58 protein-coding genes, 3 tRNA genes and 4 pseudogenes (1 of these 65 cut by a window edge) are annotated in these 55477 nt (G+C 74.3%); 42 read left to right on the forward strand and 23 right to left on the reverse strand.

Going from position 1 to position 55477, the window contains the following annotated elements:
* From GKE82_RS31105 to GKE82_RS00015, 4 genes and pseudogenes are all read right to left on the reverse strand, one after another.
* A partial coding sequence (locus GKE82_RS31105) for a 3-hydroxyacyl-CoA dehydrogenase NAD-binding domain-containing protein (protein ID WP_375337028.1) occupies positions 1-150 on the reverse strand: 150 nt, incomplete at its 3' end.
* Positions 141-740 (reverse strand): annotated as a pseudogene (locus GKE82_RS31110) (acyl-CoA dehydrogenase family protein); the annotation flags it as partial. The pseudogene GKE82_RS31110 and the gene GKE82_RS31105, both read right to left, overlap by 10 nt.
* Positions 741-841: 101 nt before the next feature.
* A complete protein-coding gene (locus GKE82_RS31115) occupies positions 842-1231 on the reverse strand; it encodes an acyl-CoA dehydrogenase family protein (RefSeq protein WP_375336981.1) in 390 nt (129 codons plus the stop codon).
* Positions 1183-1560, reverse strand: coding sequence for an acyl-CoA dehydrogenase family protein (locus tag GKE82_RS00015; RefSeq protein WP_154731938.1), 378 nt, complete (start codon positions 1558-1560; stop codon positions 1183-1185). The genes GKE82_RS31115 and GKE82_RS00015 overlap by 49 nt, the downstream gene beginning before the upstream one ends.
* A gap of 453 nt (positions 1561-2013) precedes the next feature.
* On the opposite strand from GKE82_RS00015, the gene GKE82_RS00020 reads away from it, so the two are divergent.
* On the forward strand, positions 2014-2508 hold the full coding sequence (locus GKE82_RS00020; protein ID WP_154731939.1) for a hypothetical protein: 495 nt from the start codon (positions 2014-2016) through the stop codon (positions 2506-2508).
* A gap of 278 nt (positions 2509-2786) precedes the next feature.
* Here the strand turns inward: GKE82_RS00020 and GKE82_RS00025 are convergent, their stop codons facing one another.
* Together GKE82_RS00025 and GKE82_RS00030 are read right to left on the reverse strand one after the other, a co-directional pair.
* Positions 2787-3218, reverse strand: a complete 432-nt coding sequence (locus GKE82_RS00025; RefSeq protein ID WP_154731940.1) for a hypothetical protein — start codon at positions 3216-3218, stop codon at positions 2787-2789.
* 608 nt (positions 3219-3826) lie between these two features.
* A complete protein-coding gene (locus GKE82_RS00030) occupies positions 3827-4912 on the reverse strand; it encodes a hypothetical protein (protein ID WP_154731941.1) in 1086 nt (361 codons plus the stop codon).
* Positions 4913-5717: 805 nt separating this feature from the next.
* On the opposite strand from GKE82_RS00030, the gene GKE82_RS00035 reads away from it, so the two are divergent.
* Entirely contained in the window at positions 5718-6227 is a 510-nt protein-coding gene (locus GKE82_RS00035) for a hypothetical protein (RefSeq protein ID WP_154731942.1), read from the forward strand.
* A 196-nt stretch (positions 6228-6423) separates the two neighbouring features.
* On the opposite strand, the gene GKE82_RS00040 is transcribed toward GKE82_RS00035, so the two are convergent.
* A complete protein-coding gene (locus GKE82_RS00040) occupies positions 6424-6591 on the reverse strand; it encodes a hypothetical protein (RefSeq protein WP_154731943.1) in 168 nt (55 codons plus the stop codon).
* 609 nt (positions 6592-7200) lie between these two features.
* On the opposite strand from GKE82_RS00040, the gene GKE82_RS00045 reads away from it, so the two are divergent.
* Positions 7201-7761 carry a hypothetical protein gene (locus tag GKE82_RS00045; RefSeq protein WP_154731944.1) on the forward strand — a complete coding sequence of 187 codons (561 nt, stop codon included), beginning with the start codon at positions 7201-7203 and terminating at the stop codon, positions 7759-7761.
* Between the two features lie 47 nt (positions 7762-7808).
* Here GKE82_RS00045 and GKE82_RS00050 read toward each other — a convergent pair whose 3' ends face one another.
* The 3 genes from GKE82_RS00050 to GKE82_RS00060 are packed head-to-tail and all read right to left on the reverse strand — an operon-like array spanning position 7809 to position 9386.
* Positions 7809-8414, reverse strand: coding sequence for a CoA pyrophosphatase (locus GKE82_RS00050; protein ID WP_309233278.1), 606 nt, complete (start codon positions 8412-8414; stop codon positions 7809-7811).
* Positions 8389-8790 (reverse strand): OsmC family protein, encoded by a 402-nt coding sequence (locus GKE82_RS00055; RefSeq protein WP_107570038.1) that lies wholly within the window; start codon positions 8788-8790, stop codon positions 8389-8391. The genes GKE82_RS00050 and GKE82_RS00055 overlap by 26 nt, the downstream gene beginning before the upstream one ends.
* On the reverse strand, positions 8787-9386 hold the full coding sequence (locus tag GKE82_RS00060; protein ID WP_154731945.1) for a CAP domain-containing protein: 600 nt from the start codon (positions 9384-9386) through the stop codon (positions 8787-8789). The genes GKE82_RS00055 and GKE82_RS00060 overlap by 4 nt, the downstream gene beginning before the upstream one ends.
* Positions 9387-9714: 328 nt before the next feature.
* Here GKE82_RS00060 and GKE82_RS00065 point away from each other — a divergent pair.
* The 7 genes from GKE82_RS00065 to GKE82_RS00095 all read left to right on the forward strand — a co-directional run bounded on the left by GKE82_RS00065 (position 9715) and on the right by GKE82_RS00095 (position 14365).
* Positions 9715-9787 (forward strand) — tRNA-Pro (locus GKE82_RS00065).
* 58 nt (positions 9788-9845) lie between these two features.
* Positions 9846-9919 (forward strand) — tRNA-Arg (locus GKE82_RS00070).
* A 182-nt stretch (positions 9920-10101) separates the two neighbouring features.
* Positions 10102-10608 (forward strand): hypothetical protein, encoded by a 507-nt coding sequence (locus tag GKE82_RS00075; protein WP_154731946.1) that lies wholly within the window; start codon positions 10102-10104, stop codon positions 10606-10608.
* The gene (locus tag GKE82_RS00080) at positions 10605-10763 is read left to right on the forward strand and encodes a hypothetical protein (protein ID WP_154731947.1); all 159 of its coding nucleotides are present in this window, start codon (positions 10605-10607) and stop codon (positions 10761-10763) included. The genes GKE82_RS00075 and GKE82_RS00080 overlap by 4 nt, the downstream gene beginning before the upstream one ends.
* On the forward strand, positions 10760-11941 hold the full coding sequence (locus GKE82_RS30460; protein ID WP_154731948.1) for a hypothetical protein: 1182 nt from the start codon (positions 10760-10762) through the stop codon (positions 11939-11941). The genes GKE82_RS00080 and GKE82_RS30460 overlap by 4 nt, the downstream gene beginning before the upstream one ends.
* Entirely contained in the window at positions 11938-13803 is a 1866-nt protein-coding gene (locus GKE82_RS00090; protein WP_154731949.1) for a DUF6923 family protein, read from the forward strand. Before GKE82_RS30460 ends, GKE82_RS00090 begins: the two co-directional genes overlap by 4 nt.
* Positions 13787-14365: a hypothetical protein gene (locus tag GKE82_RS00095; RefSeq protein ID WP_154731950.1), complete on the forward strand. Its 579-nt coding sequence runs from the start codon at positions 13787-13789 to the stop codon at positions 14363-14365. Before GKE82_RS00090 ends, GKE82_RS00095 begins: the two co-directional genes overlap by 17 nt.
* A gap of 293 nt (positions 14366-14658) precedes the next feature.
* Here the strand turns inward: GKE82_RS00095 and GKE82_RS00100 are convergent, their stop codons facing one another.
* The 4 genes and pseudogenes from GKE82_RS00100 to GKE82_RS00110 form a co-directional block, all read right to left on the reverse strand.
* Entirely contained in the window at positions 14659-15726 is a 1068-nt protein-coding gene (locus tag GKE82_RS00100; RefSeq protein WP_154731951.1) for a sensor histidine kinase, read from the reverse strand.
* A 41-nt stretch (positions 15727-15767) separates the two neighbouring features.
* The gene (locus GKE82_RS00105) at positions 15768-15926 is read right to left on the reverse strand and encodes a hypothetical protein (protein WP_154731952.1); all 159 of its coding nucleotides are present in this window, start codon (positions 15924-15926) and stop codon (positions 15768-15770) included.
* A complete protein-coding gene (locus GKE82_RS29610; protein ID WP_255450652.1) occupies positions 15923-16045 on the reverse strand; it encodes a hypothetical protein in 123 nt (40 codons plus the stop codon). The genes GKE82_RS00105 and GKE82_RS29610 overlap by 4 nt, the downstream gene beginning before the upstream one ends.
* Positions 16033-16521, reverse strand: a pseudogene (locus GKE82_RS00110) (hypothetical protein); the annotation flags it as partial. The pseudogene GKE82_RS00110 and the gene GKE82_RS29610, both read right to left, overlap by 13 nt.
* A gap of 1047 nt (positions 16522-17568) precedes the next feature.
* Between GKE82_RS00110 and GKE82_RS00115 the strand changes: the two are divergent.
* Together GKE82_RS00115 and GKE82_RS00120 are read left to right on the forward strand one after the other, a co-directional pair.
* Complete coding sequence (locus GKE82_RS00115) at positions 17569-19689, forward strand: helix-turn-helix domain-containing protein (RefSeq protein WP_154731954.1); 2121 nt, start codon at positions 17569-17571, stop codon at positions 19687-19689.
* Between the two features lie 144 nt (positions 19690-19833).
* Positions 19834-19906 (forward strand) — tRNA-His (locus GKE82_RS00120).
* 65 nt (positions 19907-19971) lie between these two features.
* Here GKE82_RS00120 and GKE82_RS27605 read toward each other — a convergent pair.
* From GKE82_RS27605 to GKE82_RS00130, 3 genes are all read right to left on the reverse strand, one after another.
* Positions 19972-20472, reverse strand: coding sequence for a TspO/MBR family protein (locus GKE82_RS27605; protein WP_309233280.1), 501 nt, complete (start codon positions 20470-20472; stop codon positions 19972-19974).
* Entirely contained in the window at positions 20469-20744 is a 276-nt protein-coding gene (locus tag GKE82_RS27610) for a hypothetical protein (protein ID WP_230316062.1), read from the reverse strand. Before GKE82_RS27610 ends, GKE82_RS27605 begins: the two co-directional genes overlap by 4 nt.
* Positions 20745-20978: 234 nt before the next feature.
* Positions 20979-21182: a DNA-binding protein gene (locus tag GKE82_RS00130; RefSeq protein WP_107570030.1), complete on the reverse strand. Its 204-nt coding sequence runs from the start codon at positions 21180-21182 to the stop codon at positions 20979-20981.
* Between the two features lie 42 nt (positions 21183-21224).
* Here GKE82_RS00130 and GKE82_RS00135 point away from each other — a divergent pair, with 42 nt between their 5' ends.
* Genes GKE82_RS00135 through GKE82_RS00145 form a run of 3 tightly spaced genes read left to right on the forward strand, consistent with a single transcriptional unit; the run spans position 21225 to position 23364 of the window.
* A complete protein-coding gene (locus tag GKE82_RS00135; RefSeq protein WP_154731955.1) occupies positions 21225-21500 on the forward strand; it encodes a UBP-type zinc finger domain-containing protein in 276 nt (91 codons plus the stop codon).
* A complete protein-coding gene (locus GKE82_RS00140; protein ID WP_154731956.1) occupies positions 21497-22759 on the forward strand; it encodes an NAD(P)/FAD-dependent oxidoreductase in 1263 nt (420 codons plus the stop codon). The genes GKE82_RS00135 and GKE82_RS00140 overlap by 4 nt, the downstream gene beginning before the upstream one ends.
* Before the next feature lie 5 nt (positions 22760-22764).
* Entirely contained in the window at positions 22765-23364 is a 600-nt protein-coding gene (locus GKE82_RS00145; RefSeq protein WP_107570027.1) for a mismatch-specific DNA-glycosylase, read from the forward strand.
* 63 nt (positions 23365-23427) lie between these two features.
* Here the strand turns inward: GKE82_RS00145 and GKE82_RS00150 are convergent, their stop codons facing one another.
* Together GKE82_RS00150 and GKE82_RS00155 are read right to left on the reverse strand one after the other, a co-directional pair.
* Entirely contained in the window at positions 23428-23838 is a 411-nt protein-coding gene (locus GKE82_RS00150; protein WP_309233281.1) for a CoA-binding protein, read from the reverse strand.
* Positions 23835-25013, reverse strand: coding sequence for a lactate 2-monooxygenase (locus GKE82_RS00155; protein WP_154731958.1), 1179 nt, complete (start codon positions 25011-25013; stop codon positions 23835-23837). Before GKE82_RS00155 ends, GKE82_RS00150 begins: the two co-directional genes overlap by 4 nt.
* 31 nt (positions 25014-25044) lie before the next feature.
* Here GKE82_RS00155 and GKE82_RS00160 point away from each other — a divergent pair, with 31 nt between their 5' ends.
* Together GKE82_RS00160 and GKE82_RS00165 are read left to right on the forward strand one after the other, a co-directional pair.
* On the forward strand, positions 25045-26013 hold the full coding sequence (locus GKE82_RS00160) for a zinc-binding dehydrogenase (protein ID WP_154731959.1): 969 nt from the start codon (positions 25045-25047) through the stop codon (positions 26011-26013).
* Positions 26014-26046: 33 nt separating this feature from the next.
* Positions 26047-27378 carry an adenylate/guanylate cyclase domain-containing protein gene (locus GKE82_RS00165; RefSeq protein ID WP_154731960.1) on the forward strand — a complete coding sequence of 444 codons (1332 nt, stop codon included), beginning with the start codon at positions 26047-26049 and terminating at the stop codon, positions 27376-27378.
* Positions 27379-27408: 30 nt separating this feature from the next.
* Here the strand turns inward: GKE82_RS00165 and GKE82_RS00170 are convergent, their stop codons facing one another.
* Positions 27409-27561, reverse strand: a complete 153-nt coding sequence (locus GKE82_RS00170; RefSeq protein WP_154731961.1) for a hypothetical protein — start codon at positions 27559-27561, stop codon at positions 27409-27411.
* A gap of 22 nt (positions 27562-27583) precedes the next feature.
* Here GKE82_RS00170 and tig point away from each other — a divergent pair, with 22 nt between their 5' ends.
* From tig to GKE82_RS30315, 5 genes and pseudogenes are all read left to right on the forward strand, one after another.
* Positions 27584-28936 (forward strand): trigger factor, encoded by a 1353-nt coding sequence (gene tig, locus GKE82_RS00175; protein WP_107570022.1) that lies wholly within the window; start codon positions 27584-27586, stop codon positions 28934-28936.
* Between the two features lie 104 nt (positions 28937-29040).
* Entirely contained in the window at positions 29041-29694 is a 654-nt protein-coding gene (gene clpP / locus GKE82_RS00180) for an ATP-dependent Clp endopeptidase proteolytic subunit ClpP (RefSeq protein WP_284690355.1), read from the forward strand.
* A 42-nt stretch (positions 29695-29736) separates the two neighbouring features.
* Positions 29737-31008 (forward strand): ATP-dependent Clp protease ATP-binding subunit ClpX, encoded by a 1272-nt coding sequence (clpX, locus tag GKE82_RS00185; RefSeq protein ID WP_107570020.1) that lies wholly within the window; start codon positions 29737-29739, stop codon positions 31006-31008.
* Between the two features lie 68 nt (positions 31009-31076).
* Positions 31077-31184: pseudogene (locus GKE82_RS29615) on the forward strand (universal stress protein); the annotation flags it as partial.
* 145 nt (positions 31185-31329) lie between these two features.
* On the forward strand, positions 31330-31551 hold the full coding sequence (locus GKE82_RS30315) for a universal stress protein (protein ID WP_309233282.1): 222 nt from the start codon (positions 31330-31332) through the stop codon (positions 31549-31551).
* A gap of 49 nt (positions 31552-31600) precedes the next feature.
* On the opposite strand, the gene GKE82_RS26710 is transcribed toward GKE82_RS30315, so the two are convergent.
* Positions 31601-32299, reverse strand: coding sequence for a hypothetical protein (locus GKE82_RS26710; RefSeq protein WP_196188997.1), 699 nt, complete (start codon positions 32297-32299; stop codon positions 31601-31603).
* 102 nt (positions 32300-32401) lie between these two features.
* On the opposite strand from GKE82_RS26710, the gene GKE82_RS00195 reads away from it, so the two are divergent.
* Positions 32402-33304: an ABC transporter ATP-binding protein gene (locus GKE82_RS00195; RefSeq protein WP_233243891.1), complete on the forward strand. Its 903-nt coding sequence runs from the start codon at positions 32402-32404 to the stop codon at positions 33302-33304.
* A 20-nt stretch (positions 33305-33324) separates the two neighbouring features.
* On the opposite strand, the gene GKE82_RS00200 is transcribed toward GKE82_RS00195, so the two are convergent.
* A complete protein-coding gene (locus GKE82_RS00200) occupies positions 33325-33732 on the reverse strand; it encodes a hypothetical protein (RefSeq protein WP_154731963.1) in 408 nt (135 codons plus the stop codon).
* 94 nt (positions 33733-33826) lie between these two features.
* Between GKE82_RS00200 and GKE82_RS00205 the strand changes: the two genes are divergently transcribed.
* The 9 genes and pseudogenes from GKE82_RS00205 to GKE82_RS00245 all read left to right on the forward strand — a co-directional run bounded on the left by GKE82_RS00205 (position 33827) and on the right by GKE82_RS00245 (position 44798).
* The gene (locus tag GKE82_RS00205) at positions 33827-34654 is read left to right on the forward strand and encodes an ABC transporter permease (protein WP_107570016.1); all 828 of its coding nucleotides are present in this window, start codon (positions 33827-33829) and stop codon (positions 34652-34654) included.
* The gene (locus tag GKE82_RS00210) at positions 34651-35478 is read left to right on the forward strand and encodes an ABC transporter permease (RefSeq protein WP_154731964.1); all 828 of its coding nucleotides are present in this window, start codon (positions 34651-34653) and stop codon (positions 35476-35478) included. The genes GKE82_RS00205 and GKE82_RS00210 overlap by 4 nt, the downstream gene beginning before the upstream one ends.
* 6 nt (positions 35479-35484) lie before the next feature.
* Positions 35485-36786 (forward strand): MlaD family protein, encoded by a 1302-nt coding sequence (locus tag GKE82_RS00215; RefSeq protein ID WP_154731965.1) that lies wholly within the window; start codon positions 35485-35487, stop codon positions 36784-36786.
* On the forward strand, positions 36786-38372 hold the full coding sequence (locus GKE82_RS00220) for an MlaD family protein (RefSeq protein ID WP_154731966.1): 1587 nt from the start codon (positions 36786-36788) through the stop codon (positions 38370-38372). The genes GKE82_RS00215 and GKE82_RS00220 overlap by 1 nt, the downstream gene beginning before the upstream one ends.
* Positions 38372-39757 carry an MlaD family protein gene (locus tag GKE82_RS00225; RefSeq protein WP_154731967.1) on the forward strand — a complete coding sequence of 462 codons (1386 nt, stop codon included), beginning with the start codon at positions 38372-38374 and terminating at the stop codon, positions 39755-39757. Before GKE82_RS00220 ends, GKE82_RS00225 begins: the two co-directional genes overlap by 1 nt.
* A gap of 180 nt (positions 39758-39937) precedes the next feature.
* A pseudogene (locus GKE82_RS00230) lies at positions 39938-41086 on the forward strand (hypothetical protein); the annotation flags it as partial.
* A complete protein-coding gene (locus tag GKE82_RS00235; RefSeq protein ID WP_154731969.1) occupies positions 41083-42519 on the forward strand; it encodes an MlaD family protein in 1437 nt (478 codons plus the stop codon). The pseudogene GKE82_RS00230 and the gene GKE82_RS00235, both read left to right, overlap by 4 nt.
* A 1-nt stretch (position 42520) precedes the next feature.
* Positions 42521-43855 carry an MlaD family protein gene (locus GKE82_RS00240; RefSeq protein ID WP_107570010.1) on the forward strand — a complete coding sequence of 445 codons (1335 nt, stop codon included), beginning with the start codon at positions 42521-42523 and terminating at the stop codon, positions 43853-43855.
* A gap of 22 nt (positions 43856-43877) precedes the next feature.
* On the forward strand, positions 43878-44798 hold the full coding sequence (locus GKE82_RS00245; RefSeq protein WP_154731970.1) for a hypothetical protein: 921 nt from the start codon (positions 43878-43880) through the stop codon (positions 44796-44798).
* Positions 44799-44805: 7 nt separating this feature from the next.
* Here the strand turns inward: GKE82_RS00245 and GKE82_RS00250 are convergent, their stop codons facing one another.
* Positions 44806-45216 carry a hypothetical protein gene (locus GKE82_RS00250; RefSeq protein WP_107570008.1) on the reverse strand — a complete coding sequence of 137 codons (411 nt, stop codon included), beginning with the start codon at positions 45214-45216 and terminating at the stop codon, positions 44806-44808.
* Between the two features lie 61 nt (positions 45217-45277).
* Here GKE82_RS00250 and GKE82_RS00255 point away from each other — a divergent pair, with 61 nt between their 5' ends.
* The 10 genes from GKE82_RS00255 to mreD form a co-directional block, all read left to right on the forward strand.
* On the forward strand, positions 45278-45529 hold the full coding sequence (locus tag GKE82_RS00255) for a hypothetical protein (protein ID WP_154731971.1): 252 nt from the start codon (positions 45278-45280) through the stop codon (positions 45527-45529).
* A 41-nt stretch (positions 45530-45570) separates the two neighbouring features.
* Positions 45571-48177 carry a valine--tRNA ligase gene (locus GKE82_RS00260; RefSeq protein WP_154731972.1) on the forward strand — a complete coding sequence of 869 codons (2607 nt, stop codon included), beginning with the start codon at positions 45571-45573 and terminating at the stop codon, positions 48175-48177.
* The gene (locus tag GKE82_RS00265) at positions 48174-49430 is read left to right on the forward strand and encodes a folylpolyglutamate synthase/dihydrofolate synthase family protein (protein ID WP_154731973.1); all 1257 of its coding nucleotides are present in this window, start codon (positions 48174-48176) and stop codon (positions 49428-49430) included. Before GKE82_RS00260 ends, GKE82_RS00265 begins: the two co-directional genes overlap by 4 nt.
* An 83-nt stretch (positions 49431-49513) precedes the next feature.
* Entirely contained in the window at positions 49514-51196 is a 1683-nt protein-coding gene (locus GKE82_RS00270; protein ID WP_154731974.1) for a hypothetical protein, read from the forward strand.
* A gap of 189 nt (positions 51197-51385) precedes the next feature.
* Positions 51386-51910, forward strand: coding sequence for a zinc ribbon domain-containing protein (locus GKE82_RS00275; RefSeq protein WP_107570003.1), 525 nt, complete (start codon positions 51386-51388; stop codon positions 51908-51910).
* A 12-nt stretch (positions 51911-51922) separates the two neighbouring features.
* Positions 51923-52330, forward strand: coding sequence for a nucleoside-diphosphate kinase (ndk, locus tag GKE82_RS00280; RefSeq protein ID WP_107570002.1), 408 nt, complete (start codon positions 51923-51925; stop codon positions 52328-52330).
* A 22-nt stretch (positions 52331-52352) separates the two neighbouring features.
* Positions 52353-52913: a Maf family protein gene (locus GKE82_RS00285; protein WP_309233284.1), complete on the forward strand. Its 561-nt coding sequence runs from the start codon at positions 52353-52355 to the stop codon at positions 52911-52913.
* Between the two features lie 245 nt (positions 52914-53158).
* Positions 53159-54208: a rod shape-determining protein gene (locus GKE82_RS00290; protein WP_107570000.1), complete on the forward strand. Its 1050-nt coding sequence runs from the start codon at positions 53159-53161 to the stop codon at positions 54206-54208.
* A 61-nt stretch (positions 54209-54269) separates the two neighbouring features.
* Positions 54270-55142, forward strand: a complete 873-nt coding sequence (gene mreC / locus GKE82_RS30465) for a rod shape-determining protein MreC (protein ID WP_107569999.1) — start codon at positions 54270-54272, stop codon at positions 55140-55142.
* A protein-coding gene (gene mreD, locus GKE82_RS00300; RefSeq protein WP_107569998.1) for a rod shape-determining protein MreD crosses the window boundary here: on the forward strand, positions 55139-55477 show its 5' portion. Its footprint extends 231 nt past the window's final position; 339 of the gene's 570 nt are visible here — the first part of the coding sequence; its start codon is at positions 55139-55141; its stop codon lies off the right edge, out of view. Before mreC ends, mreD begins: the two co-directional genes overlap by 4 nt.

A 55477-nucleotide genomic window follows, 5' to 3' on the forward strand; every position in this document is an offset into this window, starting at 1 on the left:
CGTGCGGCGGCGCGGGGCGATCGCGGTGATCGGGATCGAGGACGTGTTGGAGGCCAGGAGCCCGCGTCCGGGGCGACCGGCGGAGAGCTGTGCGAAGATCGCGTGCTTGAGCTCCAGGCGCTCCGGGGCGGCCTCGATGATCAGCGGCAGGGGCGAGCCCGCCGATCTCGCCGGCGCCCGTGACGCGGGCGACGATCGCGTCGCCCTCGGTGGCGTCGATGCGGCCCTTCTCGACGGACCGCGCGACGCTCTTCGCGATCCGCGCGAGGCCCTGCTCGAGCGCCTCCGGAATCGGGTCGGCAGGATCGCCGGGACGCCGTTGCGGGCGGCGGCCTGGCGATGCCGGCACCCATGGTGCCCGCGCCGACGACGCCGATGGGGGCGAAGGCGCTCACGACGGCACCAGGGCGTTGATGCCCCGTCTCCGCGCGGCCGATGATGAGCTTCTGGATCTGGGAGGTGCCCTCGTAGAGCGTGGTCACGCGACTGTCCCGGAAGTAGCGCTCCACGGGGTGGTCGTCGACGTAGCCAGCGCCCCGTGGACCTGATAGCCTCGTTCGCGCACCAGACCGCGGCCTCGGTGGCGAAGAGCTTGGCGATCGACGTCTCCGTCGTGTTGGGGCGGCCCCTGGTCCTTCAGCCAGCCCGCGCGCAGCGTGCGAGGCGGCGTCGGTCTTCACGCACATCTCGGCGATCATCGCCTGCACGAGCTGGAACGACGCGATCGGCCGGTCGAACTGGCGGCGCTCCCTGCGCGTACTTCACGGACTCCTCCCAGGGACCCCCTGGCGAAGATGCCGACACAGGCCGCAGCGACCGAGTAGCGGCCGAGTCAACGAGGTCATCGCGATCTTGAAGCCCTGGCCGACCTCCATGGGGACCGTATCGTCGGGCACGAAGCAGTCGTCGAGAGCGCGATCGACGCGGTGTCGGCCAACGTACTGTGCCATCTTCCCGTGGATGGGGATGGGACGAAGCAATCCTGGTCTAAATTGTCGACGAGGAAGCCCGAGGCGACGCCCGCTTGGCCGAGCGACGGGTCGGTCTGCGTTACCAGGCGAGCTTCGCGACGTTGCCGTTGGAGATCCCACATCTTCGACCCGTTGAGCGTCCAACCGCCGTCGACCGCTGTCCCTTTTTGGGTCTTCTGGTTCGCGGCGTCGGAGCCGGTGTCGGGCTCGGTCAGCGCAAACAGCCGAGGGATCTCGCCGCTGCACAGCTGCGGCGGCAACGCGTTGCTTCTGCTCCTCCGTGCCGAACGTGACGAGGACCGAGCAGACTTAGCGACGTCCGCACGCTGATCGCCGTCCACATCGCGCTGCACGCGCGGGCGACGTTCTCGACGACGAGCCCGTAGGTGACGTAGTCGAGCCCGGCGCCCCCGCACCCGCAGGACGATCGCGCCGGGTAGCCTTGGGCGGCGATCTTCGCCGACCAGGCTCGCGGTCGAAGTGCTCGTTGCGGGAGTTGTCCCAGGCCCGCAGCGCGACCTGCCCGCTCGGCGAACTCCCAGGCGGTGTCGCGGACGAGCAGCTGCTCGTCAGAGAGGTCGAAGTCCATGTGCCGGACCGTATCGGACACACCGTCCCGATCACGGGCACCCCACACTCAGGCGGTGGATCCCTTCGCGGTGATCATGCTCGGCGGCAGCGCCGGAGTGGTCGTGGCCCTCCGCCTCCTCGGCCGCTACTGGGCTCCGGCGCCGACGTCGTGGACTGGAAGCCGACGCGCTCCCCCGAGGTCGAGGCGCAGAACGGCGTCGACGACCTCGAAACGCTGATGCGGGTCGCCAACCGGCAGCGGCGCCGTCTGGGCAGCAGGAGCTCACCCTGGGCACGCTCGACCAACCGCGGGTCCAGGAGTCCTCCGCCGGACGTACCCGCCGCAGCAGGAGTACCTCGCCGGCCTCGAGATCGAGCGGATGCTCGAGGTGAAGAACAGACGCCGCACGGCCAGGGCCTGCCGCCGATCAGCGCCGAGGAGTACCGGGCCCGGATCGAAGGAAGACGAGCTGTGAGTGTGCTGATGATCGGGGGCGGCAGCGAGCGCGGGCTCGCGCTGGCCCGCTCGCCCCTGACCGCCGAGGAGCCACCTATGGATCGTGTCGCGCGAGGGCGCGCCGCGGAGACTATCAAGGCGGTCGGCGCGGAGTGCTACGTCGGCACGCCCGACGTCGTCGGCACGATCCGGTTCGCGCTGGAGAACGTCACCGTCCTCTGCTGGCTGCTCGGCACCGCCGAGCACGAGGATCCCGAAGCTCGAGGCGCTGTTCGGCTCGCGGCTGAAGATGCTGCTGGAAGACGACCGACACCACCGTGCGCGGTGTCGTCTTCGAGGACGCCGGCACCGTCGCCGACGAGCTGCTCGCCAGCGGCAAGCACGGGCGAGAAGAACAAGATCCCGCGTACCTGCGTGCCGACGGCCGCGACGTCGACGCCTGGGTGCCCGCGGGCGCGCAGGGCGATCGACTCGCTGCGCACCGCCGTGCGCGCCACGCCCCAGCGCTGAACCGCGACGGTCCGGGACCGCCCGCCGCGGGCGACCCCGGACCGCCGGCTTCCGCCCAACGGACGGTCACCCGTACGGTGCGGGCCGCGACGCGTTCCCCGCTGCGTCGAGCGCCCGGACCGTGACCGTGGCGACCGCGCCCAGCCGGCGCGCGAACTTCAGGCGGAAAATCGCGTGCCGGTCGCGACGAACGAGCTCGCCAGGCCGCACGGCGGGACCCGCAAGAGTCGGCCGGACGGGGTGACGAAGCGGCGGCGGCCCGCCCCGGCCGCCCCGCGTCAGCGACACGAGCACCGTGCGCGGCGCGGTGGAGCGGCAGCCGCGGTCACGGGCCGTGCCGCGCATCCATGCCCACCGGTGACCGCGATCCGGCCGAGCGCCAGCGACGGGGCGACCCGGTCGGTGCACGCCGCGCCCGTGCGGACCGCGCCGGAGAGGCCGATCACGTCACCGGCCACCGCGGTGCTGACGCGCTGCGTCGCGTCGATGATCGCCATCGGGTCCGGGCCGCAGGTCGGGCCGGAAGCAGAACTACATTCCGCCGCGTCGTCTCGGCGAACACCGGGGGAGCCCGGTGGTGGCCTCCTGGAAGCGCGCACGTCGGCAAGCTGGATCGAGCCGGTCGCGAACTGCCACTCGCCAAGCTTTGGCTCGAGCTTACGGACGGCGCCGGGGTCGAGGCCCTGCCCGGCGAACACCGACAGCGGCACGGATCTCGTTGAGCAGGATGTGGACCTTCGGTGGTCGAGCCGACCGTCGGGTGCAGCGCGTTGCCGAACCACGGGTCGGCCGCGGATACCGTGGCGGTCCGACCCGCCACGCGTCGGTGAGCGCGATCGTGAAGTCCTGCGTGCTGGCCGCCGGGTTCCACAGCGCGGCGCCGTCGCCAAGCGTACGGTCCAGGTTGCGCGGGTCGAAGAAGTTCACCGCCGCGGCGAGGGCCAGGGCCTTGAAGCCCCGGACGTCACCGGCGGCCTGCGGGGATCCCGCGTGGCGAGCGTCGCCGGTGCGCCGCCGGTGCCCAGCGGGTTGTCCCACGCCACGGCCAGCTGCAGGCCGTAGGAGTTGTTCACCGGCGAGTTCTCGCGCGTGCCGCTCTGCCCGCCGAGGGCGCCGATCGCCGGGACCGGGCAGGGCTTGTCGCCCTGCGGCAGGTTCGGCGTCGGGCCGCCCAGCGCGGTGTCCGAGAAGTTCTTCGGGTCAGGTTTACCAGTCGATGCCCGTGGCGGTCGTCGCCGGCTGCGGGGTCACGCCGCGCCGCTGACGTACGGGTTCGCGAACCTGGACGCGGTGATCGACGTGCCGATGGCGCTCACCGTCAGCGATTCGTCGGGGTCCGGGTCGAGCACGTCCCAACGCTCGCCGGCGCCCGAAGTAGCTCGTGAGCATCCGCTCGACGCACGGGATGCGCGTGCCACCCGACGTGGCGTTGGTCGTCCCGCCCTGCGGGCAGGCGCTGGCGGGGACGACCGGCGTGGTGCCGTCCTCCTGCGTCTCGCCGGTGATGAACGGCTCGAAGTCGACCTCGCCGCCGACGTACGCGGCGGAAGAAGCTCGACATCGTCGCGAGGCCGATCCGGGCCTGGTCGCCCATGCGGGCCGGGTCACCCGATCCGCGGTTGGCGGAGTCGTAGGTGCCGCGCGAGAGACGGACGTGGTTGGGCGAGGTGGTCGGGGCCGTGATCGTGCAGGCCTGGTCGCCGGTGTTGGAGTCCTCGCCGTCGAAGTCCCAGACGCTGTTGTACCAGTTGTGGTTCGTGCCGTGGATGGCGAACTGGACGCGCGGGAAGGGGTCCCCGGGGAAGATGTACTGGCCCCGCTCGAAGTTGCGTGCGGCGTGCAGGTTCGACACGTCGCCGTCGCAAAGCGGCAGGTGCGCGAGTACGGCACGCCGTACGGTGCGCGCCGCTCGTAGTCGGTGCCGGCGAGCGAGATCACCGCGCGCAGCGGGGTAGCGGCGGCCGGGGGAGGGACGGCTGCGGTTGTAGTCGATGAAGCTCGTGACCGCGTCACCGCCGCGGGAGTGGCCCATCAGGCCGATGCGCGAGAAGTCCAGACGACCGACGAGGTCGGCGCCCACGTTGCTGTTGGGGCCCTCCGGGAGCGGCTCCTGGTTGGCCTTGTAGAGCGCGTCGAGGGTCGCGGCGATCAGCAGGCGGCGCTGGTGCATGCCGCGCGCGAGGCCGTCCTGGAAGGCCATCATCTGGTCCTGGTCGACGGAGAAGACCGCGTAGCCCCAGCTGGCGAGGTTCTCGCCGAGGTAGCCGTAGCCGAGGTCGTTGCGCTTGAACGCCGTGCAGTTCGGCGAGGTCCCCGAGTCGCACTGGGTGTGGTTGCCGTGCACGAGGACGATGACCGGGGCGGGGCCGGGCTTGTCCTTCGGGAGGTAGGCGGTCCCGCGCACCTGGAGCGTCGCCGGCGGCCGAGCCGGTGGTGGCGCCGCCGCCGGCGTTGGGCTCCTGCAGCGTGACGGTTCCCAGCGTGTAGGGGTTCTTTCGTCTCCACGCCGAGCGACCCGCGGACCATGGGGTCGGGCAGCTGCGCGAGGGCGGGGGCGGCCGGGGTGCCGAGCGCGCTGAGCGCGGCGAGGACGCCGAGGGCGAGACGGGTGCGACGGGGGGGTGCGGACGGTGTGCAAGGGGCTCCTGATGGAGGGGTGGAACGCCACCGGACCGGCCCACGCGCACTGCGCGGCCGCAACCGGTGAGGCGGCGGCAACACTAGGTGCGCCACGTGGTGCGAATCTCCGACCGCCGGTCGGATGTAGTCGTGACTACCTTCGCCCGTCGGTCGGAGAGGGGAAGCCACCCGGTCCATACCGTGCTCGTCGCCGCCCGCTCGGGCGGCGAGCGGCCCGCGCGCGGTCCGCCCCCATCGACGACCGAGGTCTCACCACCCCATGAACCACCCGTGCTCTCCCGACTCCCCGCGCCGCGGCGCGTCCTCGCGCTCGCCGCGCTGCTCCCCAGGGTCGCGGCGGCGTCGACCTACACCGTCGACGACGACCGGCTCGACTGCCCGAACGCCGGCTTCACCTCGATCCAGGCCGCGGTCCAGCAGGCGTCCCCACGACACGGTCGTGATCTGCGCCGGGCTCTACCTGGAGCTCCGTCCCGGCCTCCGGCGCGAACTCCCCCTCCCAGACGGGGTCGCGCAACGGCCAGACGATCACCAAGCCGCTCACGCTCCTGGGCGCCGGCGCGGACAAGGTGACGATCCGGCCGGCGGCGGCGCTCGGCCCCACGCTGGCCGGCACCGCGCCGTACCTGCGCGACGGCGGCGGCAACGTCATCACGGTCTCGCGCCAGGCGGGCGGCTCCTCGGACTTCGACGAGAACTTCACGACGATCTCCGGCGTCACCGTCGAGTCGCCGACGATCTACGCCGAGGCCGGCATCGCCTTCTTCAACACCTCGGGCGTCGTGCGCAACAGCCGCGTCGGACCGCTGCTGCGCGCCGCCGACGCGACCGAGCTCGCCGCCCGGCCGCACGGCTGGGGCATCGTCCAGACCAACCACCTCGTCGGGGCCAGCGAGGGCACGATCCGCCGCGAGGTGACGGTCGAGCGCACGCTCGTCACCGGCTACCAGGCCGGGGCATCCTGTTCGACGACGCCCGCGGGACCGACGGCTCCGCCACGACCGCGCAGCGGTCCGGCATCCGCGCCTACGGCCGGGTCGTGCAGTCCACCGTCACCGGCTCCGGCCCCGACACGCTGATCCCGCAGACCGGCATCCGCTACCACGCCGGACACCGCGGCGAGGTCACCAAGTCGGTGATCACCGGCAACTCCTACACGCCGGACGCACGTCAGTCCGTCGGCGTGCTGCTGACCGACGCGGAGACCGGACCGGACCCGTCCAACCCCACGGTCCGGGCGCTCACGGTCTACGACAACGTGTTCACCGGCAACGGCTACGGCGCGTTCAACGCCAACGCGACGAACGACGCGGTCCGCCAGGGCGCGCCCGCCGCCTTCACGCCGGGAACGCTCGGCCTGGAGAACTGGTGGGGCTGCAACACCGGCCCGATCGTCGGAGCGCCGAGCAGCGCGACCTGCCAGGGGATCTCCGGGGACGACACCACCCCGGCGGCCTCGATCGAGGCGCGGAGCGACCCGCACGACCCAGCAGGTCCTGACCGCGCTCCAGGGCGGGCCCGTTCCGGGCGTGACCGCGGACGCGCTGCCGACCGCCTCGATCGACGAGCCGCTCGGCGGCGGCACGATCGTCGCCGGGGTCGACGCGGCGCCGGTCGTGGTCGCGGCGGACGACTTCGGCGTGAAGTCGGTCGCCCTGAGCGTCGACGGCGACACCCCCGTGGTCGACGGGAAGGCCCCGTACGACGCCTTCTCCTACACCCCCGGGTTCGACCAGCTCGGCGACACGGTGACGTTCACCGCCGTCGTCACCGACGCCTCGAACCAGACCCGGACGGTCACGTCGACCGTCCGCGTCGTGCCACCCGCCGGCTACGTGCCGCTGTCGGTCGACCCGGGCAGCTACGCCGCCGGCCCGGTGACGCTCGGCACCACCAGGACCACGACGGTGACCGCGACGAACTCCGGGGAGAACCCGGTCACGCTCGCGCCTCCCGCGGTCACCGGCTCCGGGTTCGCGATCCGGCCGACCGGGACGACCTGCGCCGACGGGCTCGTGCTCGCCCCCCGACGAGACCTGCACCGTGGTGCTCGTGTTCGCGCCGACCGCGGCGGGCGACGCGACGGGCGGCCTGACGCTGGCGTACACCGCCAAGGGCGGGGGCGGTCCGGCGACCACCGCGCTCACCGGCTCCGGCGTCGCTCCGACCCCGACCCCGACCCCTACCCCGACGCCCGAGCCGCCGGCGCCGAGCCCGACGCCCGACCCGCCGGCTCCGACCCCGATCCCGGTGGCCCCGGTCGTCGCCCAGGACGCCCCGGTCACCGTCGCGTTCGCCGCCCCGTCGCTGCGCACGCGGATGACGAAGGCCGGCTCGGCGCGCTTCCGGGTCCTCTGCCCGGCGAGCGCCACCGGGATCTGCCGCGGCACCGTGACGCTGCGCGGCATCCTGCGCGGGACGACCGCGTCCACGGTCGGCAGTGCGAGCTTCGCCCTGCGGCCCGGGCGCGCGGCCACGATCGTCGTCCCACTCGTCGGCGCGGCGCGCAGCAAGGTCCGGCGCACCGGCAGGCTCACGGTCACCGCCCGGGTCCGGGCGCGGGACGGCGGCCGGCCGCTCACCGGGACCGCGGTGCTCGTCGTCCGCCGCTGAGCGGTCGGCGTCCGGCACCCGGCGCCGCGGGGATCCGCCCCGCGGCGTCAGACGACCGCAGCCGGGAGCCGCTCGAGCAGGTCGTGCAGGATGCGCGCGGTCGCGCCCCAGATCAGGTGCCGGTCGACGACGTACACGTCGGTGCGGAACGGCACCCCGCGGCGGACGAGCCGCTCGCGACCGTGCCCGGCGACGAGATCCGGGAGCGACAGCTCGAGGATCTCGGCGACCTCGCCGTCGCTCGGCGTCCACACGTGCCCGGGCTCGATCAGCCCGACGAACGGATACACCGCGTAGTTCGTGGCGATCGTCGGGGTCGGCTGCAGCGCGCCGAGGATCTCGACGTCCTCGCGCGGCAGCCCGATCTCCTCCTCCGCCTCGCGCAGCGCCGTCACCAGCAGGTCGGCGTCGGCGTCGTCGCGGCGGCCGCCCGGGAAGCTGATCTCCCCGGGGTGGCGGCGCAGGTCGTCCCGGCGGCGCGTGAAGACGGCGTGCAGGCGGTCGTCCTGCACGTACAGGGGCACGAGCACGGCCGCGGTCGTGCGACCGTGCACGGACAGGCCGGCCGCGTCGCGCGGGTCGAGCAGCCGGGAGCGCAGCGCGGGGGAGCGCCCCGCGTCCGGCGCCTCAGGCGAGGGAGGCGCGGGAGACACGCTCGTCGAACATGACCTCGCCGTCGAGCGTGCGGTGCACCGGGCACTTCGCCGCGATCACGCGCAGGCGCTCGACCTGCTCGTCGTCGAGATGGGCGGGCATGCGGAGATCGAGCTCGAACGTCGTCGGCTTGCCGCGCTCGGAGGCCTGGAACTCGCAGCTGACCTCCAGGCCCGCCACGTCCCAGCCCTTGCGCTGCGCGTACATCTCCATGGTGATCGCGGTGCAGGAGGCCAGCGCCGCGGCCAGCAGCTCCTCCGGCGTCGGGCCGGCGTCCTGGCCGCCGAGATCGGTCGGCTCGTCGGCCACGAGCTGGTGGCCGCGGATCTTCACCGTCTGCTTAAACGTGCCGGAGCGCGTCGAGATGACCTTCATGTCCCAGATGCTACGCCCCGCGACCCGCGTGGCCCGCCGTCGGGCTCAGCGGCGCACGCGGTGCCCGAACTCGGTGACGTAGGTCGCACCGCGCGGGGATCCTCCGGGACGCCGAGCACGACCCCGACGCCGATCTCGCGGTAGCTGCGGTCGAGGATGTTGCGCCGGTGGCCCGGGGAGGCCATCCAGGCCTTCACGATGCGGGCGGGCGTCGAGATCCTCCCTGTGCCCCAGGCCAGGTTCTCCCCGACCGACCAGCGCGCGATGTCGCCCTCGAGGTACCCGGTGCGCCGGATCCGCGCGAGCATCGTCGTGCCGGCGGGGGACACGTGCGCGAAGAACCGCTCGCGGACCATCTGCGCCGCGTACCGGTCCGCGACCCCGGCGAGCGTCGACTGCGCGCGCAGGCGTGCGCGGCCGCGCTTCGTGCGCTCGCGGTTGAGCAGGCAGAGCGTCGCCCGCTCCACGCGCGCGATCGTCGCCGCGGTCGGCTGCAGGTTGCGGTCCGCGCAGCGCCCGGGCTCGCCGGCGGCGTGGGCGCCGGCTCCTCGGGCGCCGGCGTCGGGGAGGGCGTCGGGGTCGGGGCCGGGACGCACGTGCCGATCGGTGGCAGCACGACCGTGTCCAGGCAGATCGGCAGCGACGGGAGGATCGCGTCCGCCGCGCGGGCGGGGGACGGGAGCATGGCGGCGGCGCTCGCCACGAGGGCGCAGATCACCGCCGCGCGGGAGGTGCGCGGGAGCTTGGGCATGAGGGCTTGAGGGAGGCGACGGGGGCGGGGCCCCGGTCACGGTCTGCGTCGGCCGTCGCACCAGGACGCACCAGCTGGGGAGGGTCCGGGTGGACGTTCGTCGGACGCCCGGGCGCCCGGCCGCGTCGCTGCCGATGGCGCTCCGGGCGCGGCGCTGCCACCATGGGGGCCATCGGGGCGTGGCGCAGCCTGGTAGCGCACCTGCTTTGGGAGCAGGGGTCGCCGGTTCGAATCCGGCCGCCCCGATCGTCGGCGGGCCGCCGTGCGCCAGGAGACGCTGCGGTACGGTCCGCGCGCGTCCCGTGCCCCAGTAGCTCAGCTGGATAGAGCAGCCGACTTCTAATCGGCAGGTCGTTGGTTCGAATCCAACCTGGGGTGCCTCTCGCCGTCCGTCGCGGTTGCGGCGATGTCCCAGTCGTCGCCCGCCGGAATCTGATGGCGCATGAACGTTCGACACCCGTCGCTGATCTAGCGTCGCCCGGGTGTCTAGAACGCGAGTCAGCATCGAACGTCCTCCCTGCAAGGAGGCACCATCCGCGTGTCCCGGTGCGCCCCCTCGGGTGGCCGTCGCGCCGCCCCCGCCCGAACGTCCACGGCGGCGGCGTGCCCGCGTCCGGGGAGCGGTCCTCACCGTCCTCGCGCTGCTCGCGCTGCCCCAGGCCGCCCACGCCGCGACGACGACGTTCACCGTCGACTCCCTGGTCAACACGAGCGTCGCCGCCGCCAGCTCGGACGCCAACACGGCCGACGGGATCTGCGCCACCGCGAACGCGACGTGCACGCTGCGCGCCGCGATCCAGCAGGCCAACGCGCTCCCCGCGTCCCCCGGTGACGACATCGCGATCGTCTTCGCCGGCTCCGGCACGCTGACCCTGCCCGCCAACGGCCTGAAGATGAAGGCCGGCGGCGTCTCCACAACGGGATCAGCAACGACTACCTCGGCAGCAACTACTTCTTCCAGATCGACGCGAACCGTCCGGTCACCGTCGACCTCGGGAACGACATCAAGATCGAGTCCGCCGACGACGCCCCGAACGGGATCTTCCTCGTCAGCAGCGACGGGGTGACGATCCGCAACTTCCAGAACCTCCGCGGCGGCGACTCGAGCATCGTCGTCGACAAGGGCACGCAGAACACGACGATCGTCAACGGCACCTGCGCCGATCCGACGACCCCATCCTCGAGGTCTGCGTCGGCATCATCTCGGAGGCGTCCGACGTGACCATCACCGACCTCGACGCGGTGAGCGTGTTCCGCTTCCCGATCTTCGTCGATCGCGCCCAGGCCGGCGACGACCCCGTCTCGAACGTCGCGATCACGCGCCTGGACAGCAAGGGCACCGAGCAGTTCGGTGACCTCTGGGTGGAGCTCGACGCGAAGATCGACGGCTTCACCGTCGAGGACTCCGACTTCGACAGCCCGGCCGGGTACGCCGTCGGCCTGCAGAGCGGCAGCTCGACCACCGACCTCGCGATCACGAACTCGCGCTTCGTCGCCGACAACGCGTTCGCGATCTTCGCCTACCCCAACAGCGACACCACCGACCTGCGGGTCGAGGACTCCACCTTCGACGGCACCCGCTGGGCGTTCGTCGACCACGGCGGCAGCGCGCACGACGGCCTCGTCCTGCGCGACAACCGCTTCGAGGACGTCTTCCAGCACGTGCTCGACTTCGTCGACGCGACGTACACCGACGCGGTGATCGAGGACAACGACTTCATCAACCAGCGCGGCGACGGCCTGACGACCGTCTGGATCCGGCAGCCCGGCACCAACAACGTCGTGCGCAACAACGTCTTTCGCCAGGACGACGGCGTCTTCCAGAACCGCTGGGCGATCTACAGCCAGGCCAACGTCGCCGAGAGCGCCGACACCGGCTGGTCCTTCACGGGCAACAGCGTCCAGGGCTACAAGGCCGCCGCGTCGGGGCCGATCGTCGCCCTGGGCAACGGCCGCACGCGCATGGAGCGCAACACGTTCGACCAGAACACCCGCGGCACGACCTCGCCGATCCAGAGCGAGGCGCAGTCCGGCTGGTTCGTCACGAACTACGGCGGCCGCGCCAACAGCCGCATCCAGACCTGGCGTCCGACCGCCGCGGTCCTCGACCCGGGCGTGTCCGTGCAGCTGACGGTCGCGCCGGTGACGCCGCCGCTGGGCGCCAACACCGCACCGACCACGCCCGTCGACGTCGACGTCTTCTGGACGGCCGACGACAACGCCGAGGAGTACGTCGGTCGGATCGACGACGTCAGCGCCACCACGACCGTGACGCTGCCGACGACGAAGACCGGAGGCAACTTCCGCGTGCAGACGCAGGACGCCGCCGGACGCTCGTCGCAGTACTCGGCGCCGTTCCAGGTCGGTCCCGACACCAGCCCGCCGAACCCCCGACCGTGATCGCGATCGACCAGGTCGGCACGCTCTCCGGTGAGGGCGAGCCCGGGGCGACCGTCACGGTGCTCGACCAGGACGCGAGCCCGATCGCCACGACCCCGGTCCAGGACGACGGCACCTGGCAGGTCGAGGGACCGTTCGCCTGCGGGACGACCGTCTCCGCCACCCAGACGGACGCGGCGGGCAACGCGTCGCCGGCGAGCACCCCGGGCGTCCCCGCGTGCAACGACGGCTCCGGGCCCAAGCGCTGCACGCCCGGGCAGATCATCGTCTCGGGCAACTCGCCCGCGGACCTGCTGCGGGTCGTCGCCGACACCGGCGGATACCGGACCTCCGCGATCGACGCGAGTGGCTCGGTCACCTACAACGGCATCGGCTACAACGCCGCCGACGGCCTCGTCTACGCGGTCGCCGAGAACGGCCACCTGCTGAAGCTCGGCGTCCAGGACGCCGCGACGACGGACCTCGGGGCGGTCTCCAACCTGCCCGCGGGTACCTACGCGGCCGGCGCCTTCGGACCCGACGGGGCGTACTACGTCAAGCCGCTGGACGGCACGACGATGTACCGCATCGACGTGGCGAACCGCCTCGCGACGGAGGTCGGGCTCTCGGCGCCCGCCAAGGTCTCCGACTTCGCGCTGATCGCCGGGCGGCTCTGGGGCAAGCACAACGACCAGGCCACGATCATGCGCATCGACCCGACCACCGGTCAGGTCGACGCGTTCCCCGCCACGGGCGTCGTGCCCGGCGGGCTCGTCCAGGCCGCCGGTGGGGCCTGGAAGTTCGGCAACGGCGACCTCGGACTGGTGTTCAACTCCAGCAGCGAGATCCGGCAGGTCCGGATCGCCGGGGCGGACACCGCCACGCCCACGTTCTCGCTCGTGTCGGTCGGTCGCACCGAGGCCGTCAACGGCAACGTCGACGGCACCTACTGCGAGGGCGCCGAGACCGACCTGGCGATCGCCAAGACCGGTCGCGTGACCGCGATGACGGGGGCGGACTCCACGCTCGCCTGGGAGATCACGGTCAGCAACCGCGGGACGACCGCGAGCTCCGGGGCGGTCGTGACCGACCAGCTCCCGGCGCCGGTGACCGACGTCGCCACGGCGACCGAGGGCTGCACCGTCGACGGTCGCACGGTCCGCTGCCTGGTCGGCTCGCTCGCGCCCGGTGCGACGGCGAGCATCGCCGTCACCGGCCGGGTGGTCGGCACGCTCGGTCGCGTCGACAACACCGCCCGCGTCGAGGGCCAGGACGCCGACCCGACGTCCACCAACGACACGGCGACGGCGTCGCTGGCGCCGCCGCCGACCGCTCCGGCGGTGGACCTCCCCCAACGGCACGACGCTGCCGCAGGGCGCCAACCGTCCGCTGAACTACAGCTGCGGTGGCGCCGCCGCCCCGGTGACGTGCGCGGCGACGGTCACCCGCCCGGACGGGACCGTCGTCCCGATCGCCAGCGGGGCGCCGCTCCCGACGGACGTCCCCGGGACGTACGTGGTGACGGTCACCGGCGTCGACGCGCTCGGCCAGAGCACGACGACGACCACGAGCTACGTGGTGGCCGCGCCGAACCGCCCGGTCGTCGGTGCGCCGGCGGACGGGCACGTCGTCGGACTCGGCGAGACCCTCCCGGTCAGCTACACGTGCTCCGGGGTCGTCCTGTCGACGGTCTGCACGGCGGCCGTGACGAAGCCCGACGGGACCACCGTCCCGGTGGCGTCGGGTGCCCCGCTGCCGACCGACCAGCCCGGCGTGCACACGATCACGGTGACCACGACGAGCGTCCTCGGGCAGACGACGACGTCGACGTCCACGTACCGCGTGCGGCGGACCTCCGGGCAGCTGATGCTCGACTGCGCTGAGCGCTCGCTCGTCCTGGTGGACGTGCGCCGGGTCGGGAACCGGGTGCGCCTGCAGGGCGTCACGCGGGCCACGCAGGCCGGGAAGCGGGTCGCACTGCGCTTCCAGGCGACCGGTGCGATCGTCGCGCGGCCGACCGTCCAGCGTGACGGGACGTTCGAGGCGTTCGTCAGCCTGCCGAGCGCCCGGGTCCGGGCGACCAACCGCGCCCGGTACCGGGCGGAGCTCGAGGGCGAGCGGTCGCTCAACCTCAAGCTCGCGCGGCGGATGGACATCACCGGCCTGCGTCAGGGCTCGGAGATCCGCATCAGCGGTCGGGTCAGCCGCCCGCTGGCGGCGCCGGTCGCCACGATCACCGTGCGGGAGCGCACCGAGTGCGGGACGCCGGCGAAGGTCGTCGCCCGGATCAAGCCCGCGTCGGACGGCCGGTTCACGGTGACGTTCGCCGCCCCGGAGCGCGTCGACTCGGCGATCTACCGGCTGGAGACCCGGGTGCGCAAGACGCGCAGCAACCCGAAGACCTACCCGACGTACACCCTCATCCGCGGGGTGGACTTCCCCTGATCGGGCGGGCCGCCTCCGGGCGGCCGGGTAGGACTGCACGAAGGATGGCGGCCCCGCTTCCCCCGGCGGGGCCGCCGTCGTTCCCGGGGCGGGTCCGTCGGCCCCCACGGCGGTCGCGACTCCAGGGCTTCGGGCGGCAGCGGTCGCGCGCCGACGGTCCGCCCGACCGGTCGCGCGGGCGTGCGAGCACGCGGCCGGACGGCGGGGGACGGGACTGGAGATCGGGGCGTCCGGCGGCACGGTCCGCGTGCGTGGTCGACGGGCCGCTGCCCGTGCGGACCCCGACGGGGCCGTCAGCGGCGGTCGCGGACGCGCAGCGCGGCGCGCGTCCCGCCACCGGGGCGGCGGGACAACGTGAAGGCCCCGCCGAGGACCCGGGCGTGGCGCCGCAGGCGCCAGATCCCGACGTGCCCGGCGTCGCCGGCCGCGGCGACCGCCGCCTCGTCGAAGCCCACCCCGTCGTCCTCGACGGCCAGCTCCAGTTCGCCGTCGCGCAGCGCCACGCGCACCGTCGCCCGGCTCGCGTTGGCGTGGCGCCGGACGTTCGCCAGGAGCTCCCGGGCCGACTCGACGAGGAGCACCGTGTGCCGACGGTGCACGTCGGGCTCGACGTCGAGGTCGATCTCCAGACGTCCGTCGCCGCGGGCCTCGGCGACCACGTACTCGAGCGCGACCCGCGGCGCGAGCTCCGCGAGCAGCCCCTCGTTCATCGTCACGCTCAGGCCGCGCAGCGCGCGGACGGCGTCGTCGATCCGCTGGTGGGCCTCGAGGACCGCGGGGTCGTCGGTCTCGGCCTCCGCGAGGTCCTGCAGCGCGGTGATCACGAGCTGCAGCGCGTGGTCGTGCAGCGCCTCGGAGAGCCGCTGCCGCTCCTGGACCCGGGCGAGCTCGGCCTCCGCCTGGGCGCGCCGCGCCGCCTCGTTGGCCGTCGCGGCGACGAGGACGTGATCGGAGAAGATCCGCCCGGCGAGCAGCAGCACCGTGAGCGCGCCGCCCTGCACGACGGCGCCGGTCAGCAGCGCGTCCGTCCCCGGGTCGTTGAGCAGCCAGCCGGTCCCGAGCCACGCCGCGGCGTGGCCGAGGGCGGCGCCGGCGAGCCAGCGGCCGTCGAGGGCGAGCACGATGAGGGTGATCACCCCGAAGGACATCGTCACCGAGAACGCGGTCGACGGCCCGGGGCCCAGCGCGGCGATCGCGGCGCCGGCCGCGACCGTGAAGCCGACCGCGGCGGACTGGTAGGCCCGGTTGCGCGGGTACGGGCCGTGGCGGACGTGCTGCACGCCGATCGCGAGCGGGCCGAGGATGATCGTGCCCGCGATCAGGAGCGCGGGCAGGACGCGCACCGGCGTCGGCGACGTCACGAGGAAGAGCAGGAAGAGGGCCAGGAAGACCGGCGCGCCGGTCAGGATCGTCGGACCCGCAGCGCGGCCAGCACCGGGTCGCCCATCGGGGCGCGCGCCGGTCCCGTGGGCGCCGGCGGCCGCCGGACCGCCCGCGACACGTCGCGCAGGAGCCGTCGCGCGGCCCACCGCAGGTCCTGCGGGCGTCCCGACCGGCTCATCGGTCGGTGCTCCCCGCGACGCAGGGGGAGGGGACGCCGGAAAGGACCGCGGGCGCGAGCGCGACCGCCACCCGCAGGCGCAGCGTCAGGGGGTGGGACGCGCCGGTCAGCTCGAGCACCTTCCGCAGACGGTAGGTGATGGTGTTGCGGTGGACGCCGGGCGCTCGGCGGCGCGCGCCGAGTTGAGGTGCTCGTCGTAGAGCACCTCCATCGTGGTCACGAGCGCGCCGGTCGCGTCGGCCTCGATCAGTGGGCCGAGCACCTCGTCGACGAACCGCCGCGCCTGGGGCCGGTCCGCGTACAGCAGCGACAGCACCTCGACCTCCGCGTAGTCCGTCACGGTCCCGGGTGCGCGACCGAGGTCGATCGCGAGATCGAGCGCCCGGACGGCCTCGTGCCGGCTGCGACGGAAGCCGTCGAGCCCCCGCGCCGCTCGGCCGAGCGCCACGACCGCGCCGGCGACCGGCGGGATCGCGACCCGCTCGGGCTCGCCGTCGAAGCCCGCCCAGACGTGGATGACGTCGGAGCCCGCCCGGGTCGCGAGCGGCCGTCGGCCGGTGGCTGCCCGCACGGCGCCCACCACCCGCTCGAGCTGCTCCTCCCGCGGTGGCGTCGTCCGTGACCCGTGCGGCGAGCGCGACGTGCCAGCGGTCCAGCTCGTAGTGCAGTCGTGCGCTCGCCTCGGCGACGTCCACGTCGTGGCCCGCGAGGAGGCTGCGGATCGTCGAGCCCCGCCGCAGGGCGATCACCGGCGGGTCGGCGGCCGAGGTGGCGGCGTGGTGGGCCATCAGCTCGGGCAGGACGCGGTCGACCATCTGGAAGAGCACCTGCGCGGTCGCCGCGTCCGCGTCCGCGAACGTCTCGAGGTCGGACGCCTGCTCCCGCAGACCGCGGCGCCACTGCGCCTCGAGCTCGGCCTGGATCGTCCGGTGCGCGGCGAGCAGATCGGACGGCTCGCGGCCGGCACGGGCGAGGTTCGCCGCCCACTTGCGCTCCTCCGGCAGTGGCTCGTGCGCCGTGACCTCCAGGCGGCCGCCGACGGTGGCGATGAACGCCATGAGGTTGGCGGTGACCATGTCGCTGAGGCTGGTCACGAGGTGGGAGCCGTCCGCGTCCACGGGGACCCGCTCGAGCGTGGCGGCGACGACCGCGCCGTGGATCTCGTCCAGCCGGCTCGCCATCGCCCGTGCGGCATCGCGGATCGCCGCTCGGGCGTCCGGGGAGAGCTCGCTCACCGCGCGCTCCGTGACGGGCCGGCCGCCGTTGGTCCGCTGCACAACGGGTCCGGCCGGCGTTGGGCCGCGGGCCAGCCCGGGGCACGCGGCGGGACGACAGGGTTCCGGGACACCGTGCCGCGTCGTCCTCGCCACCGTCCCGATCCGCGCCGCTGGGCGCTCGTGCGTCCGGCGGAGCGGGTGTCTGTGGGTGCGCGGGACGGCATGGGACGGGCGCACGGCGGGGCCGCGGGGTGCCGGTGCAGGACGGGCGCGAGCGGGTGAGGGCGCCGTGCGGCGGAGCGAGTATAGGCGCGGCGGCGTGCCGGAGCTTGCGGCGACGTCACTCCCCGGCGGGCGGTTCGTTGTGACGCTGCCGGAGGGGCGGGGCGGAGGCGGTCGAGCCGACCGTCGACCGCGGCGAGCTCGTGGGCCGGCTGGCGTCCGAGGTGCGCTGGGACGACGTGGATCGCGGCGCGATCGACCGGATCTGCGCCGCCATGCCCGCTGCGGCCCCGCTCCCGACCGCGACGCTCACGGCCGGTGTCCCGGCGCTGGCGCGGGCCGTGCGCGTCCTGGTGGTCGACCTGCTGGTCGAGCAGCGCCGCCTGGCGCCCGGGGACACCGACGTGCCGGCGGAGGCGGCGGTCGACCTCGTCGCGCTGCTGGGCCTCCCCGCCGACGTCGTCGCGGCGATCCCCGCCCTGCAGGCCGCCGCCGTCTGGGAGTGCCTGGTCGCGGCCGCCCGGATCGACGAGCTTCCCGCGCTCGCCGCCGCGGCCGGACCGCTGGGCGCCGTCCCGGGCATCGTCGCCGCGGTGCTCGACCGGCTGGCGGATCCCGCGGTGGGGACCGGGACGCAGGAGCGCCGGTCCCGGGAGCAGCTGCTGGCCGCCGCCGTGCCGGTGGCCGCACCGGCGGCGGATCCGCGATCCGCGCGGCTCGCGGTGGCGCTGCGGCCCGGGGGAGGGGTGCGCGAGCACGCGGCGCTGGCCGCCGAGCTGCGGTCGGCCGGGGTCGAGGCGACGCTGCTGGCCGACCACGTGGTCGCGCGGGTCCCGGCCGCCGGCCTGCCGTCCCCGGGGCCGGGGGTCCTGCTCGCGGCGGAGACGACGAGCCATCCGGATGCGGTCCCGGCCCGCGCCTCGCGCCTGCGCGAGGTCCTGCGCCGCGCGGATCCGACCGACCCGTCCTTCGTGTTCGACGAGCGCGACCACGTCGCCGAGCGGCTGCTGCTCTCCTGTCCGCAGGTCCATCGGGCGATCCGTGCGCGCGTGCGGCGGGTGCTCGCCGGGGGCGCGCCCGAGGCGGACCTCGCGACCGCCCGCGTGTACCTGCGTGAGGGCTGCGACGTCCGGGCGACGGCGCAGACGCTCGGACTGCACCGGGAGACCGTGCGCTACCGGCTGGGACGGCTCGGGTCGACCCTCGGGGTCGACCTGCGGACCTGGCGCGGCCGGACGGCCCTGCTGCTGGCCGTGCGGTCGGAGCGGCTGCCCGAGCCGCCGACCGTTCCCGCGGGCCGCCCCGTCGCGGAGCGCGGCGACCGCGGTCCCGTGTCCCTCGGCGAGCGGGTGGAGGCGCTGGCCGCCGCGCGCCGCGGCGCCCGGGCTTCGGTCGCGGCCGACCTGCTCGCCGACGCGCTGGCACGCGCAGGCGCGAGCGCGTCGGGCGGCGCGCTGCTGCGGGCGGTCGGCGCCGAGCTGGAGGGCCGCTGGGCGGCGGCCGGCCCGGAGCGCGCCTCCCGGCCGGCGGACCGGTGCACCGCGCTCGTCCCGCTGGCCGCGCTCGCGCGGCGGGTCGGTGACGGCGAGACGGTCGCGCAGGCGCCGCGCGAGGCGCTCGGTGAGGCGCTCCTGGCGGGGGAGCCGTCGCCCTGGATCGTGGAGGGCCTCGCGGCGGCGGCCGGCTTCGCGCGCGGGAGTCTCGTGCGGCCGGTGGTGTACCGCGCCGTCACGCCCTCCCTCGCCCGGTCCGTCGCGATGGACCTCCGCGGGGAGGGGCGGGTCGCGATCGCCCGCGGAGCGGTGGTCCTGGGCCTGGGCGGGGGAGGAGCAGGGAGCCGAGCCGACGCTCCAGGGGCTCGCCGGCCTGCGTGGGGTGGCCGCGGTCGGGGAGCTCACCGGCGTCCCCGAGCTGGCGGCGCAGGTGCCGCCGCTGGTGTCGCTCACGGACGTCGCCCTCGCGGCTGGACGGCGCGGCATCCTCGACCCGGTCGACGGTCTCCTCGAGCTGCTGCTGCTGGCCCGGCCGGACCTCGCCGGGCGCTCCAGCGCAGCGTGCTCGGGCCGCTGGAGGACCACGACGCCTCCCGGGGCGTGGACCTCGTGCAGACGCTCCAGCGGCACGTGGAGCTGGACCTCCGCCGGCGACGGACCGCCGAGGTCCTGCACCTCCACGCCAACTCGGTCGACCACCGGCTCGCGGCGATCGCCCGACTCACGGGCCTGTCGTTCCGCGATCCGGCCGACGTGCTGCTGCTGCAGCTCGCGGTGGCCGCCCGGCGCCTGGGTCACGGCCGGCCGCCGGCCGCCGAACGCGCCCGCTGAGTGCGCGCTACCCTGTCTCGGCGTTCCCAGGGGGCCTCTACCCGCCGGGGACGACATGCCCTCGGACGAGCCACTCGTCGCGAGGGCGCTTTTCTGCCCGGCCGTCACCGTGCGCCGGTGACGGTTAGACTGGCGGCACGCGTGGTGGGCGTAGCTCAGTTGGTAGAGCTCCTGGTTGTGGTCCAGGCGGTCGCGGGTTCGAGTCCCGTCGCTCACCCCTCTTGAGGTCCCTGCTCCGGCGGGGACTTCGTCGTGCAGAGGCCGAATGCCCGGCCGGGGTGCTCAGCGGTTGCGGATCGCGATCGTCCAGGTGAGCACGGTGGCGAAGCCGACCCAGGCCGCGTAGGGGACGAGCAGGCGCGAGGCGGTGCGGTCGACCGCGACGAGCTGCCGGATCAGCAGCAGCGTGCTGGCCTGGAGGGCGAGGATCTCGACGCCGGCCGCGCCGGCCCGGTGGCCGCGGAAGAAGATCCAGGTCCAGGCGACGTTCAGCAGCAGGTTCGCGGCGAACGCCCAGACGATCCGGCGCCGCTCGTCCCCGTCGCGGGCGGCGACGGTCGCGCGCGTGGCGGCGATCGCGATCAGCGCGTAGAGGACCGTCCAGACGATCCCGAACGCCGGCCCGGGCGGCTGGAAGGACGGCAGCGCCAGGCGCCGGTACCAGCGCGACGACACGTCGGTCCCGAGTCCCCCGACGGCGGCCGTCGCGGCGACCGCCGCGGTCCACGCGACCGCGACCGGCGCCGTCGCCGGACGTGGCGCGGACGCGTCGGCGACGCTCACGCCGCCACCCCGCGCCGCGTGTCCCGCCGCGGTCCGACCGCCGCCGCGACACGGCCGAGTCGCTCGATCCGCCGGCGCATCCCGAGCGTGCTGAACGGCCGGGCGAGCGCGGTCAGGAGCCCGGCCGCCGGGCCCTCGAGTCGCGCCACGAAGTGCACGTCGGTGCCGCCGCCCACCGCCGCGACGACGCGGTCCTCGTAGCGCAGCACGTGCCCGAGGGCCCGCGAGTGCCAGCCCATGCCCGCGCCCTCGCGGACCCAGTCGACGTGCATCGGGGTCGCGACCGGGGGAGAAGAACGCGCGGGTCACGACCGTCATCCCGGCGGCGCAGCGACCGCTCGACGGCTCGCTGGACGCGACGTGCGGCGACCACGCCGGCCAGGCCGCGATGTCGACCAGCAGGTCGTGCACGACCGCCGGGTCGGCGGGCAGGTGGGCGCGGTGCTCGATCGGGCGGGGCATCCACCCGGATACGGCCGCGGAGCGCCACCGGGCCACCCGGCCGGTCAGGTCTCGTCGCCGTGCGGGTCGGGCCGCCGCAGCCAGGCGCGGACCTCCCCGACCGCGACGACCGGCGTGCCGCACGAGCGGAAGCCCATCACCGGCAGGTCCTCGCGCGCGATCGCGCGCGCGACCCACGCCTCGTCGACGTCGAGCCACGCGGCCACCTCGGGCGGGCTCAGCAGGGCGTCGTCGGGCGGTCCGGGCACGGGCCGACCGTAGCGGCTGGACAGGGTCCGTAGATTGGGCGCATGCCCCGCTGCGCGCACGCCGACGAGCTGCGGATCGTGGATCCGCCCGACCCGGTCCCGGGGTGTGCCGAATGCCTTCCGGTCGGCGGCACCTGGGTGCACCTGCGGATGTGCCAGGAGTGCGGGCACGTCGCCTGCTGCGACAGCTCGCCGAGCACGCACGCGACGCGCCACCACGAGGAGACCGGCCACCCCGTCGCCCGCTCGGTCGAGCCGGGCGAGGACTGGAGCTGGTGCTACGTCGACGCGGTCATGTTCCGGGCGGTCGGCGGATGAGCCCCGTCCGCGACGACGTCGTCGTGGTCGGGCGACGCCACGACCCGGAGGACCATCGCCTGCGCGACTTCCTCACCCGCACCGCGCAGCCGCACCGCTGGGTCGAGGCGGGGTCCGGGGAGGCGGACGCGCTGCTCGCCGACCTGCCCGCCGACGTCGCCCTGCCGGTCGTGCGCTGCGGCGGCGAGACGGTGACGCGCGCGACCGTCGAGCGGCTCGTCGAGGCGTGGGCGATGACCGCGCCGCCCGCGCGCGACCACTACGAGCTCGCGGTGATCGGGGCCGGTCCGGCCGGGCTCGCCGCCGCCGTGTACGCCGCCTCCGACGGGCTGTCCACCGTCGTGCTCGAGCGCGACGTGCCGGGCGGGCAGGCCTCGCACACCTCGCTGATCGAGAACTTCTTCGGCTTCCCGGGCGGCATCGGCGGGGCGGAGATCGCGCGTCTCGCCGGCCGGCAGGCGGAGGGCTTCGGCGCGGAGCTGTCGTTCCTGCGTCCCGTCGTCGGCAGCCGCTTCGCGCCCGGGGAACGCACGACCCTCGAGCTGGAGGGCGGCCTCGCGGTCACGGCCGACATCGTCATCGCGGCCCCCGGCATGCTCTGGCGGCGCCTGGAGGTCGAGGGCGTCGAGGAGCTGCTCGGGCGCGGCGTCTACTACGGGGCGGGGCGTAGCGAAGCCCGCCACTGCGGTGGCGACGACGTCGTCGTGGTCGGGGCGGGCAACTCCGCCGGGCAGGCGGTCATGGACCTCGGCAACGCGGGCGCCCGGGTGCGCATGGCCGTGCGCGGTGAGGGGCTCGGCGCGACGATGTCCCAGTACCTCGTCGACCGGATCGCCGAGCATCCGCTGATCGACGTGCAGCTGCGCACCGAGGTCGTGGCGGTGCACGCCGCCGACGACGGCACGCTCGCCGCGGTCACCCTGCGCCACCGCGACGGGGCCACCGAGCAGGTCCCGGCCCGCGCGCTGTTCCTCTGCATCGGCGGGACGCCGCGCACCGGCTGGGCCTCCCACCACGGGGTCGCGACCGACGCCGCCGGCTACCTGCTGACCGGCCCGGACCTGCTGCGTGACGGGCGACGCCCGGACGGCTGGCCGCTGGACCGCGACCCGCTGCACCTCGAGACGCTCGTGCCGGGCCTGTTCGCGGCCGGGGACGTGCGCTCCGGGTCCACCAAGCGGGTCGCGGGCGCGGTCGGGGACGGGGCGGCGGCCGTCGCGCTCGCGCACCGGCGGCTGGCCGAGCTCCACGGCGCCTGAGCGGCGTGCCGGGCGCCCGTCCCTCGTTCTCCCGCGCCGAGCTCGACGCCTTCCGTGGCACCGAGGTGCCCGACCTGCTCGGGCCGGGGCTGCGGCTGCTGTTCGTCGGCATCAACCCGGGCCTGTGGACCGCGGCGGTGCAGACGCACTTCGCCCATCCGGGCAACCGCTTCTACCCGGCGCTGCACCGTGCCGGGATCACCGCCCACGAGATCGACCGGGCGCGCGGCATGTCCGACGCGGACCGCGCCCACCTCGTCGAGCGCGGCGTGGGGATCACGAACCTCGTGCGCCGCGCGACCGCGCGCGCCGACGAGCTGACCGCGGAGGAGCTGCGGGCCGGCGGGGAGCGCCTGCTCGGGCTCGTGCGGGAGCGCCGCCCGGCCGTGGTCGCGATCGCCGGGATCACCGCGTACCGCGACGCGTTCGGGGAGCGCCGTGCGCAGGCGGGCCGCCAGCCCGACCGGCTCGACGGACCGTTCGCCGGGACGCCGCTGTGGGTCGTGCCCAACCCCAGCGGCCTGAACGCGCACGCCACCGTGGAGTCGCTCGCGGAGGTCTACCGCGCCGCCGCGGTGGAGGCGGGCGTCGTGCCCGCGACCTGACGGCCGGTCCGTGCCGCCCCGGACGCGCTGCGCCCCGGAGCGGCACGACTGAGCCGTGACGGGTCAGAGGCGTGGCAGCTCGATCGCCGGGCAGCGGTCCATCACGACCGTGAGCCCGGCCGCGGTCGCCCGCGCGGCGGCCGCCTCGTCGACCACGCCGAGCTGCAGCCAGACGGCGCGGGCGCCGATCGTGATCGCCTCGTCGACGTGGGCGCCCGCGTCCTCGCTGCGACGGAACACGTCGACGACCTCGACGCCGCGCTCGGCCGGGATGTCGGTCACGCGCGGATAGACGCGCTGTCCGAGGATCTCGCGCTCGCGCGGGTTCACCGGGATCACCTCGTAGCCGCGCGACTGCAGCAGCGCGGCGATCCGGTGCGAGTCCCGTGACGGGTCGGGCGAGCAGCCGACGACCGCCCACACCCGCGTGGTGGTGAGGACCTCGCGGACGTGCGCGGGCGGGCTCCCGCTCACGGGGTGGCGACCAGGGCGCTGCGGTCGACGTCGTCGATCGTGCGGTGGCCGGTGAGGGCCATCGCGAGGTCGAGCTCGGCCAGCAGCGACCGCACGACGTCGACGACGCCGTCTTCGCCACCGGTCGCCAGCCCCCACATGTACGGCCGGCCGAGCAGCACGGCGCGGGCGCCGAGCGCCAGCGCCTTCAGCGCGTCCGAGCCGCCGCGGATGCCCGAGTCGAAGAGCACCTCGAGCCGGTCGCCGACCGCGTCCACGACCTCGGGCAGCGCGGCGAGCGCGCCGATCGCCCCGTCGACCTGGCGGCCGCCGTGGTTGGAGACGATCACCCCGTCGACGCCGTGCTCGGCGGCCAGCAGCGCGTCGTCGGCGCGCAGGATGCCCTTGAGCACGATCGGCAGCTCGGTGGTCTCGCGCAGGAACGCGAGGTCCTCCCAGGTGACCGCCGGGTTGGAGAACTGGAACGCGAACTGCCCGATCGCCGCCTGCATGTCCTCCTCGGGCGGGGCGGCCAGGAGCGCCCGGAACGCCGGGTCCTGGAGGTAGTTGACGTTGCCCTCGCCCCACAGGAACGGCAGGAACCCCTCGTCGAGGTCCATCGGCCGCCAGCCGAGCAGCCAGGTGTCGAGCGTGACGACCAGCGCGCCGTACCCGGCGGCCTCGGCGCGCCGGATGAACGACGTCGCGATGGTCCGGTCCTTCGGCCAGTACAGCTGGTACCAGCGCGGCGTGTCCCCGCTTGCCTCGGCGATCTCCTCGAACGTGAAGCTCGACGCCGAGGACGTGACGAGCGGCACCCCGGTGCGCGCGCTCGCACGCGCGGTGGCGAGCTCGCCGTCGGGGTGGGCGAGCGTCTGCACCCCGATCGGCGCGAGCAGCACCGGGGCGGGCAGCGGCGTCCCCAGGACGGTCCGCGCGGTCGAGCGCTGCGCGACGTCGCGCAGCATCCGCGGCGACAGCGCCCAGCGGTCGAACGCCGCCTGGTTGGCGCGCATCGTGTCCCCGCGCCCGGCACCGCCCGCGATGTAGCCCCAGGGGCCGCGGGCGAGCGTCGCGGCGGCCTGCTCCTCCAGGCGCTGCCAGTCCAGCGGCCGGCGCGGGCGCTGGTTCATCATGCTGCCGCGCAGGTAGATCTCGTACTGGTAGTTGGCGAAGGGGATCTCGGGCGAGCTCATGTCGGCGCCCACCCTCTCATAGGCTGGGGCCATGCTCGCCGCCTACGCCGCCACCGCTAACGACGCCGACCCGCTCGCCGCCCTGGAGGTGGGGGAGCGCCCGGAGCCCGAGGTGCCTGCGGGCTGGACGACCGTGACCGTGAAGGCCGCGTCGCTGAACCACCACGACGTGTGGTCGCTGCGCGGCGTCGGCCTGCGGGCCGAGCAGCTGCCGATGATCCTCGGCTGTGACGCCGCCGGGGTCGACCAGGACGGCAACGAGGTCGTCGTCCACGGCGTGATCGGCGACCCGGCCTGGTCCGGGGAGGAGACGCTCGACCCGCGCCGCTCGCTGCTGTCCGAGCGCCATCCGGGCACGTTCGCCGAGCAGGTCGCGGTCCCGCGGGCCAACCTCATCCCCAAGCCGGCGGAGCTGTCCTTCGCGGACGCGGCCTGCCTGCCGACCGCGTGGCTGACCGCCTACCGGATGCTGTTCGTGCGCGCCGACGCCAAGCCGGGCTCGACGGTGCTGGTCCAGGGTGCGGGCGGTGGCGTGTCGACCGCGGCGATCGCGCTCGGCGCGGCCGCCGGCGTGCGCGTCTGGGCGACCTCGCGCAGCGAGGAGAAGCGCGCCCGCGCGCTGGAGCTCGGGGCCGACCGGGTCTTCGAGATCGGGGCGCGGCTGCCCGAGCGCGTCGACGCGGTCCTCGAGACGGTCGGCGAGGCGACCTGGGCGCACTCGCTGCGCAGCCTCAAGCCCGGCGGTGCGCTGGTCGTCTCCGGGGCCACCAGCGGCGAGGCGCCCTCGGCGGAGCTGATGCGCGTGTTCTTCCTGCAGCTGCGGGTCCTCGGCTCGACGATGGGCTCGCGCGAGGAGCTCGCGCGGCTCGTGCAGCTGTGCGCGACCAGCGGCGTGCGCCCGGTGATCCAGGAGACGATGCCGCTGGCCGACGCCGCCCGCGGCTTCCGCGCGATGGTCGACGGGGACGTCTTCGGCAAGATCGTCTTCACCATGGACTGAGCGCCCGCCCGGCCGCGCCTATCCTTCTGCGCCGTGGAGGACTCGGGGACCCGGTACGCGACGAACGGCGACACGACCGTCGCGTACCGCGTGGTCGGCGACGGTCCCACCGACGTCGTCTTCCTGCCCGGCCTGATCTCGCACGTCGAGGTGCTGCTCGAGTCGCCGCTGATCCAGCGCTACCTGCAGCGCCTGTCCTCCTTCTGCCGGATCGTCCTCGTCGACCGGCGCGGCCTGGGTCTGTCGGACCCGGCGCCGCCCGGCGTGCCGCTGGAGACCGAGATCGGCGACCTGCTCGCCGTCCTGGACGCGGTCGGCAGCGAGCGCGCCGCCGTGTTCGCGTACGCGGCGGGCGGGCCGCTGGCCGTGCAGACCGCGGTCGCCCACCCGGAGCGCATCAGCGGCCTGGTCCTCTACGCGTGCATGTACCGGGCGATCGCCGACGACGACTACACGTGGGCGATGAGCGCCCGGGAGCGCGAGGAGCGCAGCGCGCAGCTGCTCGAGTGGTGGGGGACCGGCGGCAACCTGGAGCGGATCGCGCCGAGCCACGTCGACGACGACCGCCTGCGCGAGTGGCTCGGCCGGCTCGAGCGCTCCTCGGCCAGCCCCGGCCGCTTCCGCGACGCGCTCGCCCGCTTCCAGGAGGTCGACGTGCGGCCGCTGCTCGCGCACGTGCGCGTGCCCGCGCTCGTGCTGCACCGCACGGCCGACCGCCTCATCGACGTGCGCCACTCCCGCTACGCCGCCGAGCGGATCTACGGGGCCCGGCTCGTCGAGCTGCCCGGGGAGGACTCGCTGCCCGCCGCGGGGGAGAGCGAGGTCCTGATCGGGGAGGTCGAGGAGTTCCTCACCGGCGGGCGCACCGGCGCGGCGGTGCACCGCGACCTGCTGACCGTGCTCTTCACCGACGTCGTCGACGCCACCGGGACCGCGTCGCGGATCGGCGACGGCCGCTGGCGCGACCTGCTCGCCGAGCACGACGCCGCCGTCCGCGCGCAGCTGCACCGCTACGGCGGCCGCGAGGTCAAGACGATCGGGGACGCGTTCCTGGCGGTCTTCGAGGGGCCCCCGTCGCAGGGCGTGCGGTGCGCCGCCGCGATCGTCGAGGCGGTCCGCCCGCTCGGCGTGCAGGTCCGCGCCGGCCTGCACACGGGGGAGTGCGAGCGGATCGGCGGCGACGTCGGCGGCATGGCCGTCCACATCGCCGCGCGCGTCGCGGCACTGGCGGCGGCCGACGAGGTGCTCGCCTCCGGCACGACCTACGGCACGGTCGTCGGCGCCGGGCTCTCGTGGGAGCCGCGCGGCGACCACGAGCTCAAGGGCGTCCCTGGCCGCTGGCCGCTCTTCGCGCTCGAGCGCTGAGTGCCGCGGCCCGGCGACGACGCCGTCCGTCTAGGCGAGCGTGCGGCCGCGCGCCCGCGCCCACGCGTAGCGCGAGAGCAGCACGACCCAGTCCACGAGACCGGCCGCGAGGTGCCCGACCGGGCCGCAGAGCAGCCGCGCCGCCGCGCGCTCGGGGAGGGTCAGCGGGTGCCGGGACGCCATTCCCGGGTACCTTGTCAGGTCCATGGCCGCCACGAAGAGCACCCCTGTCACCGCCACCGTCTCCGAGCTCCCCGAGTCCCGGGTGAAGATCGAGGCCGAGGTCTCCGCGAAGGAGGTCAGCGCGCGGGTCGACCAGGCCGCCCGCAAGCTCGGCCGCGACTTCCGGCTCCCCGGCTTCCGCAAGGGCAAGGTGCCGCCCGCGCTGGTGATCAAGCAGCTCGGCCGCGAGGCCGTCCTGGACGAGGCCATCCGCGACTCGCTCAGCCGCTGGTACGTCGCGGCGCTGGACGCCGGCGACGTCGTGCCGATCGGCGAGCCGCAGGTCGACCTCGGCGAGCTGCCCGCCGACGGGGAGGCGCTGACCTTCACCGTCGAGATCGGCGTGCGCCCGACGGCCACGCTGGGCGACTACAAGGGCGTCGAGGCGCCGAAGAAGGACCCGCAGGCCACCGACGCCCAGATCGACGCCGAGGTCGAGCAGCTGCGCCAGCGCATGGCGCGCCTGGAGACCGTCGAGCGCGCCGCCGCGGAGGGCGACTTCGTGGTCATGGACTACGAGGGCTCGATCGACGGCGAGCTGTTCGAGGGCGGCGCCGGTCGCGACCAGATGATCGAGCTCGGCTCCGGCCAGCTGATCCCCGGCTTCGAGGACCAGCTCACCGGCGCCTCCGCCGGCGACGAGGTGTCCGTCGAGCTGACCTTCCCCGAGGACTACCAGGCCGAGCACCTGGCCGGCAAGGACGCGGTCTTCGCCGTGACCGTGAAGGAGGTCAAGGCCAAGGAGCTGCCCGAGCTCGACGACGAGTTCGCCGAGAACGCCGCCGGCTTCGACTCGCTCGCCGAGCTGCGCGAGGACCTCGGCAAGAAGATCACCGAGGCCGCCGAGGGGCGGGCGGAGAACGAGTACCGCGAGGCGGTCCTCGACGCGGTCGTCGCCAACGCGACCGTCGAGGTCCCGGACGCGCTGATCGAGGCGCGCGCCCGCGAGATGTGGGACCGCATGCTCCACTCGCTCTCCCACCAGGGCATCTCGCGCGAGATGTACATGCAGATCTCCGGCCAGTCCGAGGAGGCCGTCCTGGAGCAGGCCAAGCCCGACGCCGAGCAGGCGCTGCGCCGCGACGCGGTGATCGCCGCGGTCGTCGCCGCCGAGGGCATCGAGCCGTCCGACGGCGACGTCCTGGACGTCCTCGGGCCGAGCGCCGCGCAGGAGAAGATGGCGGTCGAGAAGCTCCGCGACAAGCTCGAGCAGCAGGGCCGCCTGGCGGAGATCAAGGACGACCTGGCGCAGCGCCAGGCGCTCGACTTCCTCGTCGAGCACGCCACCCCGGTGCCCGCCCCGGCGGACGAGCCGGACGCCTCCGCCGACGCCTGAGACGCGGCGGCGGGACCGCCCGCGCCAGCGGACTTCAGTCCCGGCCGGTCCGGGCCGATGACAGGGCTGCCGGACCGCCGGTGGCCCGTTGCTAGGCTGATCCGATCGGAACGCAGAATCTCGTCGACCGGCGGGAGGATTCCGGTGGTACGAGCGAAACAGAAGCGAGGAACATGAGTCCCCTTGTCCCCATGGTCGTGGAGCAGACGTCGCGAGGCGAGCGTGCCTTCGACATCTACAGCCGTCTGCTCAGCGAGCGCATCATCTTCCTCGGCACGCCCGTGGACGACCAGATCGCGAACCTGATCGTCGCGCAGCTCCTGCACCTGGAGAGCGAGGATCCGGACAAGGACATCTCGCTGTACATCAACTCGCCGGGTGGCTCCGTGTACGCGGGCCTCGCCATCTACGACACGATGCAGTTCATCAAGCCCGACGTGTCGACGATCTGCGTCGGCATCGCGATGTCGATGGGGGCCCTGCTGCTCTCCGGCGGCGCCAAGGGCAAGCGCATGGCGCTGCCGAACTCCAAGGTCATGATCCACCAGGTCTCCTCCGGCTTCCAGGGCCAGGCGACCGACATCGAGATCCACGCGAAGGAGGTCATCGACCTGCGCGCGAAGCTCGACGAGATCATCGCCCACCACTCCGGGCAGAGCCTGGAGAAGGTGAAGAACGACACCGAGCGCGACTACTTCATGTCCTCCGAAGAGGCCGCCGCCTACGGGATCATCGACCGGGTGATCTCGGAGCACTAGCTCCGGGGCACCCGCCCGCCGTCACCGCGAGGGAGAGAGAGCATGGCTCGACCGACCGATTCGAACGAACAGCTGCTGTGCAGCTTCTGCGGCAAGTCGCAGCGCCAGGTGAAGAAGCTCATCGCCGGGCCTGGCGTCTACATCTGCGACGAGTGCATCGACCTCTGCAACGAGATCATCGACGAGGAGCTCACGGCACCGCCGACGTTCGACCTGGACAACCTCCCCAAGCCGAAGGAGATCTTCGGCGTCCTCGACGAGTACGTCGTGGGGCAGGACGAGGCCAAGCGCGCCCTCTCGGTGGCGGTCTACAACCACTACAAGCGCGTGCAGATGATGCAGGCGCAGGACTCGGACATCGAGCTGCAGAAGTCGAACATCCTGCTGCTCGGTCCGACCGGCTGCGGCAAGACGCTGCTCGCGCAGACGCTCGCCCGCATCCTCAACGTGCCGTTCGCGATCGCCGACGCCACCGCCCTCACCGAGGCCGGCTACGTGGGCGAGGACGTCGAGAACATCCTCCTGAAGCTCATCCAGGCGGCCGACTACGACGTCAAGAAGGCCGAGACGGGGATCATCTACATCGACGAGGTCGACAAGATCGCCCGCAAGGCCGACAACCCGTCGATCACGCGCGACGTGTCGGGCGAGGGCGTGCAGCAGGCGCTGCTGAAGATCCTCGAGGGCACGACCGCCTCGGTGCCGCCGCAGGGGGGACGCAAGCACCCCCACCAGGAGTTCCTGTCGATCGACACGACGAACGTGCTGTTCATCTGCGGTGGCGCGTTCGCGAACCTCGACAAGGTCATCGAGCGGCGCATCGGCAACAAGGGCATCGGCTTCGGCGCCTCGCTGGAGCGCGCCGAGGAGGCCGCCAACCCCGAGGTGTTCGCGAAGGTCCTGCCCGAGGACCTCGTCAACTACGGGCTGATCCCCGAGTTCATCGGCCGCCTGCCGGTCGTGAGCGCGGTGCACCAGCTCACGCGCGAGGACCTCATCACGATCCTCACCGAGCCGCGCAACGCGCTCGTCAAGCAGTTCCAGCGGTTCTTCTCCTTCGACGGGATCGAGCTCGTCTTCTCCGACGACGCGCTCACCGCGGTCGCCGACAAGGCGCTCGAGCGCGAGACCGGGGCCCGCGGCCTGCGGTCGATCATCGAGGAGACGCTGCTGGACGTGCAGTTCGAGCTGCCGTCCCGTCGCGACGTGAAGAAGTGCGTCGTGACGAAGGAGACGATCGACGCCGGCCGCGCGCCGACGCTCGTCACCGAGGCGGCGCCCGAGGACGACGCGCCCGCCGCCGAGTCGGCCTGACGCCGCCCCGCGGGCGGCCTGTGACGCGGCTCTCATCCCGGCCTGCGGGCCGGGGGTAGGGTTGCGCCATGCCGAAGAAGATCGTCGTCGGGACCGACGGGTCGCCCACCGCGCGCGAGGCGGTGCGCGAGGCCGCCGAGCTGGCCGCCGTGACCGGGGCCGAGCTGCTGATCGTCCGCGCCTACTACGGCAAGGGAGCCCCGGGACTCCGCCACCGCGTACGAGCCGACGCTCGAGGACCGCAGCCCGGCGGGCCTGCCCGCCGACGTCGCCCGCCCGGTCGGCCCGCGCGGCGACGCGCTCGCCGGCCTCGAGGCCGACGTGGCGAGCGTCGCCGAGTACGACATCCCGGTCGTGACGCCGCTGGCGCGCGAGGGCGAGGCGGCGGACGCCATCCTGAGGATCGCCGACGAGCAGGGGGCCGACCTGATCGTCGTCGGCAACAAGGGCATGACCGGCGCGGCGCGCTTCCTGCTGGGCAGCGTGCCGAACAAGATCACCCACCACGCGCCGTGCAACGTGCTCGTGGTGCGCACGACCTGAGGAGCCGCTCACCCGCGGCCGTGTCGGGGCGTCGGTCGCGGCCGCCCGGTCAGTCGTCGCAGTCGCCGCTGGTGCGTCCGCTGTCGTCGACCACGCAGCCCGACGGTGCGGCGGTGATGCGGACCGGCAGCCGGCCCGCGGGCGTGGCGCCGGTGGCGTCGACCGCGCGGGCACGGCCGGCGAGGCCGGCGGCGACCGCGTAGTTCAGGCGGTAGCGCCCGGCCCGGACCGCGGTGACCCGCCAGACGACCGTGCGGGTCGCCCCGGCCGCCAGCGGCCCGAACGCGAACGTGTCGGTCTGCGCGACCTCGGCGCCGCCGTCCGGCCGGCGTGCCAGCGCGGCGTCGTCCGCTGCGCCCGCGGGCCGGATCTTCGGGAAGCCGGGGGTCGGCACCCACACCGCGACCGCGCGATCGCCCGCGCGGGCGTCGGCGGCCGGCAGGGAGAACGGCTTCTCGGGCTTGGGCGCCTCGACGCCGGCGTTCCCGGTCCAGACCGTGACGGCGAGCTCGGGCAGGTCGCGGTCGCCGCGGTTGCGGACCGTCAGCACCAGATCGGAGGTCAGCGAGACGCGCTGCTGCTCCGGGAACGCGGCCCGCACGACCTCGACCTCGTAGGTCGCCGCGCGCTCGTCGACGTCCCCGCTGGGCTGCGCGCCACAGCCGGCGAGCACCAGGCAGCCGACGGCCGCGACGACCCCGGGGACCGGTCCCCGACCGGCGCCGCGCTCTCCCGCTCGCTCCCGCATCGCGGCCTAACGTACACCAGTGAACATCGACGGAGGGTTCGGGTATCGTCTGCGCGATCGCGCATCCGCGCGGCCGTTTCGTCGTCCGGGGAGGACAGGGAAGTGGTTGAGCAGCACGAAGAGGACTCCGGCGCCTACTACGAGCCGATCCCGGGCACGCGCCTGCACGTCGACTACACGGTGCCGGGCATCGAGCCGGGTGACGCCAACCCGTACTCGTGGCACACCGGGGCCAAGCGCAAGCACACGGGCCGCGACGCGATCGAGGTGGTCGACGTCGTCAAGCAGTTCGGGCGCATGCGGATCCAGAACGGGCTGAACCTCGCGTTCCCCGACGACCAGGTCTCGATGCTGCTCGGCCCCTCCGGCACCGGCAAGTCGGTCCTCATCAACCTGATCGTCGGTCTCATGCGCCCCGACGCGGGCGACATCCTCGTGCACGGGCAGTCGGTCCCGAACATGCGCGAGGACGAGCTGCTGGAGCTGCGCAAGCGCTTCGGCCTGCTGTTCCAGGACGGCGCGCTGTTCGGCTCGATGAACATCTACGACAACACCGCCTTCCCGCTGCGGATGCACACCGACAAGGGGGAGGACGAGATCGCCGCGATCGTCAACCGCCGCCTCAAGGAGGTCGGGCTCGGGCACGCCGCGGAGAAGATGCCCAACGAGCTCTCCGGCGGCATGCGCAAGCGCGCGGGGTTCGCGCGCGCGCTCGTGCTCGACCCGGACATCGTCTTCTTCGACGAGCCGGACTCGGGCCTGGACCCGGTGCGCACGGCGCTGCTGTGCGAGCTCGTGCAGGAGATCCACGCCGAGAACAAGGGCTGCTACGTGATCATCAGCCACCACCTCGGCACGGCCCGCACCGTCGCCGACTACATCGCGGTGCTGTGGCGCGGCCGGATCGTCGAGTCCGGGCCCGCCGACGAGCTGTTCGAGTCCGAGAACCCGTTCGTGCACCAGTTCCTCAACGCGGCGCCCACCGGGCCGCTGGCGATGGACTGATCGCCGCCGGGACGCGGGCGTCAGCCCGCGTCGGCGCCGCCGAGCAGTCGCGCCAGCCGGCGCTCCACCTCGGCCTCGACGTCCAGCGGCGGCTCGCCCATCCGGGCCCGCCGCTCGTTCCCGGCGACGACCACCTGCCGGACCTCCTCGCGCAGCCCGTCGTCGGCGGCGGGAGGCGCGACGGCGTCCTGGGCGGTCCCGTCCTGTTCGCCGCGGCGCGCGCGGATGTAGGCGCGCGCCTCGAGCATCTGGCCGATCTCCTCGTCGCGGGCGCGCCGCTCGGCCGCCTCGTCGGTCGGGGCTCCGCCTCCGGACTCGCCGGAGACGCGGTCGCCGACGTCACGGACGAGCTTGGAGGCCAGCGGCGCCATCGCGAGCGCGATCAGCGTGATCGCCAGGATCAGCCACTCGGGGTTCGGCTCGCTCACCGTCCGAGCATAGTCCGCGACCCGCGGTGACACGTCCACGTTGCGTCGTATGTACACAAGTGTCTAGGATGCTCGCCGTGCTCAGGGGAGAGGCATGACCGGTCCGGTCGCGGCCGCCAGGAAGGCGTTCACGCGCACGGACATCCCACCCGGATCGTGGGTGCAGAACTCGGGCGGCACCGCCGCGCTCGGGATCAAGGTCGCCGCGCAGATCTTCACGCCCGGTCTCTCGTGGCGGACGGAGTTCGTGCGCCAGTACGTGTTCGCCTTCCAGGCGACCCTGCTGCCCGCGATGATCGTCTCGTTCGTCGTCGGCTTCTCGACGATCGGCATCCAGGGCGGCTCGCTGGCCGCCGCGTTCGGCGCGGTCGACCGGATCTCCGGCGCGGCGCCGATCGCGTTCCTGCGCGGTCTCGGCCCGATCCTCACCGCCGCGATCGTCGCCGGCACGCTGGGCGCGACGATCACCGCCGAGATCGGGGCGCGGAAGATCCGCCAGGAGCTGCTCGCGCTCGAGGTGCTCGGGGTCAACCCGATCCGCAACCTGATCATGCCGCGCGTCGTCGGCCTCGCCCTGTGGATGCCCGTGCTCGCGCTGCTGACGTTCTGGGCCGGCGTCGCCGGCACCTACTGCGCGACCGTGTTCCTGTACGGCAACACGACGCAGGCGTTCTTCGACCAGCTGCTGCTGCTGACGCACTTCCTCGACCTGTGGGGCAGCGTCGTGCGGCTCACGCTGTTCGGCATCCTCATCGGCCTGATCGCCGCCTACAAGGGCATGCAGGTCGGCGGCGGCGCCGAGGGCGTCGGGAAGGCGGTCAACGAGTCCGTCGTCTCGTCGCTCGTCGTCGTCGGGGTCGTGACGCTCGTCTACACGACGCTCTTCGAGGCGTTCTTCCCGGAGGTGAACTTCCTCATATGAGCGTCACCCCGGAGCCGCCCCGCTCGCCGCTGATGAAGGCGATCGAGAAGCCGCGCAAGGTCCCGGTGATCGACGCCGCGGGCGAGTACGCGACGTTCGTCGTCCGCGCGATCGCCGCGTTCCGCCACCTGCCGAAGTTCACCGCCGAGGTGCTGCGCCAGGTCGGCTTCCTCGTCGCCGGCAGCGCCCTCGTCATCATCTTCATCTGCTTCATCGTCGGCGCCGCGTGCGGCATCGCCGCCGAGTCGATCGGGCAGGCGATCGGCGCGAGCGTCACCGGGCCGATCTTCAGCTCGTTCTGCGTGAACCGCGAGATCGTGCCGTTCCTCTTCGGCTTCATCCTCGCCGCGAAGGTCGGCGGCGGCATCGTCGCCCAGCTCGGCGCGATGCGCGTCAACCAGGAGGTCGACGCGATGGAGATCATCGGCATCCCGTCGCTGGCCTTCACGGTCTCCACCCGGATGCTCGCCTCCGCGATCGTCCTGCCGATCCTCTATCTCATCTCGCTCGGGGCGGCCGAGGGCGCCTCCTGGATCGGCTCGTACGTGCGCAGCCAGACGGTCTCGCAGGGCACCTGGGAGTTCGTCTACTACACGGTCACCAACCCGATGGACATCGTCTTCTCGTTCATCAAGGGGCTCGTGATCAGCGCCGGGGTCGTGACCGTCGCGCTCTACTTCGGCTACCGCGTCCGCGGGGGTCCCGTGGAGGTGGGGACGGCGACCGCGCAGTCGATGGCCGTGAACCTGATCCTCGTGACCGTCCTGAACATGACGATGACGTTCCTGTTCTTCGGCTTCAACCCGCGGCTACCGATCGCGTAGGCCACCGTGCGGATCGTCATCGAACGCCTCCGGCAGCACTCCAGCCGGATCATCGCCATCCTCGCGCTCGCGCTCGCCGCGATCGCCGTCGCGTCGATCCTCGGCGGCACCCGCGGCAGCTACGAGGTCAAGGCGCAGTTCGACGACGTCCGCGGCCTCATCCCCGGTGGCGCGGTGCGCGCGGCGGCGGTCCCGGTCGGCACGGTCAAGCGCGTCGAGCTCGTCGGCGACCGGCCCGTCGTGACGATGGAGATCGACGACGACTACGTGCTGCGCGAGGGCGCCACCGCCGACATCCAGCTGTTCTCCAACGCCGGCGCGGTCAACCGCACGATCGAGCTCACGATCGGCGACCCGACGAAGCCCCGCCTGCGCGCGGGCACGGTCCTGCGCGGCCCGCAGACCGACCAGCCGGTGAACTTCGACGACGCCGCGGAGACGCTCGACGCGCCGACCCGCGCGAACATCAAGGCGTTCCTCGTCGGCCTCGACCGCTCGCTGAAGGGCCGCGGGCGCGACATCGACCGCACGTTGCGGCGCAGCGCCCCGGCGCTCAACGAGACCGCGAACCTGCTCGCGCAGGTCAACAGCGACGGGCAGGCCGTCCGCACGCTCGTGCGCGAGGGCAGCCGCGTGACGTCCGCCCTGGCCGCCAGCCCCGCCGACCTCGGGGCGGCCGCCGACCGCACCGCGACGCTGCTGTCGGTAACCGCCGGCCGCCAGGCCGAGCTGCGGCGCAGCACGCAGCTGCTCGGCCCGTCGCTCGCGCGCGGCCGCACCGCGCTCGCCTCGCTCGCCACCGCCACGCCGCGCCTGCGCACGCTCGTGCAGGGACTCGAGCCCGTCGCCGAGGAGATCGAGCCGTTCGCGAAGGCGCTCCCGCCCGCGCTGGAGGCGGCCGGCCCGTTCCTCGTGGAGACCCGCCGGCTCGTGCGCCAGGCTCCCGGCAACCTCCGCGACTTCCGGCCGATCATCCGCAGCGCCTCGCGCGTCGCGCCGCCGCTCGCCCCGCTGATCGACGAGATCCTGCCGCTGGGCAACGCGCTGCGCGCGTACATCCCCGAGACCGTCGGGTTCTTCCAGAACCTCGGCTCGACGCTGGGGACCTACGACGCCAACGGACACGTGCTGACCCTCGGCGTCGGCCTGTTCCCGACGCCGCCCGGCAGCACCGGCAAGCGGCTCGGGCCCGGCGACTGCGGTCCCGGCTCGCTGGAGAAGCCGTACACGCGGCTGCCCGGCACCCTGGCCTGCCAGCCGTGGGCCGACGCGGCGTCCACGAACGTCGGCGTGGAGCGGGGCCGCTGATGCCCGACGTCCTCGCCCGCGCGATGGCGGTGATCATGGGCGGCCTGCTGGTCGGCGTGATCGGCGTGCTCGTCATCACCTCCCGGCCGCCGTCGGACTCCCGGCAGGTCGTCGCCGAGTTCCGCGACGCCTTCCCGATCCTCGAGGGCATGGCGGTCCGCAGCAACGGGGCGCCCGCCGGCTCCGTCGGCAAGACGACCGTCAACGACGAGGGCCTCGCCCGCGTGACGCTGCTGCTCGACAAGGACCTGCCCGCACCCCGGGCCGACGCGACCGCGACGATCCGCCAGTTCGACAGCACCGGCGACAGCTACATCAGCTTCGACCCGGGCACCGCGCCCGAGCCGCTGCGGAAAAAGGACGGCGAACCGACCGTCACCTGCGACGCGCCCGAGCCCGGCGCGCCGTGCACCAACACGCTCGCCGCGCCGCGCCTGGACGACCTCATCAACGCGTTCGGCCCGCCCGAGGAGGCCGGCGTCAAGCTCATCATCGAGAGCCTCTCGCAGGCGCTCGAGGGCCGCGGCGCGGACGTCAACCGGGCGGCCCTGCGGCTCGTGCCGACCCTCGACGCCGCCAACAAGGCGCTCGCCGAGGTCAACGGGCAGAACGCGGCGCTCAAGCGGCTCATCACCGACATGGAGGACGTCAGCCGCCAGGGCGCCTCCCGCAGCCGCGAGCTCGGCACGCTGATCGACGGGCTCGCGCGCACGCTCGACACGACCGCCGCCCGCACCGGGGCGCTGGACCGCGGCCTGCAGGCGCTCCCCGAGACCCAGCGGCAGCTGCGCACGATGCTCGCGAGCCTGCGGCGCACCGCCGACGAGACCCGCCCGCTGGCCGACCAGCTGCGCGCCGGCGCTCCCGGGCTCGGCCGGCTGCTCGACCGCGCCCCCGGCTTCCTCGACGACCTGCGCTTCGCGCTGCGCCAGAGCGGCCCGACGCTCGAGCTGACCCGCAAGCTCCTCGTCTCCGGGGCGCCGACGATCGCCGCCGACCCGCAGCGGGTCGTCACCGGGGCCTTCGACCTCGCACCCGCGGTGTCGAACCTGCTCAAGGGCATCCTCGGCGGCGACGAGACCATCCGCGCGTTCTTCGGGGACGAGAAGGACGGCGGTCCCGAGAGCCGGCCCGGCTACGGCTTCGGCCTCGGCGCCGCGACCACCGAGCCGGGCAACCAGCCCGGGTTCCCCGCCGACTGGACCGACCGCAAGTTCCTGCGCGTGACCGCGCTCCTGAACTGCGAGGCGTTCGGCGGCACCAACGGCCCCGGCTGCCTCGCCGGCCTGCTCCAGCGCGCCGAGCGCGCCCAGCGCGCCGAGCAGCAGACGACCCCGCTGCCGAAGCTCCCGAAGCTGCCGACGGTGAAGCTGCCGTCGCTGACGCGGCCCGCGACCGGCGACGGCGGACGCCCCGCCGCCGGTTCCGGCGGCTCGGGCACCGGCTCCACGGGCCCCGACCTCCTCGCTCCCGTGAAGGAGGCGCTCGGCGTGCTCGGCGGCCGGCAGGGCGCCCCGGCCGGCGGTCGCGGCGACGCCCCCGGCGGCGACACGATCACCTCCCTCCTGGACTACCTCCTGCGCTGATGGCCGGCCCGACCCGCACCCCGCGCCGCACGCTCGGCGGAGGCATGAGCGCCCTGGTCTCGCGCGCCAGCGAGCGGATCGACCGCTACCGCACGCCGCTGGGACTCGCGGTCCTCGCCGTCGTCGCCTTCCTCGGCTACACCGCGTTCAAGGCCACCACCGGCCCGCCGTTCCTGCCGAAGTACCGGATCACCGTCAAGGTCCCCAGCGACGCCCCCTCCCTGCGCAAGGGGCAGGCGGTGCGCGTCGGCGGCTCCCTCGCCGGTCTGATCCAGAAGGTCGAGCCCGACCCCGCGAACGACCGCACGCTCGTGGAGATCAGCATCAGCAAGGGCAAGTACAAGCCGCTGCCGGTCGACACCACCGCGTTCGTGCGCGTCAAGTCGATCGTCTACGTCACCTACCTGGCGCTGACCCCGGGCACCTCGAAGCAGACGCTGAAGGACGGCGACACGCTGCGCGCCGAGGCGACCTCCGGGACCGACCTGCTCGAGGTCGTCCAGCTGTTCGACCGGACCGCCCGGGAGAACCTCTCCAAGACGCTGGTGAACACCGGCTTCGGCGTGGCCGGTCGCGGCGTCGAGCTCAACGGCGCCCTGCGCGACCTGCCCGCCACCGCGAGCTACCTCGGCGACCAGCTGCGCGCCGCCACGAGCACCGACGGGGCGCTCGGCGGGCTCGTGCTCGGCGCGGCGAACACCGCCCGCGGTCTGAAGGGCGACGGCGGCGACGACCTCGCCGGCCTGATCGCGGGCGGCAGCCGCACCTTCGGCGCGACCGCGCGGCGCAGCGCGTCGCTCGGCCGCACCATCGAGCTCCTGCGGCCGTTCGAGGACGCGGTCCTGCGCACCACCCCGAGCGCGACCCGTGCCTTCGACGCGATCTCCCGCGGCGCCACCGCGTTCACCCCCGCGGTCCGCAACCTCAACGCCCAGCTCCCGGGGCTCACCGAGCTCGCCGGTCGCGGCGACCAGCTGCGGGACGGCTTCGCCGCGCTGCTGGGCGGCGGGGCCGGGGGCGCGGGCGGCGGCGGGGTCGGCGGCAGCGGCGGCGCGGTCGGTGCGGCCGACGGCATCACCGAGAAGGTCCTCATCGCCGCCCGGCCGGTCGTCCGTGACCTCTTCGGCATCCAGACCGCGGTCGGCCCGCTGAACCGCTCGCTCGACCAGCTGCTCGCCACGATCGACCCGTACCTCCCGGAGATCCGGCAGGCCGGCCTCTGGCTGCAGGAGGCCACCAGCACGCGGCCGAACTCCGGCAGCAAGCCCGGCGCCCCGGCGCTGCGGCTCGTGCCGGTGCTCACCGCGCACCCGTGCCGCAACCCGCTGCCCGCCCCCGGCGAGGCCCAGAACGACGCCCAGACCGCGACGGGGTGCGGACGATGAGCCTCGGGGTGCAGCGGCTCGCGGGCGTCGCCCTGCTCGTGGTGATCAGCCTCACGATCGTGCTCGGCGTGACGAAGCCCAACCCGGTCAAGGACACCTACCGCTACTGGGCGGTGTTCGACACCGTCCACGGACTGGGCGCCATCGACCGCGACGTCCGCATCGCCGGGGGTCAAGCTCGGCGAGGTGGGCAAGGTCGAGCGCGTCGGCGACGACGTCCGCGTCGAGCTGAAGCTCAGCGAGGACTACCCGGTCCACACCGACGCCCGCGCCGACATGCGGCCGCACACCCTGTTCGAGGGCTCCAACTTCATCGACCTCGCCCCGGGCAGCCCGAGCGCCCCGCTGCTGCGCGACGGCGGCGAGATCCCGGTCCGGCAGACCACGAACTACGTGACGCTCGACAAGGCGCTGCGCGTCCTGCGGCCCGAGATCCGCACCGATCTGCGACGGCTCGCCCGCGTCGGTGGCGAGACCCTCCGGGGAGAGGCGATCACCGGCCTGCAGACGACGCTGAAGAACGCTCCGGCGATGGCCCGGGCGCTCGCGCCCGCCATGCGCGCCGCGCAGGGCCCGCAGCGCCGCGAGCTGGTCGGCTCGATCCGCGGCCTGGCCCGCACCGCCGACGCGCTCGCGTCCGAGCGCGACCAGCTGATCCCGCTGACCCGCCGGGTCAACGCGACGATGGCCGCTCTGTCGGTCGACGGCGGCGCGCCGCTGGACGCGGCGCTCGCCGAGCTCCCGGCGACGCTCGAGCGGCTGAACGGCGACGCTCCCGCGCTCGACCTCGCGGTCCGCCGGCTCGCGACGTTCAGCTCGCGCCTGGGCGCCACCGCCCCGCGCGCCGTCGCGCGCGCCCTGAAGGCCACGACGCCGATCCTCACCCGCTCGGCGCCGATCCTGGAGGACGGCACGCCCGTCGTGCGCGACGCGCGCCTCGTCGCGAGCCGCCTGGCCGCCGCCAAGGGGGGCCTGACCGAGATGCTCGACGCGCTGCAGCCGGCGCTGAAGACGTTCCCGCCGACCCTCGAGGCGCTCAACGCCCGCACGTCGCTCGGGGCGTCCTCGGGGGCGTTCCAGCTCGTCGCGGGCGCGTTCACCGCGCTCGACGGCGCGGTGTCGAGCTTCCAGACCCCGGCCCAGAACCCGTCGGCGCCCGGGCACCGGCTGCGCGTCAACGTCAACGGCGGCGACGACGCGGTCACCACCGGCCTGCTCGACCTCCTGGGCGGCGGGGCGGCGACCCGTGGCGCCGCCGCCTGCGAGCAGGTCCGGCGGGTCTCGCCCGAGGCGGTCGCCGTCGTCCGCGCGGCGGGAGGCTGCCGATGAGCCGGTCGCGCGGATTCCTGCCGGTGCGCCTCGCCCGCGGCGCGTGGTCGTTCATCGACCCGCAGCTGAAGGCCGGGCGGATCCCGCTCACGCGGACGATGTTCCTCATGCTCGTCGCCGCGGCCTGCGTGTTCGTCGGCTACACGCTGGTGAAGAAGAACGTGCAGCTGCCGTTCACCGACGAGCCCTACTACGTCGAGATGGTCATGCCCGACGCGCGCGGCCTGCTCCCGAGCAAGGAGCCGGCGGTCGGCGTCGCCGGGGTGGCGGTCGGCAAGGTCGTCAAGGCGACCGTCGAGAACGGCCAGGCGCGGCTGCGGCTGCGGCTCGAGCCGCAGCTCAAGGGCAAGATCTTCCGCAACGCCAGCGCGTTCGTCCGTCCGACGAGCATCCTGCAGACGCTGATCGTGAACATCTCCCCGGGCGACCCGCGGACCGGCGCGCTGCCCGACGACCAGGTGATCCCCGCGTCGCGCACCGGCGGCTTCGTGGCGATCGACGACCTCACCGGCATCCTCGACCCCGGCACCCAGGCGCAGGTCCAGGTCGTGCTGAACCAGGCGGCCGACGCGCTCGGCGGCCGCGAGAAGGAGATCCGCCGGATCTTCACGAAGCTCGGCCGCCTCACCGACGGCGTGACGCCGCTTGCGCAGGCGCTCGCCGAGCGCCGCCGGCTGCTCTCGTCGCTGACCGTCAACCTCGAGAAGCTCACGCGCACGACCGGGGATCGCGGCCGTCAGCTCGCCGCCGCCGTCGACCTCGGCAGCCGCACGCTCGCGGTCACGCAGCGGCGCGCCCCCGAGCTCGAGCAGACCACGCGCGAGCTCGCGCCGACGCTCCGCCAGACGCAGGCGACGCTCGCCTCCACCCGGCGGCTCGCCGGCTCGCTGGTCCCGGCGCTCGACGCGCTCAACCCCGTCACCGGCAAGCTGGCCCCGACGGCCGACAAGCTCCGGACGCTCACGCCCGAGCTCGACCGCTTCCTCGCCTCCGGCAAGCGCGTCATCGACGTCGGCGCGACCCCGGTCGGCCAGCTCGCCGAGGGCCTGCGCGGGCAGGAGGCGCGGGTGCGTCGCGACCAGATCCCGGCCCTGCAGGAGCTCGGTCGCCTGTCGCAGCTGCTGTTCGACTACCGCAACGGGATCGTGCAGACCGCGGTGAACCTCAGCGGCGCCGTCTCCACCGTCCGCAACGCGGGCCCGGCCGCGAACGTGAAGATCGTGAAGCTCGAGCTGCCCGCCGGGGGCCTGGGCCTGACCGCGGCGCAGGCACGCCAGCGGGTCGGGTCGAGCACCCGGCTCGGGGTGATGCTCGCGAAGATGCTCGAGTACAGCTGCCGCGACGGCAGCCGCTCGGCGTGCGGGCTGCGCTTCCAGCTCCCGGGGCTGCCGCGGACCGCGCAGCTGAAGCCGCGGACGGGCACGGGAGGCTGACGTGGACCATCGCATCCCCAAGGTTGGCGTCGTCATCTCGATCCTGCTCGCGTTCGGGGCGCTGCTGACCTTCATCTTCCTCAACCAGCGGTTCCAGGGCCCCGACCCGACCGCGTTCCTGCGCAACCCCTACGAGCTGAAGGCGCGCTTCACCGACAACAAGACGCTGCCGACCAAGCAGCCCGTCCTGTTCCGGGGCATCAACGTCGGCACCGTGACGCGCGTCGACTACGACCGCGGCCGCCGCGAGTCGGTGGTGACGTTCACGCTGGACCCCGACTTCCGCCTCAAGCAGGACGCGGTCATCCGGATCGGGGCGCGGAGCCTCCTGGGCGACCCGTACCTCGCGGTCGACTCGCGCGGCAGCGCCGGGGCGCGCGAGCTGCGCTCCGGGGAGATCGTGGAGCGGACCGAGACGAGCGTCGACTTCGACGAGGCGCTCGCCTTCCTGGACGAGGAGGGCCGCCGCCGCGTCCGCTCGCTCATCACCACCGTCGCGCAGGCCACCAACGCGCCCGGCAACGGGGAGCGGCTGAACGGCACGCTCGCCGGGGTCTCGCGGACGGTGAACGAGCTGCACACGCTGACGAAGACCGTCCGCGGCCAGGAGCCGCAGATCGCGGAGCTCGTGCGCAGCGCCAACACGGTGCTGACGACGCTCGGGGACCGGGAGCAGTCGATCCGCCGGATCGTCACCGGCGGGCGCAGCACGCTCGAGGCGCTCGGCTCGAACACCGCCTCGCTGGAGCGCGGCCTGGACGAGCTGCCCCGGCTGCTGGACAGCGGACGCACCTCCCTGACGCGGCTGCAGCCGCTGTTCACCGAGGCGCGCCCGGTGTTCCTCAAGCTCAGCGACGCCGCCCCGGCGCTCGCTCGGGCGCTGGATCCGAAGGCCCGCGTCCCGCTCGGGGACGTCGTCGACGACCTCAACGCGATCCTCCGCGGCCTGAAGCCGCTGAACGCCGAGGCGCAGCCGACGCTGCGGCGCCTCGAGCCGCTGCTGAAGGACCTGCTCCCCGTGGTCCAGGCGGGCGTGCCCGGTGCGCGGAACCTCGTCCCCGCGCTCGAGTACCTGACGCCGCGGTCGAAGTCGATCGCGACGGGCTACGCGCTGCTCGCCGGCGCCCTGAAGAACCGGGACGCGGGCGGTCGCTACGCGCGGGTCGGCTTCGGCATCGACCTCAACGAGACGGCGGACGGGCCGGAGACCGGCGCGAGCAACCCGTACCCGGGACCCGACGACGCGCTCGACCCCAAGCCGTTCACGGGCGACTACCCGCGGATCGTGCCGTGCACGGTGCCGCCCCGGAGCACCCCGAAGGCGCCGTGCCGGTAGCGCCCGCGGGCGGGATCGCGCGGTGGCGCTGAGCGGCGAGCAGCGCGCGGTCCTCGACCTGCTCCTCGGGCGGGGCCTGGACCTCGACCGGATCGCGCAGCTCACCCGGGTGCCGGTCGCGGACGTCCGCGCCCGGGCGCACGGGGCGCTCGCGGCGATCGGGGACGCCGACCCGGGGGAGGACGTCGCCGCGCTGCTGCTCGGCCACGCCACGCCCGACGCCCAGCGGCGGGCCCGCGCGGCGCTCGCCGCCGACCCCGTCGCGCGGGAGCGCGCCGCGCGGATCGCGCAGACCCTCCAGGTCGGCTGGCCCGGCTACGTCGCGCCCGACCTCCCCGAGCCCGGCGTCGACGCCGACGGCGGCCGTGCGCCGGCGCCCCGGCCGGGCAGCCGGACCTGGACCTGGGCGCTCGTCGGCGGGGCGGTCGTCGCCGCGGTGCTCGTCGTCCTCGCGGCCACCGGTCGCCTGGCGGGCGGTGACGACGCCGAGCGGGCAGCGGGACCGGACCCGGCCGCGACCCCGGCGCCCGTGCTGATCGCGCTCCGCGCGCCCGGGGCGACCACCGACGCGGGGCGCGCCACGATCGGCTCGACCGTGCGGTTCGAGCCCTACCTCGACCTCGAGCTCGACGACCTCCCGGCCGCGCCGCGCGGGCGCGTCTTCCTGCTGTGGGCGGACACGGGGGAGGGGCGCGGCTTCCCGCTCCCGGTCGGGGTCGAGGACGCCGGCGGGCAGGGCCGGTTCGCCCGCCGCTACGACCTGCCGCCGGCGCTCGCGCCGGTCCTCGGTCGCAGCCGCGCGATCGAGCTGCTCGCCGCCGACGCCGGGCGGCTGTCGCGGCTGCAGCGCGAGGTCGAGCGGCTCGGCGACGGGAGCACGTCGGCCGCGGCGTTCCCGCGTCGCCCCGGCACCGTCGTGCTCCGCGGCGTCGTGCCGCGCTAGGACCCTCCTAGCCGAACGGCCCGCGCGTGTCCGGCGGGTCCTCGACCCGGTAGGAGAGGACGTACAGGGTCATCAGCAGCAGCACGACGGACACCAGCGACGCGACGTGGAAGATCGCCAGCGTGAAGAACGCGAGCCCGAGCCCGACGAGCGCCGCGCAGAGCCCGCCCATCCGGGCGTGACGGGCGTCGTGCTGCAGCTTGCGGGCCGACCACACGCACGCCGAGCCGACGAGCAGCAGCAGCACGCCCCAGACCGCGAGGCTGAAGTAGAGCTTGCCGTAGTTGGGGTTCGACTCGATGTCGCGGACGCTCTCCCGCAACGGACCGTAGCCCGACACGGCGGCGAGACCGTAGACCACCTGCAGACCGCCGGCCACGGCGAGGAGCGCGACGCCCCAGCGGTGCGCGGTCGTCATCACGGCGATCCTACCGGAGCGACCTTCTACGATTCACGGGCAGTGGCGTCGAAACTCAGCCGTGTCCGCACCGTCCCCCTGGCTCCTGCTCGCGCAGGCCGGGCTGACGGCCAACAAGCACTGGAAGACCCTCCCGGTCGGGGACCGGGAGCGGATCGCGCAGCTCCTGAAGAAGTCCAAGGGCCTGCCCGCCAACCTGACGCCGCGCGAGCGCGAGGAGCTGCGGCTGCTGCTCGGGCGCCTCGAGGTCGGCTCCCTGGCCCGCGAGCTCGTCCCGTTCGCGCTGAAGGCGCGGCGCGGCAAGCGGCGCTGAGCGCGCGGCGGGGCGCGGGCGGAACGTAGACTCCGCCCCCGATGACCGCCCTTCAGGACCGCAAGCGCTTCGAGCCCTCGGAGGTCGAGCCCCGCATCACGCAGGCGTGGCTGGCCGCCGGCCTGCACCACCCCGATCCGCAGGGCACGTCCGCGTCGAACTACTCGATCGCGATCCCGCCGCCGAACGTCACCGGCGCGCTGCACATGGGCCACGCCCTCAACGGGGCGATCCAGGACACGCTCGTGCGCTGGCAGCGGATGCACGGGCGCCTGGCGAAGTGGATCCTCGGCACCGACCACGCGGGCATCGCCACCCAGACCCAGGTCGAGAAGCTGCTCGTGCGCGAGGGCACGAGCCGCGAGGAGGTCGGCCGCGAGGAGTTCACGCGCCGCGTCTGGGAGTGGCGCGAGCAGTACGGCGGCACGATCGTCGGCCAGTTCGAGCGGCTCGGCTCCTCGTGCGACTACGACGACGAGCGCTTCACGCTCGACGACCAGTACGTGCGCGCCGTCCTGAAGGTCTTCGTCGACCTCTACGAGCAGGGCCTGATCTACCGCGACCTCTACATGGTCAACTGGGACCCGGGCTCCGGCTCGGCGATCTCCGACCTCGAGGTCGAGGACCGCGAGGTCACCGACACGCTCTACTCGATCGCCTACCCGCTGACGGACGGCAGCGGCGAGGTCGTCGTGGCGACGGTGCGGCCGGAGACGATGCTCGCCGACACCGCGGTCGCGGTGAACCCGCAGGACGAGCGGTTCGCGCACCTCGTGGGGCGGACGGTGCGGCTTCCGCTCACCGACCGCGAGCTGACGATCATCGCCGACGACTACGTCAAGACCGACTTCGGCACCGGCTGCCTGAAGATCACGCCCGGGCACGACCCCAACGACTTCGAGATCGGCCGCCGCCACGGCCTGCAGGAGCTCACCGCGATCGGCGAGGACGGCCGGATCGTCGCCGAGCTCGGCGGCCCCTACGCGGGCCTGAAGGCGCTCGAGGCGCGCGAGGCGATGGTCGCCGACCTGCGCGCGCAGGGCCTCGTCCGGGCCGAGGAGCCCTACACGCACACCGTGCCCTTCAGCCACCGCTCGGGCGAGCGGATCGAGCCGCTGATCAGCCTCCAGTGGTTCATGCGCATGGACGAGCTCGCCGCGCCGGCGATCGAGGTCGTGCGCGACGGCACGGTGCGCATCCACCCCGAGACGCAGGCCCGCCGCTACGTCGAGTGGCTCGAGAACATCCGTCCCTGGTGCATCAGCCGGCAGCTGTGGTGGGGCCACCAGATCCCGGTCTGGTACCGCGGCGACGAGGTCCACGCCGGGCTCGAGGCGCCCGAGGGGGAGGGCTGGGAGCGCGACCCCGACGTCCTCGACACGTGGTTCAGCTCGGCGCTGTGGCCGTTCGCGACGCTCGGCTGGCCCGACGAGACGCCCGAGCTCGCCGCGTTCTACCCGACCGACGTGCTCTCGACCGCGCGGGACATCCTCTTCCTGTGGGTCGCCCGCATGGTGATGATGGGCCTGCGGTTCACCGGCGACGTGCCGTTCCGCGACGTGTACATCCACTCGGTCATCCAGGCGCCCGACGGCCGCCGGATGAGCAAGTCGCTGGGCACCGGCATCAACCCGCTCGACCTGATCGAGGGCGGCCCGCGCCCGCCGGTCTTCGCGAAGAAGCCGGGGGAGGACCCGGGCGAGTTCCCCGCCTACGGGGCGGACGCCGTGCGCTTCGGCCTGCTGGCGATGTCCTCGGTGCAGGACGTGCGCTTCAGCGAGGAGCGCGTCCAGCAGGGGCAGCAGCTCGCGAACAAGCTCTTCAACGCGACGCGGTTCGTGCTCTCCAAGGTCGGCGAGGCCCCGGCTGAGCACCCGCCCGCACCGGTGACGCTCGAGGACCGCTGGATCCTCTCGCGGCTCACCGCGTTCCAGGAGCAGACCGACGAGCACCTGCGCGCGTTCGACTTCTCGAAGGCGGCGCTCGGGCTCTACGACTTCGTCTACGGCGAGCTGTGCGACTGGTACCTCGAGCTGATCAAGGCCCGCGAGGTCGACGCCGACCTCTCGGCGCTGCTCGCGCACGTGCTGCGCACGACGCTCGCGACCGCGCACCCGTTCATCCCGTTCGTCACCGAGGACCTGTGGGCGCACGTGCCGGGCGCCGACGGCCTGCTCGCCGCCGCCGAGGCGCCGGCCGCCGACCTCGCCCGCCGGGACCCCGACGCCGACGCCGCGATCGCCGCGGTCATCGGGGCGGTCCAGGCGGTCCGTGGCTGGCGCGACGGCGCGCAGATCAAGCCGGGCGCGTTCCTGCCGGCGCGGCTGCGGGCCGACCTGCCCGACGGGGCGCCGGCGCTGATCGCCCGGCTCGCGCGCCTGGAGTGGACCGAGGAGGGCGAGGCCGCGGCCGCCGTCCCGGTGCCGGGCGGGCTCGTGGAGATCCTCGCCTCCGACGACGTCGACCCCGCCAAGGAGGCGGCCAAGCGCGACGCGCGGATCGCCGAGCTGCGGCAGGAGATCGCGCGCGCGGAGGGCAAGCTCGGCAACGCGGGCTTCGTCGCCAAGGCGCCCGAGGCGGTCGTCGCGGCCGAGCGCGAGAAGCTCGCGCGCCTGCAGGCCGAGCTCGCGGACCTCGGCGGGGCATGAGCGCGTCGGCCGCCGCGGCCGACGCCGAGCGCTGGCTGCTGGCGCTCGAGAACTTCGGCATCCGGCCCGGCCTGGACCGGATGTCCGCGCTGCTCGCGGCGCTGGCGCTGCCCGACCGGCCCACCGTCCATCTCGTCGGGACCAACGGGAAGACGTCGACGACGCTGCTGTGCACGGCGATGCTGCAGCGCGCCGGCCTGCGCGCGGGCGCGTACGTCAGCCCGCACGTGGAGTCGTTCGCGGACCGCATCCACGTCGGCGGCGCGCCGCTGACGGACGCCGCGTTCGGGGGCCTGGCGGGCGAGATCCGGGCGGCGGTCGCGACGCTGCCCGACGGGGCGGGCCAGTTCGAGGCGCTGACCGCGATCGCGCTGCTGGCGTTCGCCCGCGACGGCGCCGACGTCCAGGTGCTCGAGGCGGGGCTCGGCGGGCGCCTGGACGCCACCAACGCCGTCCGCTCCGACGTCCAGGTCCTCACGAGCGTCGGCCTGGACCACCAGCGCTGGCTCGGGGACACGGTCGAGGAGATCGCGCTGGAGAAGCTCGCGGTGGTCGAGCCGGGCGGCACGCTCGTGCTCGCCCCGGGCCTGACGCCGACCGTGCTGGCGCTCGCCACCGGCATCGCCGCCGAGCGCGACGCCACCGTGGTGCGGGCCGAGGCCGTCCCGGAGTCCGCGGTCCGCGACCCGGCGGTCGTCGGCCCGTTCCAGCGGCAGAACCTCGGGGTGGCGCTCGCGGCGACGCGCGCCGTCCTCGCGCGCGTCCCGCACGCCGACCGGTCCGTCACCGACGCCGCGCTCGTCGGGGCGGGGGAGGACCGGCTGCCGATCCGCGGGCGGCTCGAGGTCGTCGGCCGGCAGCCGCTCGTGGTGGTCGACGCCGCGCACAACGTGCAGGCGGCGCGCGCCCTGCTGGCCGCGTTCGACGGCGTCGCGCAGGGACGGCCGACGGTCGCGGTCGTCGCCTTCCTCGACGACAAGGACCCTTCGGGCATCCTCGCGCTCCTGGCGGAGCGCTGCGACTCGTTCGTGGCCACGACCACGGACAGCCCGCGCGCGCTCCCCGCGGCCGCGGTCGCGCGGGCCGCGCGCGCCCACGGCGCGACGGCCCACGAGGCGGCGACGCCGTCGCAGGCCCTGGCGCTCGCGCGTGCGGCCGCGGGGCCGGACGGCGCGGTGCTCGTGACGGGCACGACCTCGCTCGTGCGCGAGCTGCACGCCCCCGGCGCGATCGCCAACCGCTCGCGGTTCTGACCGCCGCCGTGGCGGACCGCCGCCGCGCGTCCCGGCCGGGCAACCCCACAACACGGCGTCCCCGCGCGCGTTCTACGGGAGCGATGTCCCGTCCGCTCCGCGCACCGTCCGCCGCCCGGCCGGCGCTCCTGTCGCTGCTCGCGCTCCTCGCCGGATCCCCGGCCGGGGCGTACGCGGCCGACGACACGTCCGCGCTGTCCGCGCTGACCGCGCCCGGGCGCACGGTCCTGACCGGCACCGCAGTCGCGGCCGGCCCGAACGCCGAGACCGGTGGCGCGACCGCCGCGGTCGCGCTCCCCGACGGTGGCGCCGTCCTCGCGGGCACGGACCCCGGCCGCGGGCTGCTGCTCGCCCGAATCGGCCTGGCGGGCGCGCCCGACCCGACCTTCGGGCCGGGCGGGGTCCGGCGCCTCGCGGTGCCCGGCGGCCCGCTCGTCGGGCAGCTGCTGCGCCGCGAGGACGGCCGGCTCCTGGCCCTCGCGATCGACCCGGCCGCGGGGTCGCTGCGCCTGCTCGGCCTGACCGCCGACGGCCGTCCCGACCCCGCGTTCGGGACGGACGGCGTCGCCGCCCCGGGGCTGCGCGTCGACTGCGGCGGCTGCGGTGCCGCCACCCTGCTGCCCGACGGCTCGACCGTCGTCGGCGGGGTCGCGGGCGGCGTCGGCGCGGTCGTGCGGCTCGACCCCGACGGCCGACCGGACCCGGGCTTCGGCGCGACCGGGCGCGCCGCGGTCGCCGAGGCCGCGGGGGGCGGGGAGGCCGGCGTCGTCGCCGTGGCCGCGACCGCCACGGGGCGGATCGTCGTCCTGGCCCGCGGGACCGACGGACGGCTGCTCGTCCGCGCGCTCACCGCCGCCGGGCTGCCCGATCCCGGGTTCGCCGACGGCAGCGCGCGGCGCCTCGACGACGGCCCGGACGGCAGCCTGCTCGTCCGCGACGACGGCAGCGTCGACGTCCTCGGGGCGGCGACGCTCACGCGCCTGACGCCCGACGGCCGGCCCGACCCGGCGTTCGGCGGCACGGGCACCGTGCCGATCCCCGGCGGCGGCGCGCTCGCCCCGCGCCCGCGGATGCTCGCGGGGGCGGCCGGCACGACGCTCGTCGCCCGTCCGGCGCCGCTCGAGCCGCGCCTGGCGACCGACCCGGGTCTCACCGTGCGCCGGGTCGGCCGCGACGGGACCGTCGATCCCGTGGCCGCCCCGCCGCTGGGGTTCGGCGGGGGCTACGCGAGCCCGGGCCGCTCGGGCCGGCTGCTGCTCGGGGGCGTCGCCCAGGACGGCTTCGTCGCCTCCACGCTCGTGCGCCGCCCCGACGGCGGCGTCCTGGCGGTCGGGGGCACCCGCGTCATCCGCTTCGTCACCCGCGGCCGCGGGGCGAGCCGAGCCTGGTTCGCGGTCGCCGGCCTGACCCCGGCACTGCAGCCCGACCCGGCGTTCGGCAGCCCGCCGCGACCGACCGCGGTGCGCGTGCGCGTGCCCGCGCAGCGCGCGACCGCGGGCGCGAGCGCGCGTCGCGTCCGCGTTCGCGTCCGGACCACGGCGCCGGGCCTGCTGCTCCTGCGCGTCCGTGACCGCGCGGGCCGCGTGTTGGGGCAGACCGTCGCGCCGCTCTACCGGGCCGGGACGGTCACCGTGCGCGTGCCGGTCGGCGCGCAGGGACGGCGGCTGCTGGCCCGCGGGCGGCGCACCCCGATCGTCGTCGGACACGAGCTGCGCGACGTCGTCGGGACCACCGGGGCGGGCAGCACCCCCGCGACGCTGCGCTGAGTCGGCGCCGCTCACCGCCCGCCCCAGCGGGTACGCTCCCGGGGTCGTGAACCGTGAAGGCCCCTCCGTCCTGGCGATGATCGCCGCCGTCGCGGTGCTCGTCGCCCTGGTCATCCTGGTGTTCTTCGGGATCGGCTACGGCTTCGGCCGGCAGTTCCTGTAAGCGCCCCGGATAGGCTTTCACCAGTCATGCACACCCAGCTCGCCGTCTTCGGGATCGATCCCGGTCCGCTGAACACCGCGGCCAACCTGACGATCCTCTTCCTCTTCGTCACCTGGCTCGCGCTCGTCTACTACACCTACTCCGACGCGCGCCGGCGGATCGCCGACCCGATGGTCATCGGCTGCGCGACCGCCGCGTCGCTGTTCCCGTTCGTCGGCACGATCGTCTACATGATCGTCCGGCCGCCGGAGTACCTCGACGACGTGCGCGAGCGCGAGCTCGAGATGCAGGCGGCCGAGGCGCGGCTGCACCAGCTGAACTACTTCCTCTGCCCGCACTGCGACTATGAGGTCGAGAAGGAGTTCCTGCGCTGCCCGTCGTGCCTGCGCAAGCTCAAGGACGCGTGCACGACCTGCAGCAAGCCGCTGGACCCCGAGTGGAAGATCTGCCCCTACTGCGAGACGGAGATCCCGGGGAAGACCCCGACGCGCCGTCGCCGCCGGCAGTCGCTGAACGAGCCCACGGAGCAGCAGGCGGCCGGACCGCAGTAGGGTCGGGCCACTATGGCCGAGAAGACCCTCATCCTCGTCAAGCCCGACGCCTTCGCGCGCAACCTCACCGGCGAGATCCTCGCGCGCTTCGAGCGCAAGGGCCTCACGATCGAGGCGCTGAAGCTCGTGCACACGCCGCGGGAGACCGCGGAGACGCACTATGCCGAGCACGCCGAGCGCCCGTTCTTCGGCGAGCTCGTCGACTTCATCACCTCCGGGCCGCTGGTGGCCGCGATCCTCAGCGGCAACGACGCGATCAAGGCGTCGCGTCAGCTGATCGGCGCGACCAACCCGCTGGAGGCCGCGACCGGCTCGATCCGCGGCGACTTCGCCACCCTCGTCGGCGAGAACATGGTGCACGGCTCCGACTCGCCCGAGTCCGCGGAGCGCGAGATCGGCATCTGGTTCCCGGAGCTGTAGGACCGCGGCCCCGCCGCCGTTCGTGCTCGTCCTCGCCTCCGGCAGCCCGCAGCGCCGCACGATCCTGTCCCGGCTGGGCGTCGCCTTCGACGTCCGGCCCGCGGACGTCGAGGAGCTGGCCGCGGGGGAGCCGCACGCCGTCGCCCGCGAGAACGCGCTGCTGAAGGCGCGGACCGTCGCGGCGGCGCTCGCGCCGCCGGAGGCGGACGCGCTGGTCCTGGGCGTCGACACGCTCGTCGCCCTCGACGGCGTCATCTACGGCAAGCCCGCCGACGAGGAGCACGCGCGGGCGACCCTGCGCGCGCTCTCGGGGGCCACGCACGACGTCGTCAGCGGGCTCGCCCTGGTGCAGGGCGACGTCGTGGAGGCGGCGACGGCGGTCACCCGGGTCACGTTCCGCCGCCTGGACCCGGCGACGATCGACTGGTACCTGGCGCTCGGCGAGTGGCGCGGACGCGCCGGCGGCTACGCCATCCAGGAGGCCGGCGGCGCGCTCGTGCGCAGCATCGAGGGCGACTACCAGAACGTCGTCGGCCTGCCCGTCAGCCTGCTCCTGGACCGCCGTCCCGGCCTCCTGCACTGACCCTCGACCCCGGGTCGAGGGATCTTTCCGGAGTCGATCCGGACCCACGAAACTCCCGGACCCGACGGGGACAGGGCCTCGACCTCGACCTGAGGTCCAGGTGCGCGAAATCCTCGTTGCGGGGCAGCGGTCCGGCCGGGGGAGCCGCTACACTCGACCACGGACGCGGCCATCTGTCCCGGCTCCGCGCAGCGCATCTCCGCGCGGAGCGAGCACCTCGGGCGCCGCCGTCCACCCGACCACTCATGGGCATCTTCAGCTATCTCACCGGGTTCGGTGGCCGCGACATGGCCGTCGACCTCGGCACGGCCAACACCCTCGTCTACGTGCGCGGGCGCGGCATCGTGCTCTCCGAGCCGAGCGTCGTCGCGATCGACTCGCGCACGGGGGAGGTGCACGCCGTCGGGATCGAGGCCAAGCGCATGCTCGGCCGCACCCCCGGGACGATCCAGGCCATCCGGCCGCTGAAGGACGGCGTCATCGCCGACTTCGACGTGACGGAGGAGATGCTCCGCCACTTCATCCAGAAGGTCCACCAGAACCGCTGGGCGCACCCGCGCGTCGTCGTCTGCGTGCCCTCCGGCGTCACCGGCGTCGAGAAGCGCGCGGTCGAGGAGGCCTGCCTGTCCGCCGGCGCTCGCCAGGCGTACCTCATCGAGGAGCCGATGGCCGCCGCGATCGGGGCCGGACTGCCCGTGGGCGAGCCGACCGGCTCGATGGTCGTCGACATCGGCGGCGGCACCAGCGAGGTCGCGGTGATCTCGCTCGGCGGCATCGTCGTCAGCCAGTCGATCCGCATCGGCGGCGACGAGCTCGACGAGGCGATCATCAACTACGCCAAGCGCGAGTACAAGCTCCTCATCGGTCAGCAGACCGCCGAGGAGGTCAAGCTCGAGATCGGCTCGGCCTACCCGATGGACGAGGAGGTCCAGGCCGAGATCCGGGGCCGCGACATGGTCTCCGGACTGCCGAAGACCGTCGTTCTCACCAGCGAGGAGATCCGGCAGGCGCTCGAGGAGCCGCTCGCCCAGATCCTCGACGCGGTCAAGGAGACGCTGGACCGCACGCCGCCCGAGCTCGCCTCGGACATCATGGACCGGGGCATCATGCTCGCGGGCGGCGGCTCCCTGCTGCAGGGGCTCGACGAGCGCCTGCGCGAGGAGACGCAGATGCCCGCCCACCTCGCCGAGTCGCCGCTCACCTGCGTCGCCGTCGGCTCGGGCCGCTCCCTCGAGGAGTTCGAGGTGATCCACCGCACGAGCAAGACCTCGCGCAACCGCCGCCGGAGGGTCTGACCGTGCACCGCCAGCACGCCGACCGGCGCAATTCCCCTCACGCTTTGGAGTACTTCTTCCCGTGTACGACGCCAAGACGGTTCGCCGACGACGCGCGGTCCTCGGGCTGCTCGTCGTCAGCTCGCTGATCCTCCTCACCGCCTCCTTCGGCGAGAGCGGCGGACCGCTGACCTCGATCCAGCGGGGCGTCGTCGAGGTCGTGTCCCCGATCCAGGAGGGCGCGAGCCGCGCGCTGAAGCCGTTCCGCGACCTCTTCGGCTGGGTCGGCGACACCGCCGACGCCAAGGGCGAGAACGAGGAGCTGCGCAAGGAGCGCGACGAGCTGCTCGCGCAGGTCGCGCAGGGCAAGACCGCGATCATCGAGAACCGCACGCTGCGCGGGCTGCTGAAGCTCGACCAGGAGGCCGACCTCGCGCGCTACCGGCCGGTCACCGCCCGCGTGAACACGCGCTCGGGCCTCGTGCTGACCGCCACGATCAACATCGACAAGGGCTCGAGCGCCGGGATCCGCGTCGACCAGCCGGTCGTCACGAGCGCCGGGCTCGTCGGCAAGGTCGCGGTCGTCGGCCGCGGCTACGCCGTCGTGCGCCTCATCACCGACCCGCGCGTGCGCGTCTCCGCGATCACCGCGAAGGGCCAGACCGGCGTCGTGCAGACCGCCGTCGGCAACCCGCGCGAGCTGATCATGAAGGGCACCCGCGCCTCCGACCGCGTCGACCGCGGCGACATGATCATGACCGCGGGCACCCGCACCCAGGACGACGACCTGCAGTCGCTCTACCCGCCCGGCATCCAGATCGGGCGCGTCACCCGCGTCGACGAGCCCGGCTCCGACACCCAGGAGGTGCACCTGCGCCCCTACGTCGACGTCGGGCGGATCGACTTCGTGCAGGTGCTCACCGAGGCGGCGGACGGGAACCGGCCTCCGTCGTGATCGGCGTCAGCCCCCAGCTCGCCATCCGGCTCACCCTCCTCGGCGTCGTCGCGGTGATCCTCCAGGTCTCCGCGGTCACGCAGATCCAGATCGTCGGCGTCAACGCCGACATCGTGCCGCTGACCGTCGCCTCGGTCGGGCTGCTCTGCGGCTCGCTCAACGGCGCCGCGCTCGGCTTCTTCGCCGGCCTGTTCGTCGACATGGCCCTGTTCCAGACGCTCGGCGTCAACTCGCTGCTGCTGCTGACCGTCGGGTACCTCGCCGGGCGGCTGCGCGAGATGCGCGACCCGCAGGGCGCGGCGATCCCGATGGCCGTCGGCGGAGCCGCCACCGCG

It is taken from the genome of Conexibacter sp. W3-3-2 (assembly GCF_009707605.1).
Taxonomy (GTDB): domain Bacteria; phylum Actinomycetota; class Thermoleophilia; order Solirubrobacterales; family Solirubrobacteraceae; genus Paraconexibacter; species Paraconexibacter algicola.

Bases quoted from the DNA above. Each gene is read 5' to 3' on its own strand.
- GKE82_RS00155 (WP_154731958.1), bottom strand. From the start codon at position 25,013: ATGAGCTCGCCCGAGATCCCCTTCGCCAACTACCAGTACGAGATCTAC.
- GKE82_RS00260 (WP_154731972.1), top strand. From the start codon at position 45,571: ATGACCGCCCTTCAGGACCGCAAGCGCTTCGAGCCCTCGGAGGTCGAG.
- clpX (WP_107570020.1), top strand. From the start codon at position 29,737: ATGGCTCGACCGACCGATTCGAACGAACAGCTGCTGTGCAGCTTCTGC.
- GKE82_RS00225 (WP_154731967.1), top strand. From the start codon at position 38,372: ATGGCCGGCCCGACCCGCACCCCGCGCCGCACGCTCGGCGGAGGCATG.
- GKE82_RS00055 (WP_107570038.1), bottom strand. From the start codon at position 8,790: ATGAAGGTCATCTCGACGCGCTCCGGCACGTTTAAGCAGACGGTGAAG.
- tig (WP_107570022.1), top strand. From the start codon at position 27,584: ATGGCCGCCACGAAGAGCACCCCTGTCACCGCCACCGTCTCCGAGCTC.
- GKE82_RS00015 (WP_154731938.1), bottom strand. From the start codon at position 1,560: ATGGACTTCGACCTCTCTGACGAGCAGCTGCTCGTCCGCGACACCGCC.
- GKE82_RS00135 (WP_154731955.1), top strand. From the start codon at position 21,225: ATGCCCCGCTGCGCGCACGCCGACGAGCTGCGGATCGTGGATCCGCCC.
- GKE82_RS00170 (WP_154731961.1), bottom strand. From the start codon at position 27,561: ATGGCGTCCCGGCACCCGCTGACCCTCCCCGAGCGCGCGGCGGCGCGG.
- GKE82_RS00220 (WP_154731966.1), top strand. From the start codon at position 36,786: ATGCCCGACGTCCTCGCCCGCGCGATGGCGGTGATCATGGGCGGCCTG.
- ndk (WP_107570002.1), top strand. From the start codon at position 51,923: ATGGCCGAGAAGACCCTCATCCTCGTCAAGCCCGACGCCTTCGCGCGC.
- GKE82_RS00275 (WP_107570003.1), top strand. From the start codon at position 51,386: ATGCACACCCAGCTCGCCGTCTTCGGGATCGATCCCGGTCCGCTGAAC.
- GKE82_RS00210 (WP_154731964.1), top strand. From the start codon at position 34,651: ATGAGCGTCACCCCGGAGCCGCCCCGCTCGCCGCTGATGAAGGCGATC.
- GKE82_RS00235 (WP_154731969.1), top strand. From the start codon at position 41,083: ATGAGCCGGTCGCGCGGATTCCTGCCGGTGCGCCTCGCCCGCGGCGCG.
- GKE82_RS00160 (WP_154731959.1), top strand. From the start codon at position 25,045: ATGCTCGCCGCCTACGCCGCCACCGCTAACGACGCCGACCCGCTCGCC.
- GKE82_RS27610 (WP_230316062.1), bottom strand. From the start codon at position 20,744: ATGCACGTCGACTGGGTCCGCGAGGGCGCGGGCATGGGCTGGCACTCG.
- GKE82_RS00290 (WP_107570000.1), top strand. From the start codon at position 53,159: ATGGGCATCTTCAGCTATCTCACCGGGTTCGGTGGCCGCGACATGGCC.
- GKE82_RS00105 (WP_154731952.1), bottom strand. From the start codon at position 15,926: ATGAGCCGGTCGGGACGCCCGCAGGACCTGCGGTGGGCCGCGCGACGG.
- GKE82_RS00250 (WP_107570008.1), bottom strand. From the start codon at position 45,216: ATGACGACCGCGCACCGCTGGGGCGTCGCGCTCCTCGCCGTGGCCGGC.
- GKE82_RS00270 (WP_154731974.1), top strand. From the start codon at position 49,514: ATGTCCCGTCCGCTCCGCGCACCGTCCGCCGCCCGGCCGGCGCTCCTG.
- GKE82_RS26710 (WP_196188997.1), bottom strand. From the start codon at position 32,299: ATGCGGGAGCGAGCGGGAGAGCGCGGCGCCGGTCGGGGACCGGTCCCC.
- GKE82_RS00265 (WP_154731973.1), top strand. From the start codon at position 48,174: ATGAGCGCGTCGGCCGCCGCGGCCGACGCCGAGCGCTGGCTGCTGGCG.
- GKE82_RS00095 (WP_154731950.1), top strand. From the start codon at position 13,787: ATGCTCGACTGCGCTGAGCGCTCGCTCGTCCTGGTGGACGTGCGCCGG.
- GKE82_RS00205 (WP_107570016.1), top strand. From the start codon at position 33,827: ATGACCGGTCCGGTCGCGGCCGCCAGGAAGGCGTTCACGCGCACGGAC.
- GKE82_RS00140 (WP_154731956.1), top strand. From the start codon at position 21,497: ATGAGCCCCGTCCGCGACGACGTCGTCGTGGTCGGGCGACGCCACGAC.